Source organism: Streptomyces sp. NPDC052043 (assembly GCF_044548235.1).
In the GTDB taxonomy this organism is placed as follows: Bacteria; Actinomycetota; Actinomycetes; order Streptomycetales; family Streptomycetaceae; genus Streptomyces.
In genome coordinates this window covers 341,127-385,059 of the sequence record NZ_JBIUBT010000009.1, presented here as the reverse complement: position 1 = coordinate 385,059, position 43,933 = coordinate 341,127, and the positions used below count along the sequence as shown (strand labels likewise).

Here is a 43,933-nt window from a genome sequence, read left to right as displayed (position 1 = left end):
GGGGGGGGGGGGGGGGTTTTTGTGGGGGGGGGGGGGGGGGTCGGGGGGGGGGGGGGGCGGCGCGGGGGGGGGGGGGGGGGGGGGGGGGGGGGGTGGGGGGGGGGGGGGGGGGGGGGGCCCCCCCCCGCGGGGGGGGGCGGGGGGGGGCCCCCCCCCCCGACTCCGGCGTGATCAGGCGATGCGGCGGTCCAGTCGGCCGTGGTAGCGGATGGCGGAGACGGTCCCGTCGCCCTCGCGGACGAAGCCGACGAGCGAGCCCTGCGCACCGTCCTCGGACAGCGTGACGAGCGCGTCGGGGCCGGCGAGCACGGCCCGGTCGGCGCCCTCCAGCTCGATGACGTACTGGTCCTCCTCGGCCCGCGCGCCGTTGGCCCTGATCGCCAGCTCTCCGGGGCGCGCGCCCGGGACGATCGAGACGGTCCCGTAGAAGCCGCAGTCGTAGGTGCCCTGGAGCGCCTCGGCGAGGTCGGGCGGCACCGGCTGGGTTCTCGCGGCCGTCGTGCCGGCGCCCGCCGCGCCCAGGATCACCTTCTCCAGGTCGCGGATGAACTCTTCGCCGTGCAGCGAATTGGTCAGGACCGTGTAGGCCAGTCCGGCGGACGGTACGAGCACGAGCCGGGAGGCGTACCCGATGGTCAGGCCGCTGTGCGACATGGCCGGACGACCGTCGACCTCCCCGAGGTGCCAGGCCAGGCCGATGTCGTGGCCCTCGACGCCCTGGCTCGCCAGGGGCTCGAAGAGGCGCTTGGGGGCCGCCTCGGAGACCGACCAGGCGGCGTACCGCAGCAGGTCGCCGGCGCAGGAGACGACCCCGCCGCCCGGCACGTCCCAGCCGGGCAGTTGCCAGTGCCGCTGCCAGCCGCGGTCCACCAGGAGCTCCGGGGAGCGGTCGGGGCCGTGGCCGTGGGGCGCGGCCACCCGGTGGAAGATCGCTTCGTCGGCGGACGTGCAGGTCAGCTCCATGCCTGCCGGCTCGATGACCAGCTCGCGCAGCAGATCGACGTAGTGCCGGCCGGTCGCGCGCTCGACGGCGGCGGCCGCGACCATGATGCCGGGGCCGCTGTAGGTGAAGTCCGTGCCGGGATCGAACATCAGCGGCCGGCGGGCGAAGTGCCGCAGCGAGGCCTGGATGCTGTCGTCGGCGTGGCCGGCCAGCAGCCGCGGCGCGTCGGCGATCATGTTCTGGGCGTCGATGCCGGAGGTGTGCGTGATCGTGTGACGCAGGGTGATGCGCTCGTCGATGCCCGAGTCCGGGCCGAGGAGCGGGGCGACAGGTGCGTCGAGTTCCAGGACGCCCTGCTCCAGGAGCCGGCCGATGACGGCGCCGAGCAGGGTCTTGGAGATGGAGCCCACCTGGAAGAGGGTGTTCTCGTCGACGGCGATCGGGTGGGCGACGTTGGTGACGCCATAACCGGTGGCGCAGGTCCGGCCGTCCAGGGCGACCCCCACCGCGGCACCGGGGACACGGTGCTCGGCGAGCAGGTCGGGGACGACGGAATCGAGCCGGGCGCGCAGGTCGGGCACGGGGGTCTCTCCAGATTCGGGGTGTGTTTCTCGGCCGGCGCGGTTCACGCGCCGGCCGCCGTACGGCTGCGGGGATCCAGCTGGTCGCGCAGCGCGTCACCGAGCAGGTTGAACGCGAGCACGAGTGCGACGAACGCGAGGGCCGGGTACGCCGCCAGCCACGGGTCGGTGAGCATGTACTGCTGTGCGGCCGAGATCATGCTGCCGAAGTCGGCGTCCGGGGGCGCGACGCCGAAGCCGAGGAAGCTGAGTGCCGCGTAGGCGCCCTCGGCGGTGGACAGGTTGATGGCGGTCATGATGACCAGCGGCGAGCTGATGTTGGGCAGGATGTGGCGGCGCAGGATCCACCATCTCCCGCGGCCGCACAGCCGTGCCGCGTCGATGTAGCTGCGCCCGGCGACCTCGATCGTCGCTCCCCGGGCGATCCGGGCGAAGCGCGGGATGATGACCAGGCCGATGGCGAGTGCCGCGTTGACCAGCCCGCTGCCCATGATGGCGAGCACCAGGATGGCCAGCAGGTACTCCGGGATGGCGAACAGCAGGTCGGTGACGCGGGACAGGATCCCGTCCGTCACACCGCGCAGGAAGCCCGCGGCGGTACCGATCGCGGTGCCCACCACGATGGCGAAGGTGACCGAGATCAGGGCGGCCTCGACGGCGGGGCGGGCGGCGGCGATCACCCGGGAGAACTGGTCGCGGCCGAGGGCGTCGGTTCCGAACAGGTGACTGGCCGAGGGCCCGACGAGCCCCGGGCCGGTGTTGAGCTCGTTCGGCGAGTAAGGGGCGATCACCGGCCCGAGGAGCGCGGCCAGCACGTAGAGCACGAGCACGGCGAGGCCCGCGTTGGCGAGGACACCGCGTATCGGCCAGCGCCGGCGCACGGCGCGGGGGCCGGCGTCGCCCGTCGACGGGGCGGACGAGGTGGATGTGCCGGAGCGGCCGGTGGACGTGGTGGGCTGAGTCGGAGTGCGTTCCGGGGTTGAGGTCATGGCGGATTCCTAGGAGCGCGCGATACGGCGGTCGACGAGCGGGAGCACCAGGTCCACGACCAGGTTGCCCAGGATGAAGGCCGCGGCGAGCACGAGTGCCTGCCCGGTCGCTTGGGTGAAGTCGCGCATCTCGATGGAGCCGAGGATGCCGCGGCCGAGACCCGGCAGGCTGAAGATCTGCTCGACGATGAAGAGGCCACCGACCAGCAGACCGAAGATCATGCCGATCAGGGTGAGCACGGGAGGCAGCGCCGTCCGCAGCGCGTAGACGTAGGTGATGCGCCACTCGGCGATGCCGTTGGTGCGCGCGGTCGAGATGTGCGGGGCGGACAGCACCTCCAGCATGGAGGACCGGGTCATCTGCATGATCAGCGGCGCGGTGGGGATGCCGACGGCCAGCCCCGGCAGCAGCATGGTCTGCACATTGGCGAGCAGGCCGTCGTCGAGGGGGATGTAGCTGGGCGAGTACAGGTTCGGCAGGTAGTGCGTGCCCGCGTACAGCGCGAACGAGCCGGAGACGAACGCCGGGAAGGCGAACGCGAACAGCAGCGGCAGCCGGATGGCCCAGACGCGGGCCGACCGTGCGCGGGTGGCGGCGTACACCCCGGCGGGGATGCCGATGACCACGGCGATGATCAGGCCGAACAGCGCCAGTTCCAGGGAGACCGGGGCCTGCTGGAGGATCACGTCGCGGTTGGCCTGACCGGAGAACGGCGAGGTGCCGAAGTCGCCGCGCAGGGCGTCGCCCAGCCAGCGCAGGTACTGCTCCAGGATCGGCTGGTCAAGACCGAGGGAGTGCCGGATCCTCTCGATCGTCTCCGGGCCGGCCTTGGAGCCGGCGATGAGTTGTGCCGCGTCACCGGGGGTGAGGGCGCGGCCGGCGATGAAGACGAGTGCGGAGAGCGCGAGCAGGACGGCGGCGGCGCCCACCAGTTTGCGCAGCGAGTAGAGCAGCATCAGGCGGCCTCTCCCGAGTCCGGGGCGGGGGTGAGCGCTCCCGGCTTGACGCAGCGCACGAGGTGGCCGGGGCGTTCCTCGACCAGTTCCGGCAACGTTTCCCGGCAGCGGGCTTCCGCCACCGGGCAGCGCGCGGCGAACCGGCAGCCGGGCGGCGGGTCGATCGCGCTGGGGGGCTCGCCGTCCAGGACGACCCTCGGCAACTGCGGCCCGCTGTCGCCGGGCAGGCGCGGTTCGGTGGACCGCAGGGCCACCGAGTACGGGTGCAGCAGTCCGGTGTCGAAGTCGGCGGCCGGGGCGACCTCGACCAGTTGCCCGAGGTACATCACGGCCACCTGGTCGCTGAACCGGCGCACGGCCCGCAGGTCGTGCGAGATGAACACGTAGGCCACGCCCGTGCGTTCCTGGAGCCCGCTCAGCAGGTCGAGCACCTGTGCCTGCAAGGAGGCGTCGAGTGAGGTGACGGCCTCGTCGAGCAGGATCAGTTCCGGGCGGCCCACCACCGCGCGGGCGATGCAGACCCGCTGCTGCTGCCCGCCGGACAGTTCGTGGGGGTAGCGGTCGGAGTGCTCCTGGGTGAGTCCGACCTCCTCCAGTGCTTCCGCGACCCGGCGGTCGCGGGTGGCCCGGTCGGCGTCGGGAAGGGCCTCCGCGATGCTCTGCCGGACGGTCATGCGCGGGTCCAGCGCGCCGGCCGGGTCCTGGAACACCGCCTGGACGACTCCGAGGGCGCGGGGCGAGCCCGCGGCGGCGGCGTCCACGCCGACCCGTACGGTGCCGGCGTCGGGCCGTTCGAGCCCGATGATCACCCGGCCCAGGGTCGACTTGCCGCAGCCGGACTCGCCGACGATGCCGAGGGTCTGGCCGGTGCCGAGGGTCAGGGTCACGGAGTCCACGGCGTGGACGTGGCGGCGCGGGTCGCGGAGCCTGGCCCGGCGGACCGGGAAGTACTTGCGCGCGCTGTCGACCTGGAGCACGCGGCTGGGCGCCTCGGCCGTCGTGTTGCTGGTCATGCGGTCACTCCTGGTTCTCTGCGGTGCGCCTTCGGCTCTCCGCGCGCGGCCGCGAGCAGTGAGGCGGTGTAGTCGTGCCGGGGGTTGGTGAGAACGTCCGCCACCGGGCCCTGCTCGATGATCCGGCCGCGGTACATCACCATGACCCGGGTGCACAGTTCGCTGACGATGCCGATGTCGTGGGTGATGAGCAGCAGCGACATCCCCGCAGCGGTGACGCGGGTGCGCAGCAGGTCGACGATCTGCGCCTGGACCGTGGCGTCGAGGGCGGTGGTCGGCTCGTCGGCGATCAGCAGCTGGGGCCGGTTGATCAGTGCCATGGCGATCAGCACCCGCTGGCGCATGCCGCCGGAGAGCTCGTGAGGGAAGTTGCGGCGCTTCACCGCGGCGTCGGGCAGACCGACCTGGCGGAGGACCTCCTCGGCGATGCCGGTCGCCTCGCTCTTGGACACCGCGTGGTGGGCACGGACGACGTCGGTCAGCTGCTTGCCGACGGGGAAGACGGGGTTGAGACTGGCCAGCGGGTCCTGTGGGACCCGCGCGATCCGGGTGGAGCGGATCTCACGCAGTCCGGCCGGGTCGAGGCGGAGCAGGTCGCGCCCGTCGAGCGAGATCGACCCGGACACGACGTTCGCATTGTCGGGCAGGGTCCGCAGGATCGCCGAGGCCAGGGTCGACTTGCCCGACCCGGACTCACCGACGAGGGCGACCCGTTCGCCGGCGGAGATGTCGAAGCCCGCCCCGGCGACCGCGGTGACCTCGCGGTCGCCGCGCCGGTAGTCGATGGTCAGCTCGCGCACCGAGAGGGCTGTCGTGTCTGCGGGTGCGCCGGGCGCTGTCTGCGCGGTCGTCATCGCGCTACTCCTTTGTCACGTCGGTCAGGAACGTGCGGCTCTGGCTCGGCGGTACCGCCACGTGATCGAGGACGTTCCGGTAGGCGGCGAACGTGTTGGTGGCGAGCAGGGTGACGGTCGGATAGACATGCGTCGCCTCGTACTCGGAGATCTTCGTCAGCGCCTGCTGGTAGGCGGCCTGGTCGTCGGCCGCGCGGGCGTCGTCGAGCAGTTTCCGCAGCTCCGCGGGCGTCGGTCCCTGCCGGCCCTCGGCCGGCAGCACGTACTGGATCGGGTTGGAGTAGTACGACTGCGCGTTCCAGGAGAGGTCGTAGTCCGGCCCGGTCAGCCTGGAGCTCCAGGCGGCCCGCTCCAGGGGCAGCAGTTTGACCTTGATCCCCACCCGGGCGAGCTGGGCCTGCATCAGGGTCATCAGGTTGTCGGTGCCCGGGTCGTACCCGCTGATGTACATGAGCGTGGTGGAGAACCCGTGCGGATAGCCGGCCCGGCTCAGCAGCTTCCTGGCCCGGTCGAGGGCCGGCTGGGAGTACGGCAGCCGGTCGACCGAGGGCGCCCAGGTCGACGACGGCGGAATGTAGACGCTCGGCCGGGCGCCGTCGTGGTAGGCGCCCTCGGCCAGTTCCCCGCGGTCGACGGCGAGCGCCAACGCCTGCCGTACGAGCTGGTTGTCCAGCGGCTTACGGAGGTTGTTGATCTGGAGGAAGATGGTCGAGTCGGTCTCGACCTTGTCGAGGGTCACGTCGCGGCGGCCTCTCAGCGCCGCGGCGCTCGCCGCGTCGGGGAACATCAGGTCGATCTTGCCGACCTGAAGATTGGCCACCTGGGTGGCGACGTTGGGGATGTACAGCACCGAGAGGGCGGGCGCGGCGGCCTTCTTGCCCCAGTAGTCGTCGTTGCGTTCCAGCCGTAGTTCGCTGTTGGCGCGGTACGACGTCTGCTTCCACGGCCCGGTTCCCACCATGGTGGTGGCCGGGTTGGACGCGTCGGCGTGCCGGCTCATGATCGCGCATCCCCACACCAGGGGGTTGGCCATGTTGTTGACGAATCCGGCGTCGGCGGTCTTCAGCGTGAAGCTGACCTTCTCGGAGTCGACCTTCTCGACGCCCTTCAGCGTCGGGAACAGCTCCTCGTCGATGCCGTCCGAGCCCTTGCGCAGCCGGTCGAAGGAGTAGACGACGTCGTCGGCGGTGAGCGGATAGCCGTTGTGGAAGCGCACACCGCGGCGCAGCGTGAAGGTGTAGGTGAGGCCGTCCGCCGACTCGTCGTAGCCGGTGGCGAGGGCGGGCTCGACCCGGCCGTCGGCGGTCGTGGTGTAGAGGCACTCGTAGGAGAGCTGCCAGGCGAACCGGTCGGCGTACATGCTGGAGCCCTGCGGGTCCAGGGTGCTGGGGGCCGTCGTCTCGGCCACCACCAGGCCGTCCGGCCGCGCGCTGTCGGCCATCGGCGCTGAGCAGGCGGAGAGCAGCAGGGCGGCCGCGAGACACGGAGCACTCGCCGCGACGGCGCGTTTGCGCGCTGGGGGCATTCGATCCTCGTTTCACCTGCGCCCTGAGCGAGCGCGACCCCAATTATGTTGTGCAGTGCAGAACTTGGTCTTGCAATGCACGAGGCATGAATATAATGCCCGGCGTAACCGGCGCAAGACCCGCAGGCCGAGCGAAACGGGAGGACACCCATGAGCCGACGGCCGGCCTTCCGAGGTGACGATGACTGACGCGACCTCAGATCCGCCCCCCGACCTGGCCCTTTGCGGCGGGACAGTCGTCGACGGGGGGTCCGGGCGACCCCGTGTGGCGGATGTCGTGGTCCGCGGCGACCGCATCGTCCACGTCGGCCCGGACGCCAGGCGGCACGCGCCCGCCGCGGCCGAGGTCGTCGACGTCTCCGGGCTTCTGGTGCTGCCCGGCTTCGTCGACGCCCACAGCCACGCGGACGGCCGCCTCGGCGACCCGGCCGTGGCCGAGGCCTACCTACGGCAGGGCGTGACCACCGTCGTCGTCGGACAGGACGGCGTCTCCTTCGCACCGTCCCGCGCCGCCACCGCCGCGGAACTCGACCGCTACTTCTCGGCGGTCAACGGCCCGCGGCCCGCGGCTCTTTCCACCGACGCGTCGACGGCCGAGCTCCTGGCCCACTTCGACACCGGCATCGGCGTCAACGCGGCCGCCCTGGTGCCCGCCGGCAACATCCGTGCCCAAGTCGCCGGTTTCGCGCCGCACACGCCGACGGCGGACGAACTCCGGCGCATGCGCGCGCTGGTCGCCCGCGGACTGGCCGACGGGGCGGTCGGGCTGTCGACCGGGCTGGAGTACGTCCCCGGCGGGTTCGCCGACGCCGCGGAACTCGCCGAGTTGTGCCGCCCGGTGGCCGAAGCCGGCGCGGTGCACGTCTCCCACATGCGCGGATACGAGGAACGCGCTCACGCCGGTATCGAGGAACTGAGAGGGATCGCGGCGCGCAGCGGCGTCGCCACCCATGTCTCGCACTTCCACGGCCCGGCCGCCGCCCTGCTGCCGCTGCTCGACTCCGCTCTCGACGCCGGGCTGGACTTCAGTTTCGACAGCTACCCCTACACACGAGGCAGCACCATCCTGTCGATGCTCACCCTGCCTCCGGAACTCCAGACCGGCCGTTCAGGGGGCACGCTCGCCCTGCTGAAGGATCCCGCCACCCGCCGGGAACTGGACCGGACCTGGTTCCCCACCCTCGGAGACCTGCCGGACCGGGTGATCCTCGCCTACACCGCCGCCCCGTCCTGGAGATGGGCCGAGGGGCGCCGGCTGACCGAGGTGGCCGCCATGGTGGACCGGTCGGTCGGCGAGCTGATCTGCGACCTGCTGGTCGACTGCGAGTTGGGGGTTGGTTGCCTGGTGCAGCAACCCGCCGCGAACACCGACGACGACGTCAGCGAACTCGCCCAGCACCGCGTGCACATGGCCGGCTCGGACGGCATCTTCATGGGCGGCGCCCCGCACCCCCGGGCCTATGGGGCGTTCGCCCGGTTCCTGCGCGACCAGGTGCTGGAGCGCTCCAACTGGAGCTGGGCGGACGCGGTCCAGCACCTGTCGGCACGGGCTGTGGCCCGGTTCGGGCTCGGGGACCGTGGCCTGATCGCGACGGGGAAGATCGCCGATCTGGTCGTGCTCGATGCCGGGCGTGTGGCCGATCTGGCAACCTACGACGATTCACGGCAGTTCGCGGACGGTGTGGACCACGTGGTGATCGGCGGCACGTTCGCACTCCGCGACGGCCGCCTGCGCAACGCCACGGCCGGCCGCGCGATTCGACGAGGAGGCTCGTCTTGACCGACCGGCTCGCCCCCACCCCAGGCGCACGCAACAACTCGGCCTCGCTGCGCCGGGCGCTCGGGATCCTCATCAGGCTCGGCGACGACGTCGAGGGCAGCGGCTGCACGCTCACCGAACTGGCCGCACAGCAGGGCCTGAGCAAGTCCACGGTGCTGCGCCTGCTCCAACCGCTCGTCGACGCACGCTTCGTCCAGGTCCTGCCGAGCGGCGCGTACCGGCTCGGCTGGCGCAACGCCCAGCTCGGCCAGGTGTATCTGGCCGGAAACGATCCGCACCGCGACGCGCGCGACGTGCTGAAGGGCCTGTCGGAGGCGACGAGCGAGACCGTTCACCTGGTCACGGCGGACTTCCCGCACGTGGTCTACGTCGACAAGGTCGACAGCCCGCTTCCCGTGCGGATGGCGTCGCGGATCGGCAGCACCCAGTCGGCGTACCGGACCAGCGTCGGCAAGGCCATGCTGGCCCACGCCGATGCCGCCGTGGTCGACGCGGTGATCGCGGCGGGCATGGCCCCGCGCACCGAGAACACCATCACCGACGGCGACGCGCTGCGCGCCGAGCTGGCGCGCACCCGTGCCCGCGGCTGGGCGATCGACGACGTCGAGAACGAGGCGGGGGTGCGCTGTGTCGCCGCCCCGATCTTCGACGCGACCGGAGCCGCGACCCATGCGATCAGCGTGTCGGCGCCCGAGGAACGCATGCCGCCGGAGCGGGTCGCGCAGGTGGCGCCCCTGGTGACAGCGGCGGCCCGCGACATCTCGCAGCGGTGGGGAGGCCGCGGATGACCACGGCCGCCCCCGGTGACGGACCCGGCCGGAGCCCGCTCGCGCGGCGCGGCCGGAGCGCCACCAGGTTCCACTGACCAACCCCCGACCCACGGCGTGACCTGCCTCGTCGAAGGCGACCAGGCGGCCCGCCCCCCACCACCCTGTTGTGAGAAGGAGCTGCTCCGTGGCCCCATCGGCGGCCCCCCTGCCCCTGCCCCTGCCCCCGGCCCTGACCGAGACCCGTGTCGTGGCCGTGCTGCGGCCCGCGACGACCGAGCACCTCGCCACCACCGTGGCCGCGCTCATACGCGCCGGTGTCCGAGCGATCGAACTGACCGCCACCACACCGGACTTCCCGGCCGTCCTGGAACGGACCGTCCGGCAGTTCTCGGCCGACGCGGTGATCGGCGCCGGCACCCTCACCGACGAGGCCCTCACCCGCGCCGCGCTCGACGCCGGAGCCGGGTTCGCCGTGTCTCCCGGCCTGGTGGACGAGCTGCCCGGGATCGCGTCCGCGTACGGAGTGCCGAGCATCGTCGGCGCCTGGACGCCGTCGGAGGTGATGCGGGCCCACGTCCTCGGCGCGGACGCGGTGAAGATCTTTCCCGCCGCGACCGGTGGCCCCGCCCACCTGCGCAGCCTGCGCGAACCGTTCCCCGGCATTCCGTTCGTCCCGTCGGGAGGGATCACCGTGGAGAGCGCCGGCGCGTACGTGGCCGCCGGGGCGCTCGCGGTCAGCCTGGGCGGCGCGCTCACCGGCAGCGCGCTGCGCGACGGCGACGTATCGGTGATCGCCCGGCGCGCGACCACTCTGTTCCAGTCGATCGAGGAAGCGGTGTGAGCGCGATGGGTCCCGACGTCGTCACCCTGGGCGAGTCCATCGGGCTGCTCACCCAGCCGGCGAACATGCCGCTGATCCGGCAGCCGACCCTGCGGCTCGGCTTCGGCGGCGCCGAGAGCAATGTGGCCATCGGACTGGCCCGGCTCGGCCGTAGCGCGCACTGGATCGGCCGGCTGGGCACGGACGAGGTCGGCGCGCTCATCGCCCGGGAGCTGCGGGCCGAGGCCGTGTCGACCTCGATCGTGCGTGATCCCGCGCCGACCGGCCTGATGCTCAAGACCCGCCAGGCCTCGGGCCGGGTCCAGGTCGGCTACTACCGCACGGACAGCGCCGGTTCCCGTCTCGCGCCCGCCGATCTCGACGAGGCCCTGATCGCGGGCGCGAGGATCCTGCACGTCACCGGCATCACACCGGCCCTGAGCGCGTCCGCGTCCGACGCGGTGCGCAGGGCCGTCACCCTCGCCGAGGAGCACGGTGTCACCGTCTCCTTCGACGCCAACTTCCGCTCCCGGCTGTGGGACGAGGACCGGGCCCGCCCGGTCCTGAGCCATCTGCTCGGCAAGGCCGGCATCTTCTTCGCCACCACCGAGGAAGCCCTGCTGTTCACCGACGAGAAGGACCCCGAGCGGCAGGCGAGGGCCATCGCCGCACGCGGTCCCGGCCAGGTCGTGATCAAGCTCGGCTCCGCCGGCAGCGTCGCGTGCGTCGACGGCGTCGTCCACCGGCAGCGGCCCCGGCCTGTCGCCGTGGTCGACCCGGTGGGCGCCGGAGACGCGTTCGCCGCCGGCTACCTCAGCGCGGTGCTCGCCGGAGAGGACGCCGCCGAGCGCCTTCGGATCGCGGGTCTGTGCGGGGCCCGCGCCGTCACCGTCCCCGGCGACTGGGAGGGCGCTCCGTTCGCGGCCGAGGTCGACGACACCGGCTGCGACACCGACGTCGTCCGCTGACGAGGGCGGTTCGGGCCCCTAGTCCGCGGACGTCGGCTGCTGCGGCAGCTCCGCCCGCTCCGCCGCCGCCCGCTTGATGGCGGCGTCCCGCTTGCGGACGTACCAGATGCCCAGCAGGCCCAGGGCGCCGCCGGCCAGGCAGGTCCACACCCACCAGGCGTGGCCGTGGTCGTCGAACCAGCCGTAGAAGGGGAGCTGGACCAGGAAGAGGACGAACCACACGATCGTGCCGCCGGTGATGGTGGCGACCACGGGGCCCTCCAGGGGCTCCGGCGCCTCGTGCTTGGGGGTCCACTTCGCCATGGGGATCAGCTTACGGGGCCCGGGGGCTCGGCGTCCCGTCCCTGGCAGAGGGCACGTCTACGCGCGGAGATGGTCTTTTCGGCTTCATATGTTCATACTGAAACGGTCCGAGTCTGGCTACTTCTCTTCGTAGGAACCACCAACAGAGTCGCGACAGGGACCTGGGGGAACCTGTTGGTTGTCGGTTTGTTCCTCGGTCCGGCCCGGAGTCCTGTCACCCACCCGCACCCTTGAGGTCACCCGCATGTCCACCTCGGCCACCGCCAAGGCTTCCGCCCCCGAGCAGCCGGGGACGCCACCCCCGTACGGCGCCCTCGACCGCTACTTCAAGATCTCCGAGCGGGGCAGCACCCTGTCCCGCGAGATCCGCGGCGGGTTCGCCACCTTCTTCGCGATGGCCTACATCATCGTGCTGAACCCGATCATCCTGGGCAGCGCGAAGGACATGTACGGGCACCAGCTCGACAACGGCCAGCTGGTCACCGCCACCGTCGTGACCGCCGCGTTCACCACCCTGCTCATGGGTGTCATCGGCAACGTGCCGATCGCGCTCGCCGCCGGCCTCGGCGTCAACACGGTCGTCGCGCTCCAGCTGGCGCCGCGCATGACCTGGCCGGACGCGATGGGCATGGTCGTCCTCGCCGGTTTCGTGGTGATGCTGCTGGTCGCCACCGGCCTGCGCGAGCGCGTGATGAACGCCGTGCCGCTGGGCCTGCGCAAGGGCATCGCCATCGGTATCGGCCTGTTCATCATGCTGATCGGGCTCGTCGACTCCGGTTTCGTCTCCCGTATCCCGGACGCCGCCCACACCACCGTCCCGCTCCAGCTCGGCGCCGACGGTCACCTCAACGGCTGGCCCGTTCTCGTCTTCATCCTGGGCGCACTGCTCACGCTGGCGCTGATCCTGCGCAAGGTGCCCGGCGCGATCCTGATCTCGATCGTCGCGATGACCGTCCTGGCGGTCGTGATCAACTCCGTCGCCAAGGTGCCGTCCTGGGGTCTGACCACCCCGAAGTGGCCGGGCAGCCCGGTGGCCACTCCCGACTTCGGTCTGCTGGGCAAGGTCAGCCTGTTCGGCGGTTTCGGGAAGGTCGGGGTGCTCACCGGCATTCTCTTCGTCTTCACCGTGCTGCTGTCGACCTTCTTCGACGCCATGGGGACGATCATGGGCATCAGCGACGAGGCGAAGCTGACCGACGCCGAGGGCAACATGCCCGGCATCAACAAGGTCCTCTTCGTCGACGGCATCGCGGTCGCCGCCGGTGGCGCCAGCTCCTCCTCCGCCACCACCTGCTTCGTGGAGTCGACGGCGGGCGTCGGCGAGGGCGCCAGGACCGGCTTCGCCAACATCGTCACCGGCGCGCTGTTCGCCGTGGCGCTGTTCCTGACCCCGATCGCCACCATGGTGCCGTCGCAGGCGGCCACGCCGGCCCTGCTCGCGGTGGGCTTCCTGATCCTGTCCGGTTCGGTCAAGGAGATCGACTGGGCGGACTACACGATCGCCATCCCGGCCTTCGTGACGATGCTGATGATGCCGTTCACCTACTCGATCACCAACGGCATCGGCATGGGCTTCATCAGCTTCGTGGTGCTGCGCCTGGCGGCCGGCCGCGGCAAGGACGTCCCGGTGCCGATGTACGCGGTGGCGGCGGTCTTCGCCTTCTACTACCTGATGCCGGCCCTCGGCCTGACCTGATCCGCCCGGTTCGGCGCGGGTCACCCGACCCCGTAGAACCTCTCCGTCTCCTCGACGGCGGCCTGGAACCGCTCGTCGAAGTCATCCCGAATGAGCGTCCGGACGACATAGTCCTGGACGCTCATTCCTCTTTTCGCGGCGTGGCACCTGAGCCGTTCGAGCAGCTCGTGGTCCATGCGCAGGCTGAGCACACTGGTCCCCATGGAGACGAGGGTTACGGGCCCGTTCCGTGCGAGGCGCCCTGTTTCGGGCCGGAATCACTCGAAAGAGTGAGGGATCTTCAGTGGCGCGCGTCACGGGTGCAAGGCGTGTCCACGGTGGTATTTAGCCAGGGTAATGAGTTAGGCTAAAGAACATGCCGGACCTCACCCATGGCGACGATGCTGCCGCCGTGAACTCCCTGCGCTCCGCCGTGATGCGGTTGTCCCGTCGACTCAAGCACCAGCGTGTCGACGAGTCGCTGAGCCCCACCGAGATGTCGGTGCTGGGCACCCTGTCCCGCTGCGGGAGCGCCACACCGGGCGAGCTGGCCCGCAAGGAGCACGTGCAGCCGCCGTCGATGACCCGCATCGTGGCGCTGCTCGAGTCCAAGGGGCTGGTCAGCCTGGAGCCGCACCCCGAGGACCGGCGTCAGAAGGTGGTCACGAGGACCGCCCAGGCCGAAACCATGCTGGAGGAGAGCCGCCGCAGGCGGAACGCCTTCCTGGCAGGTCTGGTCGAGGGTCTGGACGAGGACGAGTGGGCCAAACTGAGCGCCGCCGCCCCCGTGCTGGAGAAGCTCGCGCACCTGTAATGCACGTACCACTCGGCGAGTGAGCTGCCGACGAGGAGGCGAACCCTTTTGAGTACGGGATCCGGAGCAGACTCCGCCCCCGCACCGACCACCCACGATTCCCGCTCCGCCCTCGACTCCCCCCGCAAGTCCTCGATGTTCAGCTCGCTGAGGGTCAGGAACTACCGCCTGTTCTTCCTCGGCCAGGTCGTCTCCAACACCGGCACCTGGATGCAGCGCATCGCGCAGGACTGGCTGGTCCTGAGCCTCACCGGCTCCTCGGCCGCCGTCGGTATCACCACGGCCCTGCAGTTCCTGCCGATGCTGCTCTTCGGCCTCTACGGCGGCGTCCTCGTCGACCGCCTGCCCAAGCGGCCCACCCTGCTCGTCACCCAGTCGGCCATGGCCGTCACCGGCCTCGCGCTCGCCGTGCTCACCCTCACCGGGCAGGTCCAGGTGTGGCACGTCTACCTCGCCGCGTTCGCGGTCGGTCTCGCCACGGTCGTGGACAACCCGGCCCGCCAGTCCTTCGTCTCGGAGATGGTCGGCCCGGAGCAGCTCCAGAACGCGGTCAGCCTGAACTCCGCGAACTTCCAGTCCGCCCGCCTGATCGGCCCCGCCGTCGCGGGCCTGATGATCACCGGCGTGGGCACCGGCTGGGCGTTCCTCGCCAACGGCCTGTCCTTCGTCGCCCCCATCGTCGGCCTGCTGCTGATGCGCGCCCGTGAACTGCACGTCGTTGAGCGCGCCCCGCGCGGCAAGGGCCAGCTTCGTGAAGGCCTGCGCTACGTCGCCGGCCGCCCCGAGCTGATCTGGCCGATCGTCCTGGTCGGCTTCATCGGCACCTTCGGCTTCAACTTCCCGGTGTGGCTGTCGGCCTACGCCGAGGACGTCTTCCACGCCGGAGCCGGCGCCTACAGCCTCTTCAACACCGTGATGGCGGTGGGCTCCCTGGTCGGCGCCCTGCTGGCCGCCCGCCGCGGCACCGCCCGGCTGCGCCTGCTCATCGCGGCCGCCGCGGCCTTCGGCGCGCTGGAGATCGTCGCCGCGCTGGCCCCGTCGTACTGGCTGTTCGCGCTGCTGATGGCGCCCATAGGGATCTTCGGCCTGACGGTCAACGTCACGGCGAACACCGCGGTGCAGATGGGCACCGATCCGGCCATGCGCGGCCGGGTGATGGCCCTGTTCATGATGGTGTTCATGGGAGGCACGCCGCTGGGTGCGCCCCTCGTCGGCTGGATCACCGACGCCTACGGCGCCCGGGTCGGCTTCGCCGCGGGCGGTGTCGTCTCGCTCGCCGCGGCCGCCACCATCGGCCTGGTCCTGGCCCGCGTCGGCGATCTGCGCCTGTCGTTCGGCTGGTACCACGGTCACCCTCGCGTGGGCCTGGTCCCCCGCGAGCACCGCAAGGAACTGGCCGCCGCGGCGTAGTCCGGGCGCGTCCGGTCCGCCGGGACGGTTCAGTCGCGCGGGAACTCGTCGGTCTTGAGGACGAGGCCGACCGGGGTGTCGTTCAGATCGACCTCGTCACCGAAGCCGAGGCTGAGGACACCCCGGTACTCGCCGTCCTTCGGCAGGGTGTGCAGGTGCCACGTGCCGGTGTACGGGTCCACGATCAGGTACACCGGCACTCCGGCGGCCGCGAAGGCGTCCTTCTTCGGGCCGTAGTCGTTCCTGGCCGTGGCCCTGGAGATCACCTCGGCGACCAGCTCCACGTCCTCCGGGCGCCAGTGGCCCTTCGCGTCCTTCCGGGCGCCCTCCGCGAGAAGATGCCGCCCTCGACGATCTCGGTCTTGAAACCTTCCGGGACGGGCATCTGCTCCAGCCACGCGAACATCTCGTCGAGGGCGGGCCCGTCGCCTTGGTCGGCCGTCTCGGTCCCGTCTGCCCGAACTGTCACTGTGCCCGCTCCTCACCGCTGCCGCCTGGTCGCAGTGCGGCTGCGCGGTACAACGGTGTGCACGGCGACCGGGTCACACCCGGGTGCGCGGCAGGACACTGGGCCCATGAGACTGTTCGCCGCCGTACTGCCCCCGCCGGACGTGCTCGACACGCTCGCGGACGAGATCGAGGGGTTGCGGAAGCTGCCCGGTGCGGACCGGCTGCGCTGGACGCGGCGCCCCGGCTGGCACTTCACGCTCGCCTTCTACGGGGAGGTCGGCGAGGAGGCCGTACCCGAGCTGTCGGCCCGCCTGGAGAAGGCCGCGCGCCGTACGGGGACCTTCTCGCTCGCGCTGCGCGGGGGAGGACAGTTCGGGCGCGGCAAGGCGCTGTGGACGGGGGCGGAGGGCGACCTTGCGCCCCTGCGGCTGCTGGCCGGGCGCGCGGACGCGGCGGCGCGGAGGGCGGGCGTGCCGATGGAGGAGCACCGCCCCTACAAGGCTCACCTGACGGTGGCGCGCGGCCGGGAGCGCCTGGACGCACGGCCGTACGTCCAGGCGCTGCGGGACTTCGGGAGCAGACCGTGGACCGTGGAGGAGCTGGTCCTCGTGCGCAGCCGGCTGCCCGGGTCCGGGGTGCCGGGGGAACAGCCCCGCTACGAGCCGGTCGGGCGCTGGCCACTGCGGTCGGCCGGTTAGTCTCGACTGCGTGGACCCGAAAACCCGGAACCGGATCATGGCCGGTGCGCTCGTGCTGATGTTCGTCGTCGTCGCCCTGGCGGCCGCGCTCGGCAGGTGACGCGAAGCGCGGCCGCCAGGGCCGGTACGGACGCTCGAACGGCGCGGAGCGCGCCTACCGGGGCGGCCTACCAGGCAAAGGCCTCCGGCGACGGACCCGGGCCCGGGTAGATCTCGTCGAGCCCGGCCAGCAGCTCGTCGCTCAGCTCCAGCTCGACCGCCCGCAGCGCCGACGCGAGCTGCTCGGCGGTGCGCGGGCCTACGATCGGGCCGGTCACGCCGGGCCGGGTGAGCAGCCAGGCCAGCGCGACCTCGCCGGGCTCCAGGCCGTGCTTGTCGAGCAGGTCCTCGTAGGCCTGGATCTGCGCGCGTGAGGTGGGGTCGGCGAGGGCGTCGGCGGCCCGCCCGGACGCCCTGCGCCCGCCCTCGACCTCCTTCTTGATCACACCGCCCAGCAGCCCGCCGTTCAGCGGCGACCAGGGGATGACCCCGAGGCCGTACTCCTGCGCGGCCGGGATCACCTCCATCTCGGCGCGGCGCTCGGCCAGGTTGTAGAGGCACTGCTCGCTGACGAGCCCGATCGTGCCGCCGCGCCGGGCCGCGATCTCGTTGGCCTGGGCGATCTTGTAGCCGGGGAAGTTGCTGGACCCGACGTAGAGGATCTTCCCCTGCTGCACCAGCACGTCGATGGCCTGCCAGATCTCCTCGAAGGGAGTGTTCCGGTCGACGTGGTGGAACTGGTAGAGGTCGATGTAGTCGGTCTGCAGCCGCTTCAGACTGGCGTCGACCGCCCGCCGGATGTTCAGGGCGGAGAGCTTGTCGTGGTTCGGCCAGGCGTCGCCGTCGGCGGCCATGTTCCCGTACACCTTGGTGGCGAGGACGACCTTGTCGCGCCGGCCGCCGCCCTGCGCGAACCAGTTCCCGATGATCGATTCCGTACGGCCCTTGTTCTCGCCCCAGCCGTAGACGTTGGCCGTGTCGAAGAAGTTGATCTCCGCGTCCAGTGCCGCGTCCATGATCGCGTGGCTGTCGGCTTCGTCGGTCTGCGGTCCGAAGTTCATCGTCCCGAGGACCAGCCTGCTGACCTTGAGTCCCGTGCGCCCGAGCTGTGTGTACCTCATGGTCACCAAGCCAACGTCTTGGAGTGCGCTCGATGCAAGGGGGGCGTGTACGAGACGGGGGGGCTCAGTCGCGGGGGAACTCGTCCGTCCTGAGGGTGAGACCGAGGGGGGTGGTGCTCATGTCGACGTCGGTTTCGTAGTCGACGCGCAACTCGCAGGTGTAAGAGCCCTCCTTGGGTTCCGTGTACACATGGCACCTGCCCTGGTACGGGTCGGCGATGAGGTACACGGGGACACCGGCGAGGGCGTAGGCCGCCTTCTTGGGCCCGTAGTCGTTGTGAGCCGTCCCCTTGGAGATGACCTCGGCGATGAAGTCGACGTCCTCGTACCGCCAGCGACCCTCGTCGTCCTTTGCCGCGCCTTCGCGCAGTTTGGCCACATCGGGGCAGAAGCCGTTCTCGAATCCGGGGAAGTCGATGCGGACGTCCGTGAACACGCGCGTGCGGCGCCTTCCGAAGCGATCTTCGAGAGCCCACAGGATTTCACGGATGGTTTCCCAGCGGATGTCCCGCTGCGGCGTCATGAAGACACTGCCCCCTACGACCTCTGCCTTATAACCCTCGGGGACGGGCATCCGCTCAAAGCGCTTGAACCAGAGGTCCAGGTGCTCGGCGTTCTCGTCGGCCATCTTGATCTCGATCCTGTCCTCCAGGACGGTCATCGTGGCGCTCCTCCCCCGCTGCCCCACGGACGAGTACAGCCGTGCGGTACAACGATACGGTCGGCGGCAAGGGCACGGGCGGCAGCGCATATGCCAAACGAGTCGCCGCGGTTCAGCCCCCGTACTCCCCGCCCCAGCCCCACTCCCGGTGCAGCGTCCCCGCGAACGCGCCCGCGATCTTGTGCTCGCCGCTCTCGTTCGGGTGGGTGCCGTCGTAGGTGTCCGTGTGGAGGTCGTACGTCGGCGGCGGAGGCGCCAGGAGCAGCGGGGAGCGGGGTTCGTCCAGGTCGGCCACGGTCTTGGCCAGCAGCTCGTTGAAGCGGTCCACCTGCGCGGCGAAGAGCGGGTCGGCCTCGGCCCGGATGTTCGGGATCACCGGGAGCACGACCGCGTGGACGCGCGCGTTGGCGGCCCGCGCCCGCGCCACGAAGGCCTCCACGTGGACCGCCGTCTGCTCGGCGTTCGTGTAGAAGCCGAGGTCGATCAGGCCGAGCGCGACCAGCAGCACGTCCGCACGGCACTCCCGTACGGCGTCGCCGACGAGCGGGACCATGTGCCCCCAGCCCTCGCCCCAGCCGGCCAGGTGGGCGCGCGGGAAGTCCGGATCGGCGTAGGCGAGGGAGACCGGCGCGTCCGCCGACTTGTCGTACAGCGTCTCGCGCGGGCCGACGAGGGTGAACGGGCCGCCGTACGTCCCGCACAGGTGCTGCCACAGCCGGTAACGCCAGGTGTGTTCGCCCGTGCTGCCGATCGTCATCGAGTCACCGACGGGCATGAACCTGAGCATCCGCTCATCATGGACGACGGACGGGAGCGGTGCGATCTGAGTGCGATGTGAGGCCCGCCACGCTGTGTGAACATCCGTGCGGAATGGCACTCTTGGGCGATGCGCCGACCGTTCGCCCTGCTCGCCGGGGCTCTTCTCACGGGTGTGCTCGCCGCGCCCGCCGCCCTGGCCGCCGACGGCGACGACGGGTTCACGATCAAGGACCCGCGGATCAGGGAGTCCAGCGGTCTCGCTGCCTCGCGCCTGCATCCGGGCGTCTACTGGACGCACAACGACAGCGGCTACGGGCCGCAGATCTACGCCGTGGACGGCAGGACCGGCGAGACCGTCGCCACCATCACCCTCAGCGGCATCGGCAAGCCCCGCGACGTGGAGGCCATCTCCCTCGGGCCCGGCAACCAGATCTACGTCGCCGACACGGGCGACAACCTCGGCGGCACCTGGCCGTACGTGTGGATCTACCGGCTGCCCGAGCCGAAGGAGCTGAAGGACCGGACGATCCGGGCCACGCAGTACGTGGTGAAGTACGCGGACGGCCCCCGCGACGTCGAGTCGATGGTCGTGCACCCGAAGACGGGGCGCGTCTACCTCATCGACAAGAACGAGGACGGCGGCCACCTCTACGAGGGCCCGGCCGAACTGTCCCCCTCGGGCACGAACGTCTTCGAGCCGATCGCCCCGGTCGACCTGTGGGCCACCGACGCCGCCCTCTCCCCGGACGGCACGCACCTCGTCGTGCGCGGTTACTTCGGCGGCATCCACTACGACTGGAACGGCGGCAGGATCAAGCGCGCGGGCCGGCTCGACGTGCCGCTCCAGAGGCAGGGGGAGTCCGTCACCTACAGCGTCGACGGCACCAAGCTGCTGTACGGCAGCGAGGGCGTCGAGAGCCCGGTGCAGGTGCGCGACGCACCGGATGCCGACGGGTCCGCCACGTCGCCGTCCAGGCCGGGCGGTTCGAGTTCCGCGGGTTCCGTCGCGGACGACGGCGGCCGCATCGGCGCGGGCACCGTCGCCGCGGTGGCCGTCGCGGCGGCCGCGGTGTGGGGGCTGAGGCGTTTGTTGCGTCGGCGCTCTTGACGGACGGTAGTCACCTGACTTCCACTGGGAGGCGCGGGTGTGTGGGAGCGCTCCCACTCGTTCCGGTCCCGCGGTCCCCTCGGGAGGAAGCAGCACCATGTTCCGCACTTTGCGACGAGCGCTGTGCGCTGCCGCGGCGCTCCTGTTACCACTGGGCCTGGGACTCGGCCTGCCGGCCACCGCGCACGCGGCCCCGGCCGCGGGCGGCGCCGGCTACTGGCACACCAGTGGACGTCAGATCCTGGACGCGTCCGGACAGTCCGTCCGGATCGCGGGCATCAACTGGTTCGGTTTCGAGACCGACAACCGTGTCGTGCACGGGCTGTGGTCCCGCGACTACAAGAGCATGATCGACCAGATGAAGTCGCTGGGCTACAACACCATCCGGCTGCCCTACAGCGACGACATCTTCAAGGCCGGCGCGATGCCCACGAGCATCGACTTCTCCGCCGGCAAGAACGCCGACCTGCAAGGGCTGAACTCGCTCCAGGTCATCGACAAGCTCGTCGCGTACGCCGGTCAGGACGGCCTGAAGGTCATCCTCGACCGCCACCGGCCGGACTCGGGCGGCCAGTCGGCCCTCTGGTACACCGCCTCCGTCCCCGAGTCGACGTGGATCGCCAACCTCAAGTCCATGGCGTCCCGTTACAAGGGCAATGCCACGGTCATCGGCATCGACCTGCACAACGAGCCCCACGACCCGGCGTGCTGGGGCTGCGGGGACCAGGCCACCGACTGGCGGCTGGCCGCCGAGCGGGCCGGCAACGCGGTCCTCTCCGTCAACCCCGACCTGCTGATCTTCGTCGAGGGCATCCAGACCTTCGACGGCGTCTCCGGCTGGTGGGGCGGCAACCTGATGGGCGTCGGCCAGTACCCGGTGCGCCTCGACGTGGCCAACCGGGTCGTGTACTCCGCGCACGACTACGCCACCAGCGTCGCCCAGCAGGCCTGGTTCAGCGACCCGTCCTTCCCCAACAACATGCCCGACATCTGGGACAAGTACTGGGGCTACATCTTCAAGCAGAACATCGCCCCCGTGTGGGTGGGCGAGTTCGGCACCACGCTCCAGTCCACGGTGGACCAGAAGTGGCTGGCCGCACTGGTGAGTTATCTGCGCCCGACCTCGACCTACGGCGGTGACTCCTTCTCCTGGACCTTCTGGTCCTGGAACCCCAACTCCGGTGACACCGGCGGGATCCTGAAGGACGACTGGCAGACCGTGGACACGGTGAAGGACGGGTACCTGGCGACCGTCAAGGCCTCGGGCTTCCCGAGCACCGGGGGCGGTGGCGACAACGGCGGTGGTGACAACGGCGGTGGCGACAACGGCGGCGGTCAGGCCGCCTGCAAGGCCGCTTATGTCGTCAGCAGCGACTGGGGCGGGGGCTTCAACGCCGATGTGACGGTGACCAACACCGGTTCCACTCCGATCAAGTCCTGGAAGGTGACCTGGACCTGGAGCGGTTCCCAGAAGGTCGCCACCATGTGGAACGCGTCGTACACCCAGAGCGGGGGGACCGTGACGGCGGTCAACGCCGACCACAACGGGGCGATCGCGGCCGGTGGTTCGACCGCCTTCGGCTTCGGGGGCGAGCCCGGGGGCGGGGCTGTGCCGAGCGTGACCTGCACGGCGTCGTGACGCCCGCGAGGCGCCCGGCGGCCGACGCCGGGCGCCTCGCGTCCGCGGCGCGTCGCCGGACCGGGCGGCGTCCGGCCGGGCACCGGCACCCACGCGCGGAGGGCGGAAACTGATCCGTTCGGCGGATCGTCTTGGCCTGTGAGGCCAAGCGGAGACCGAGCGGAGGGGGAAGCCGGGGTGGGCCACGAGCGGGCGGGCAGCGGTGCGGCTGCGGTGAGGGCTGCGGTGCGGGCGGTGGCGCCGCCGTGGGCGCGACGCCGGGTGGGGCGGCGGGCTCTGGGCCAGGAGGCACGGAGGGATCCGGGCCAGGAGGCGGGGCGGGCCCCGGGCCGGGGGGAGTCGGCCGGTGCGGGGCGCGGGTCGCCGTGGCGGCGGGGGCGGGTGCTTGGCGCGCTCGCGGTGCTGACGGCCGGGCTGCTGGCGTTCCACCGGGCCGTGCCCAACTCCGTGGGCCGCGCGGGCAGTCTGCTGGAGGCGTTCCTGCCGTGGCTCGGCCTGGTGGTCGTGGTGCTGTTCGCTCTCGCGCTGCTGCGCCGTTCGGCCGTGGCGCTGGTGGCTCTGCTGCTGCCCGTGGCGGCCTGGACGTACCTGTTCGGCGGGCTGCTCCTGCCCGGGACGGCACCCGGCGCCCGCCATCTGGTCGTGGTGCAGCACAACGTCAGCGACGAGAACGCCGATCCGGCGGGCACGGCCCGCGCCCTGGCCGACGCCGGGCCCGACCTCATCGCGCTGGAGGAACTGGTGCCCCCGGCGCTGGCGGTCTACGAGCGGACCCTCGCCGCCGCCTACCCGTACCACGAGGTCCGGGGCACCGTCGGAATCTGGTCGAGGCATCCGCTGACCGGTACGCGGACGCTGGACATCAAACCCCGAGGGATCACGGAGGCCTGGAGCCGAGGGCTGCGGACCGTGGCGCACACGCCGCACGGCCCGGTCGCGGCGTACGTGGCCCACCTGCCCTCGCTCCGCGTCCGGGCGAGCGGCCTCACGTCCGGCCGGCGCGACGAGAGCGCCCTGCTGCTGGGCGAGGCCATCGCCGCCGAGGAGGTGAGGACGGTGATCCTGCTGGGCGACCTCAACAGCACGGTCGAGGACCGCGGGCTCGCCCCGCTGACCTCGCGGCTGAACGTGGCGGAACGGGGCCTCGCGCTCAGCTTCCCCGCGGCCTTCCCGCTGGCCCGGATCGACCAGGTCATGGCCCGCTCTGCGTCCGTCGCCGAGATCCGCACCCTGCCCGCCACCGGCAGCGACCATCTGCCGGTCGCCGCCAGGGTCGAGCTGGGCTGAAGCAACGGGGCTGTCTCGCGAGGCCATCGAGTGGAACGGCGCTTTGGCGTTCGTGAGTTGTTTTCCGACGGCTCCCTGGGCCGCTCAGGGGGCGGCCGGGTCCGGCGCATGCGTTCTCGGCGTTCTCTCAGGCCGAGAACGAGAGGTAACGCTGCCTCAGATTTTCGGGGTGTCGTCAACAATCGGCCTGTGAATCTCAACGACCGGCTTCCACCCCGCGGAGAACTCGATGAAGTCCGCACGGGTGGGGTAGGTGTCGATCGCGCGACGGTCACGCTTGGGGCTGTCGCCCCCCTTGCGCCCCCGGGGAATCTGCTCCTCGAAGATGTCGACCTTCACGTCGGGAACCTCCTTGAGGCCCTGGCGCCAGATCTGCACGATGTCGGCGCCGAACGCCTGCCGGGCCGCAGCGTAAAGGGCCGTGAGGGCCCCCTTGTCCCCACCAGGGACGAAAAGTGCCAGGTCCAGCACGACACCGGCGGACTGGAGGACCTCGATGGTCACCGAGCCGTTCTCGTCGGCCAAGTAGATTCCGGCTTCATTCTCGTCGTCGGGAAGGCAGGAGACCTCTTCCTGGAATACGGTTCGCGCCGTGATCGAGCCGCCCTCGAAAGCCTCACCGGACTTGGTCAGAAAGGCAGGGACATAGCAGTCGGGAAGCTTGAGTTCTGCCGTGTCGGCGGAAACGAAGATCCTGTCCTTCACGCCGAGCTTCGTCACCTCTTCCAGCGAGAGGCGGCGGGCGGCGATCTTCTCCGTGTTCACGATTTCCCTTTCAGGTTGCACTGTCCCTCCGAACAGGGACGCTACCACGAAACCCCGAGGTCAACTGCCCAGTAATCGTGGGGTAGATGGCCTCCGACGGCCTGCGCGGGAGGATACCGAAGCGAGTGCCACTCGGTCGGAACGCGCATCCGCCAGGTAGTGTCCCTCGTCATGGTGTTGGGCATCAACTTGCCGTTGCATTTCGGTGCGTTGGGTAGCGCGGGGAACTAAAAGAGAGTTTACGGTAGATATCACCCATATCCCCTTCGGGGGTGGCGAGGTAAGGCGATCCATTCGTCGCGCATCTCGAAGAGTGCAGCGGAAGCAAACCGGGTGGTCCGACAACGCAACAACGCAGACCCCCACCGGCAACATCTGGATGGAGCGCGAACCGGAAGTCGCGTACTGCCGCGCCCTCTTCGGTCAGGACTTCGGCGTAGTCGGCTGACGCACGTTGCTGACGTCTCGTCATGGTGGGCGGGGTTCGGTACACAGCAGGCACGGACGTCCGTCCGCGATCACCTGGCAGGCATTCCTTCGCCAGTTCTCGTAGGCATCGCACACACGAAGGGCGCCCGGCGGATCACCGCCGGGCGCCCTTCACGGACGTAGGAGACGGCTACAGCCTCTCGATCACATGGTCGACGCACTTCGTCAGGGACTCGACGTCCGCCGGGTCGATGGCCGGGAACATCGCGATGCGCAGCTGGTTACGGCCGAGCTTGCGGTAGGGCTCGGTGTCGACGATGCCGTTGGCGCGCAGGGTCTTGGCGACGGCGGCGGCGTCGATCTCGTCGGAGAAGTCGATCGTGCCGATCACCTGGGAGCGCTTGGCCGGGTCGGTGACGAACGGGGTCGCGTACTTGGACTCCTCCGCCCAGGAGTAGAGGCGGGACGAGGAGTCCTTGGTGCGGGCCGTGGACCAGGCGAGGCCGCCCTGGCCGTTCAGCCACTCCAGCTGCTGGTTGAGCAGGAAGAGGGTGGCCAGCGCCGGGGTGTTGTACGTCTGGTTCTTGCGGGAGTTGTCGATCGCCGTGGGCAGCGAGAAGAACTCCGGGACGTGGCGGCCGGAGGCGTGGACGCGCTCGGCGCGCTCGAGCGCGGCCGGGGAGAACACGGCGATCCACAGGCCGCCGTCGGAGGCGAAGGACTTCTGCGGGGCGAAGTAGTAGACGTCGGTCTCGGCGATGTCGACCGGGAGGCCGCCCGCGCCGGAGGTGGCGTCGACCAGGACCAGGGAGCCCTCGTCCGCGCCGGCCACGCGCCTGATGGGCATGGCGACACCGGTGGAGGTCTCGTTGTGCGTGAAGGCGTAGACGTCGACGCCCGCCTCGGCCCGGGCCTCCGGGTGCGTGCCCGGGTCGGAGGAGACGACGGTGGGCTCGGCGAGCCAGGGGGCGAGCTTGGCGGCCTTGGCGAACTTCGAGCTGAACTCGCCGAAGGTGAGGTGCTGCGACTTGTTCTCGATCAGACCGTGGGTCGCGATGTCCCAGAACGCCGTGGAGCCGCCGTTGCCGAGCACGACCTCGTAGCCGTCGGGGAGCCGGAACAGCTCGCGGATGCCCTCGCGCACCTGGCCGACCAGGTTCTTGACCGGGGCCTGACGGTGGGAGGTGCCCATGAGGGATGCGCCGGTGGCGGCGAGGGCGTCCAGCGCCTCCGTCCGCACCTTGGAGGGACCCGCGCCGAAACGTCCGTCCGCGGGCTTGATGTCAGAGGGAATCCGGATCTCAGCCACGAACGGGAGAGTAGCGGGTCGGAGAAATCCGGGTGAAACGCATTCCGCCGGGTGAGACGGCCGGTGAATCGATCGCGTGCATGCTGGACGCATGACCGATCTCGCGGATCTCTCGGGGCTTGCGGCACAGCTGCGCCGGGCCGTGCGCGGGGAGGTGGCGTTCGACGTCACCTCCCGGGCGCTGGTCACCATGGACGCCTCCAACTACCGGCGGGTCCCGCTGGGTGTGGTGGCTCCGTGGGACGCCGACGACGTGGCGGCGGTCCTCGAGGTCTGCCGGGCGCGCGGAGTGCCGGTGGTGGCGCGGGGCGGCGGCACCTCGATCGCGGGCCAGGCGACCGGGACGGGCGTGGTGCTGGACTTCACCCGGCACATGAACCGGGTGCTGGCGCTCGACCCCGGGGAGCGGACCGCCGTCGTCCAGCCGGGGGTGGTCCTGGACCGGCTCCAGGAGGCCGCCGCGCCGCACGGGCTGCGCTTCGGGCCGGACCCGTCCACGCACAGCCGGTGCACGCTCGGCGGGATGATCGGCAACAACTCGTGCGGCTCCCACTCGGTGGCCTGGGGGACGACCGCGGACAGCGTGCGGGAGCTGTCGGTGCTCACCGCGCGGGGGCGGCGACTGCGGCTGGGGCGCGAGTGGGCCGGGGCGCCGGACGGGCTGCGGGAACTGGTGGAGAGCGAACTCGCCCGGCTGCGCACCGGCTTCCCGCGACTGCCCCGCCGCATCTCCGGATACGCCCTGGACGCCCTGCTGCCCGAGAACGGCGCGGACGTGGCGCGCTCCTTCTGCGGCTCGGAGGGCACCCTCGGCGTGCTGACGGAAGCGGTCGTACGGCTCGTCGAGACACCTCCCGCGCGCGTGCTGGCCGTGCTGGGGTACGCGGACGAGGGCGCCGCCGCCGACGCCGCGGCCGGGCTGCTGGAGTACCGGCCGCTGACGGTGGAGGGGATGGCCCGGGACCTGGTGCCGGCCGCGGCGGCCGATCTGCCGCGCGGAGACGCCTGGCTGTTCGTGGAGACGGGCGGGCAGACGGCGGGGCAGGCACGCGCGCGTGCGGAGACGATCGCGCGGGCCGCCGACGCCGTGGACACCGTGATCGTCGAGGATCCGGCGGCGCAGCGCGTGCTGTGGCGGGTCCGGGAGGACGCGAGCGGTACGGCGACCCGGATGCCGGACGGCACGGAGGCGTGGCCGGGGTGGGAGGACTGCGCGGTGCCGCCCGAGCGGCTGGGCGCGTATCTGCGGCGGTTCCGGGAGCTGCTGGCCGCCCACGGCCTGCGGGGCGCCCCGTACGGGCACTTCGGGGACGGCTGCATCCACGTCCGTATCGACTTCGACCTGCTGACCCCGGCCGGGATCGGCAATTTCCGGCGGTTCTCGCAGGAGCTGGCCGAGCTGGTGGTGGCGCACGGCGGTTCGCTGTCCGGGGAGCACGGGGACGGGCAGGCCCGCGCCGAGCTGCTGCCGACGATGTACGGCGCGCGGACGGTGGCCCTCTTCGAGCGGGTCAAGGGACTGTGGGACCCCGACGACCTGCTCAACCCCGGGATGCTGGTCCGTCCGGCGCCCCTGGACGCGAACCTGCGTTTCGCCGTGCTGCCGCGCCGCCCGGTCGACGTGGCCTTCGGCTACGCGGCCGACGGCGGGGACTTCTCGGCGGCGGTGCGCCGGTGCGTCGGCGTCGCGAAGTGCCGTACGACCGAGGTGTCGGGCGCCGCGGTGATGTGCCCCTCCTTCCGGGTCACGGGCGAGGAGGAGCACTCCACGCGCGGGCGTGCCCGGCTGCTGCACGAGATGCTCGCCGGCGAGCTGGTGACCGACGGCTGGCGGTCGGCCGAGGTCCACGACGCGCTCGACCTGTGCCTGTCGTGCAAGGGGTGCCGGTCCGACTGCCCGGTCGGGGTCGACATGGCCACGTACAAGGCGGAGTTCCTGCACCACCACTACGCCGGACGGCGCCGCCCGGCCGCCCACTACGCCATGGGGTGGCTCCCGGTGTGGCTGCGCTGGGCGGCCCGCACGCGCACCGGGCCGCTGCTGAACGCGCTCGCCGCGCTGCCGCCGCTCGCGTCGGCGGTGAAACGGCTCGGTGGAATCACACCCGAACGAGGGATCCCGCGCCTGGCGCGCGAGCCGTTCACCCGATGGTGGCGCACGCGGGCGGCCGCGGGCCGCGGGGAGGGGGCGGGCGATCTGGTCGTCCTGTGGCCGGACACCTTCACCGAGCACCTGTCGCCGTCCGTGGGGCGGGCGGCCGTCCGCGTGCTGGAGGCGGCCGGACTGCGGGTGGCGCTCCCGCCGACGCTGCGCCTGCGCCGCCCCCTGGTGGGCGGCGCGGGCGCGACGCTGCTGAACCCCGTGTCCGTCCTGCGCGGCCGGGGCCGCGTCTGCTGCGGCCTGACGTACGTCTCCACCGGACAGCTGGACCGCGCCCGCGCGGTGCTGCGCCGCACCCTGGACCTGATGGAACCGGTGCTGGAGACCGACGCGCCCGTCGTCGTCCTGGAACCGAGCTGCGCCGCCGCCCTGCGCACCGACCCGCCGGAGCTGCTGCCCGGTGACCCGCGGGCCCGCCGTCTGGCCGACCGCGTCCTGACCTTCGCCGAGGCCCTCCAGCGCCACGCCCCCGGCTGGACCCCGCCCCGGCTGGACCGCCCGGTCGCCGGCCAGACCCACTGCCACCAGCACGCCGTGCTCGGCGACGCGGCCGACCGGCGCCTGCGGGAGGCGGCGGGTCTGACCGGTGAGCTGTCCGGCGGCTGCTGCGGACTGGCCGGGAACTTCGGTTTCGAGAAGGGCCACTTCGAGGTGTCGGCCGCCTGCGCCGAGGAACAGCTCCTGCCGTCGGTGCGACGGGCCCCGGACGGCGCCGTGGTCCTCGCGGACGGCTTCTCCTGCCGCACCCAACTGGACCAGCTGGCCGGAGTACGGGGACGCCATCTGGCGGAGGTACTGGCGGAAGGGCTGGAGGGGCCGGAAGGGCTGGAGGGGCCGGCAGGGCTGGAGGGGCCGGCGGGGCGGGGCGGCTCGTGACCGTGGCCGCCGAGCGGCCGAGCGGCATGGGTGGCGCGTTGTGCGCTGTGGGGCGGTGGGGGGACGTGGACAGGGGTGTACGGCGGCACGCCCCTGACTGCGTCCACTACCCTGGACCCAGCAGTACATCGCGATGCACAAGCCCCTAGCCCAGTACCTGGACCGCCCCGTGACCACGCCCCGCGCCGCCACCCCCTCCACCTCTTCCTCCCCGTCTCCGGTCACCTCCGCGCCGGCCACCGCGCCCGCGCCCGGATCCCCGGGCCGTTTCGGCTCGCTCGGCCCGGTCGGGCTGGTGCTGGCCGGGGGCATCTCGGTGCAGTTCGGCGCCGCGCTGGCCGTGACGCTGATGCCGCGGGCGGGCGCGCTCGGCGTGGTGACCCTGCGCCTGCTGGTGGCCGCGATCGTGCTGCTGGTGGTCTGCCGGCCCCGGCTGCGCGGGCACTCGCGCGCCGACTGGGGCACGGTCGTCGTCTTCGGTGTCGCGATGGCCGGGATGAACGGCCTCTTCTACCAGGCCGCCGCCCGCATTCCGCTCGGCCCCGCCGTCACCCTCGAAGTGCTCGGCCCGCTCGCCCTGTCGGTGCTGGCCTCGCGCAGCGCGATCAACTTCGTCTGGGCCGCCCTGGCCCTGGCCGGCGTCTTCCTGCTCGGCGGCGGGAGCTTCGACAGCCTCGACCCCGTCGGTGTCGGCTTCGCGCTGAGCGCGGGCGTGATGTGGGCGGCGTACATCGTCTTCAGCGCCCGGACCGGCCGGCGCTTCCCGCAGGCCGACGGGCTGGCGCTGGCGATGGCGGTCGGCGCGCTGCTGTTCCTGCCGCTGGGGATCGTCGAGTCCGGCTCGAAGCTGGTCGTCCCGACGACGTTCGCCCTGGGCGCGGGGGTGGCGCTGCTGTCCTCCGTCCTGCCGTACACCCTCGAACTGCTCGCCCTGCGCCGGCTGCCCGCCTCCACCTTCGCCGTCCTCATGAGCCTGGAACCGGCCCTCGCCGCCACGGCCGGCTTCCTCATCCTCGGCCAGGACCTCACCGCCCTCCAGGCCATGGCGATCGTCCTGGTCATCGCGGCGAGCATGGGGGCGGTACGGACCCAGGTGGCGCGGAGCAAGGCGCCGCTTCCGGAGGCGCACCCGTAACCGGTGCCGGTTTTCGGCGCCGCGCGGCGGGACCATGAATTCATGCAAGCATGCTTGATTGTTTCAGGGTCCGCTGCCATGCTCCACGCATGTCCGACCCGACGCTGGTGTTCGACGATCTGCGTGCTGAGAGTGACGAACTCGATCGGCTTGTCGCCGGGTTGAGCCCCGGGGAGTGGGGGCGGCCGACTCCGGCGCCCGGATGGAGCGTCGCCCATCAGATCGCCCATCTCGCCTGGACCGACCGGTCCGCCCTGCTCGCCGTCACCGACCCGGAGGGCTTCCAGGCGCTGGCCGAGGAGGCGCTCGCCGCCCCCGGGACGTTCGTCGACCGGGGAGCGGAGGAGGGTGTCCGGCTGCCGCCGGGTGAGTTGTCGGCGCGCTGGCGGCAGGGGCGGGCCGCTCTCGACCGGGCGTTGCGAGCGGCGCCGCCCGGGTCCCGTTTCCCCTGGTACGGGCCGCCCATGTCGGCCGCCTCCATGGCGACCGGGCGGCTGATGGAGACCTGGGCGCACGGGCAGGACGTGGCCGACGCTCTCGGTGTGGTGCGCACACCCACCGACCGGCTCAGGCATGTGGTGCGCATCGGGGTGCGGGCGCGGGACTTCGCCTTCGGGGCGCACGGGGTGCCCGTGCCCGAGGAGGAGTTCCGCGTGGAGGTCCGCGGTCCCTCCGGGCAGCTGTGGACGTACGGCCCCGAGGACGCCGCGCAGCGGGTCACCGGACCCGCCCTCGACTTCTGCCTCCTGGTCACCCAGCGCGCCCACCGCGCCGACCTCGCGGTACGCGCCGAGGGGCCGGACGCCGACCGCTGGCTGGACATCGCCCAGGCCTTCGCCGGCCCGCCCGGTGCCGGCCGGGCGCCCGAGGGGGCGGCCGGATGACCCTGCGCGTCGGCAACGCCTCCGGCTTCTACGGCGACCGGTTCGACGCCATGCGCGAGATGCTCACCGGCGGCGAACTGGACGTCCTCACCGGCGACTACCTCGCCGAGCTGACCATGCTCATCCTGGCCCGGGACCGGTTCAAGGACCCGGCGGCCGGCTATGCCCGTACCTTTCTGCGGCAGTTGGAGGAGTGCCTCGGACTCGCCCACGAGCAGTCGGTGAAGATCGTGACCAACGCGGGCGGGCTCCATCCCGCCGGGCTCGCCGAGCGGGTGCGGGAGTTGGCCGGGCGCCTCGGGATCCCGGTGCGCGTCGCCCATGTCGAGGGCGACGACCTCACCGCCGGCCTCCCCCAGGTCCTCGGCTCCGCCGCCCCCGTGGGGGACACCCCTCTCGCCGCCCACGCCTACCTCGGCGGCTTCGGGATCGCGGCCTGTCTGCGCGAGGGTGCCGACGTCGTGGTCACCGGGCGGGTGACGGACGCCGCCCTGGTCACCGGGCCCGCCGCCGCCCACTTCGGCTGGCAGCCGCAGGAGTACGACCGGCTGGCGGGCGCCGTCGTCGCCGGGCACGTGCTGGAGTGCGGCGCCCAGGCCACCGGCGGCAACTACGCCTTCTTCGCCGACCACGCCCTCGACCGGTTGCGCCGCCCCGGTTTCCCGCTCGCCGAGCTCCACGAGGACGGCAGCTGCGTGATCACCAAGCATCCCGGCACGGGCGGGGTGGTGGACGTCGGCACGGTGACCGCCCAACTGCTGTACGAGACGGGCGGCGCCCGGTACGCGGGGCCCGATGTCACGGCCCGGCTGGACACCGTGCGGCTCAGCCAGGACGGGCCCGACCGGGTGCGCGTCGAGGGGGTGCGCGGGGAGGCCCCGCCGCCCGCCCTCAAGGTCGGGCTCAACCGCCTCGGCGGCTTCCGCAACGAGGTCACCTTCGTCCTCACCGGCCTCGACATCGAGCGCAAGGCCGAACTGGTGCGGCGGCAGATGCAGGACGCGCTCGGGGCCGCCGGGTCGCCCCCCGGTGAGGTGCGCTGGGACCTCGTGCGGACCGACCGGCCCGACGCCGGCACCGAGGAGACGGCGAGCGCCCTGCTCCGGCTGGTCGTACGGGACCGGGACCCGCAGGCGGTGGGACGGGAGTTCAGCGGGGCCGCCGTGGAACTGGCGCTCGCCGGATATCCCGGCTTCCACATGCCGGCGCCTCCCGGGAAGGGTGCGCCCTACGGCGTCTTCGAGGCCGTGTACGTCCCCCAGGACGCCGTCGAGCAGGTGGCCGTCCTCGACGACGGCCGCCGTGTCGCCGTGGCACCACCCCGACAGACGCGCGCACTCGAGGACGTGGCGCGGCCGCCGCTGCCGGAGCCCCTGCCGGACGGCCCGACCCGGCGCGCCCCGCTCGGACGCGTCGCCGGGGCGCGCAGCGGCGACAAGGGCGGCGACGCCAACGTCGGCGTGTGGGCGCGCTCGGAACGGGGCTGGCGCTGGCTCGCGCACGCGCTGACCACCGAGACGTTCCGGCAACTCGTCCCCGAAAGCCGGACGCTGACCGTGGAACGGCACGTCCTGCCCCAGCTGCGCGCCCTCAACTTCGTCGTCGAGGGGATCCTCGGCGAGGGCGCCGCCGCCCGGCACCGGTTCGACCCGCAGGCCAAGGCCCTGGGCGAATGGCTGCGCTCCCGCCACCTGGACATACCGGAGGCCCTGCTGTGACGGTCCTCTTCTCCGCCCTGGACACCGGCTCCGCCGAGTACCGGGCCCACCGCGAGGCCATGCTCGGCAAGCTCGCCGCACTCGACGCCGAGCACGCCAAGGCACTCGCGGGCGGCGGCGCGAAGTACGTCGAGCGGCACCGGCGGCGCGGCAAACTGCTCGCCCGTGAACGGATCGAGCTGCTCCTCGACCCCGACACGCCCTTCCTGGAGCTGTCGCCGCTGGCCGGGTGGGGCAGCGACCACACCGTGGGCGCCTCGCTGGTCACCGGGATCGGGGTCGTGGAGGGCGTGGAATGCCTGATCACCGCCAACGACCCGACCGTGCGCGGCGGCGCCAGCAATCCGTGGAGCCTGCGGAAGGTGCTGCGGGCCAACGACATCGCGCTCGCCAACCGGCTGCCCTGCGTCAGCCTCGTCGAGTCCGGGGGCGCCGACCTTCCGTCCCAGAAGGAGATCTTCATCCCCGGTGGAGCCGTCTTCCGGGACCTGACCCGGCTGTCGGCGGCCGGCATCCCGACCGTCGCCGTCGTCTTCGGCAACTCCACCGCCGGGGGCGCCTACGTCCCCGGCCTGTCCGACCACGTGATCATGGTCAAGGAGCGGGCCAAGGTGTTCCTCGGCGGTCCGCCCCTGGTGAGGATGGCCACCGGCGAGGAGAGCGACGACGAGTCCCTGGGCGGTGCCGAGATGCACGCGCGCGTGTCCGGTCTCGCCGACCACTTCGCCGTCGACGAGCCGGACGCCCTGCGGCAGGCCCGCCGGGTCGTCGCCCGGCTCAACCACCGCAAGGCCCACCCCGATCCGCCCGTCGCGCCGCCGCCCCTGTACGACGAGGAGGAACTGCTGGGGATCGTTCCCGGCGATCTGCGGATCCCCTTCGACCCGCGCGAGGTCGTCGCCCGGATCGTCGACGCCTCCGACTTCGACGAGTTCAAACCGCTGTACGGGACGAGCCTGGCCACCGGCTGGGCCACCCTGCACGGCTATCCCGTCGGCATCCTCGCCAACGCCCGGGGCGTGCTGTTCAGCGAGGAGTCGCAGAAGGCGGCCCAGTTCATCCAGCTCGCCAACCAGCGGGACGTACCGCTGCTGTTCCTGCACAACACCACCGGCTACATGGTCGGCCGGGAGTACGAGCAGGGCGGCATCATCAAGCACGGCGCGATGATGATCAACGCGGTGTCCAACTCACGCGTCCCGCACCTGTCCGTCCTCATGGGGGCGTCCTACGGCGCCGGGCACTACGGCATGTGCGGACGGGCCTACGACCCCCGCTTCCTGTTCGCCTGGCCCAGCGCCAAGTCCGCCGTCATGGGACCGCAGCAGCTCGCGGGCGTGCTGTCGATCGTGGCCCGGCAGTCGGCGGCCGCCAAGGGGCAGCCCTACGACGACGAGGCGGACGCCGCGCTGCGGGCGATGGTGGAGCAGCAGATCGAGTCCGAGTCGCTGCCGATGTTCCTGTCCGGGCGGCTGTACGACGACGGCGTCATCGACCCGCGCGACACCCGCACCGTCCTCGGCCTGTGCCTGTCGGCCGTCCACACCGCGCCCTTCGAGGGCGTGCGCGGCGGCTTCGGCGTCTTCCGGATGTGAGGGATCCCTTGATTTCTTCCCTGCTCGTCGCCAACCGCGGCGAGATCGCCTGCCGTGTCTTCCGCACCTGCGCCGAGCTGGGCATCCGGACGGTCGCCGTGCACTCGGACGCCGACGAGAACGCGCTGCACACGCGCGTGGCCGACACCGCCGTACGCCTGCCGGGCGTGACGCCCGCCGAGACGTACCTGCGCGGCGACCTGATCGTGCGCGCGGCGGTGGCGGCCGGCGCGGACGCCGTGCACCCCGGCTACGGATTCCTCGCCGAGAACGCCGGCTTCGCCCGGGCCGTCCTGGACGCGGGCCTGGTCTGGATCGGGCCGCCCCCGCGGGCCGTCGAGGCGATGGCGTCCAAGACCCGCGCCAAGGAACTGATGGGCGTCCGGCCCCTGCACGACGTCACCGAGGCCGACCTGCCGGTCCTCGTGAAGGCCGCCGCGGGCGGCGGCGGGCGCGGGATGCGGATCGTACGGCGGCTCGAGGACCTGGACGCCGAACTGGCCGCCGCGCGCGCGGAGGCGCTGAGCGCCTTCGGCGACGGCGAGGTGTTCGTCGAGCCGTACCTCGGGGGCGAGGCGGGCGGGCGGCACGTGGAGGTGCAGGTCCTCGCCGACACCCACGGCACCGTGTGGACGCTGGGCACACGGGACTGCTCCCTCCAGCGGCGCCACCAGAAGGTCGTCGAGGAGGCCCCGGCGCCCGGACTCCCCGCGGACACCGAGCGGGAGGTGCGCGAGCTGGCCGTACGGGCCGCGCGGGCCGTCGACTACACCGGTGCGGGGACCGTCGAGTTCCTGGTGGCCGGCGGCCGTGCGCACTTCCTGGAGATGAACACCCGCCTCCAGGTGGAACACCCGGTCACGGAGGCCGTGTTCGGTGTGGACCTGGTCGCCCTCCAGATCCGTGTCGCCGAGGGCCACGCCCTGGACGCCGAACCGCCCCCCGCGCGCGGGCACGCGGTCGAGGCCCGCCTGTACGCCGAGGACCCGGCCCGCGACTGGGCCCCGCAGACCGGCACCCTGCACCGCCTGTCCGTCCCCGGAGTCCGCCTGGACACCGGCTACGGCGACGGGGACACCGTCGGCGTCCACTACGACCCGCTGCTCGCCAAGGCCGTCGCCCACGCCCCCACGCGCGCGGAGGCGCTGCGCAAGCTCGCCGGCGCGCTGGAGCGGGCCGTCGTCCACGGCCCGGTCACCAACCGGGACCTACTGGTGCGGTCCCTGCGGCACGAGGAGTTCGCCACCGGCCGGATGGACACCGGCTTCTACGACCGCCACCTCGCCGAACTGGCCGCCCCCGCCCCCGACCCGTACGCGCCCCTGGCCGCCGCGCTCGCCGACGCGCACGGCCGCTCCCGCTTCGGAGGCTGGCGCAACGTGCCCTCGCAACCGCAGGTCAAGCGGTACCTGATGGCGGGCGAGGAGCACGAGGTGCGCTACCGGCACAGCCGCACGGGGCCGGTCGCCGACGCCGTGGGGGTGCGGGTGGTGCACGCGGACGCGCGCCTGGTCGTCCTCGAGGTCGGCGGCGTCCGGCGCCGGTACAAGATCGCCCGCTACGGCGACCGGGTGTACGCGGGGCCGACCGCGCTCACTGCCCTGCCCCGCTTCCCCGACCCCGCCGTCCAGCGTCTTCCCGGCTCACTGCTGGCGCCCATGCCCGGCACTGTCGTGCGCGTCGCCGACGAACTGGCCGTGGGCGACGCGGTACGGGCCGGACAGCCGCTGCTGTGGCTGGAGGCGATGAAGATGGAGCACAAGATCTCCGCGCCCGTCACGGGCACGCTCAGCGCCCTGCACGCCGCACCCGGCCGCCAGGTCGAGGTCGGTGCCCTGCTCGCCGTCGTAGAGGCCACCCGGGAGGATCAGTGAGCGCCATGCTGGAAACCGATGAACACAAGGATCTGCGCGCCGCGGTGGCGGCCCTCGGCAAACGCTACGGCCGCGCCTATCTCACCCGCACCGTCGCCGAGGGACGTCCTCCCACCGAACTCTGGTCCGAGGCGGGCAAGCTCGGTTACCTGGGCGTCAACCTGCCGGAGGCATACGGCGGGGGAGGCGCCGGCATCACCGAACTGTCCATCGTGCTGGAGGAACTGGGCGCGGCCGGCTGCCCCCTGCTGATGATGGTCGTCTCGCCCGCCATCTGCGGCACCGTCATCGCCCGGTTCGGCACCGAGGAACAGAAGCGCGCCTGGCTGCCCTCGCTGGCGAACGGCACCCGCACCATGGCCTTCGGTATCACCGAACCCGACGCCGGCTCCAACTCCCACCGCATCACCACCACCGCCCGCCGCGACGGCGCCGACTGGGTGCTCAGCGGCCGCAAGGTGTTCGTCTCCGGTGTCGACATCGCCGACGCCGTCCTGGTCGTCGGCCGCACCGAGGACGCGCGCACCGGTCGCCTCAAGCCCTGCCTGTTCATCGTCCCGACGGACGCGGACGGTTTCCAGCGGCGGCCCATCGACATGGAACTCACCGCCGCCGAGAAGCAGTTCGAGCTGGTCATGGACGAGGTACGGCTGCCCGCCGACGCGCTCGTCGGTGGGGGCACCTCCCACGCTTTCGGCAGTGGGGGAGAAGACGCGGGCCTGCTGCAACTGTTCGCCGGGCTCAACCCCGAGCGCATCATGACCGCCGCCTTCGCCATCGGCATGGGGCGCCACGCGCTCGGCCGGGCCGTGGAGTACGCGCGCGAACGCACCGTCTGGAAGGCCCCCATCGGCTCCCACCAGGCCATCGCCCACCCGCTCGCCCAGGCCCACATCGAGCTCGAACTCGCCCGCCTGATGACGAGGAAGGCGGCCCACCTGTACGACGCGGGCGACGACGTGGGCGCGGGCGAGGCCGCCAACATGGCCAAGTACGCGGCCGGTGAGGCCTGCGTACGGGCCGTCGACCAGGCCGTGCACACCCTCGGCGGCAACGGCCTCACGCGCGAGTTCGGCCTCGCCTCGCTGATAACGGCCGCACGCGTGGCTCGTATCGCCCCGGTGAGCCGGGAGATGATTCTCAACTACGTCTCCCACCAGACCCTGGGCCTGCCCAAGTCGTACTGACCCGCCCGCCGTGTGCGAGGAGGAACCGTGTTCCGCAGCGAGTACGCAGACGTTCCGGCCGTAGAACTGCCCATCCATGAAGCCGTCCTGGGCCACGCGTCCCGGTTCGGCCGGGCGCCCGCCCTGATCGACGGCACGGACGGCACCACCCTCACGTACGAACAGGTGGACCGCTTCCACCGGCGTATCGCCGCCGCGTTCGCCGAGGCCGGCGTGCGCAAGGGCGACGTCCTCGCCCTGCACAGTCCGAACACGGTCCTGTTCCCCGTGGCCTTCTACGCCGCCACGCGCGCGGGTGCCTCGGTCACCACCGCGCACCCGCTCGCCACGCCGGAGGAGTTCGCCACGCAGCTGAGGGACTCCGCGGCCCGCTGGATCGTCACCGTCTCCCCGCTGCTCCCGGCGGCCCGGCGGGCGGCCGAACTGGCGGGCGGGGTGGAGGAGATATTCGTCTGCGACCGCGCTCCCGGGCACCGTTCGCTCCTCGACATGGTCGCGGGCGCCGCACTCGAGCCGGCCGTGCCCATCGACCCGGCCGAGGACGTCGCGGCGCTGCCCTACTCTTCGGGGACGACCGGCACCCCCAAGGGTGTGATGCTCACCCACCGGCAGATCGCCACCAACCTCGCCCAGCTCGAACCGGTGATCACGTCCGGGCCCGGCGACCGGATCCTCGCCGTGCTGCCGTTCTTCCACATCTACGGGCTCACCGCGCTGATGAACGCGCCCCTGCGCCAGGGCGCCACCGTCGTCGTGCTGCCCCGCTTCGAGCTGGAGACCTTCCTCGCGGCCATCCGGGACCACCGCATCACCGGCCTGTACGTGGCCCCGCCGATCGTGCTCGCCCTCGCCAAGCACCCGGCCGTGGCGGGCTACGACCTGTCGTCGCTGAAGTACGTCATCAGCGCGGCGGCCCCGCTCGACGCCCGGCTGGCGGCGGCCTGCTCCCGGCGGCTCGGCCTGCCCCCGGTGGGCCAGGCCTACGGCATGACCGAACTGTCCCCGGGTACCCACGTCGTCCCCCTGGACGCCATGCACGACGCGCCCCCCGGCACCGTCGGCCGGCTCATCGCCGGCACCGAGATGCGCGTCGTCTCCCTCGCCGACCCGGACAAGGACCTCGGCACGGGCGAGCCCGGCGAGATCCTGATCCGCGGGCCCCAGGTGATGAAGGGCTATCTGGACCGGCCCGACGCCACCGCCGTGATGATCGACCCCGACGGCTGGCTGCACACCGGCGACGTCGGGTACGTCGACGACGACGGCTGGCTGTTCGTCGTCGACCGGGTCAAGGAACTGATCAAGTACAAGGGGTTCCAGGTCGCGCCCGCCGAACTGGAGGCGCTGCTGCTGACCCACCCGGGCATAGCCGACGCCGCCGTCGTCGGTGTGCACGACGCCGACGGCAACGAGGTGCCGCACGCGTACGTGGTGCGCCGGCCGTCCGCCGACGGCCTGTCGGAGGCGGAGGTGATGCTGTACGTCGCCGAACGCGTCGCCCCGTACAAGCGGGTCCGGCGGGTCACCTTCCTCGACGCGGTGCCCCGCGCCGCCTCCGGCAAGATCCTGCGGCGGCGGCTGCGGGAAGCGGGGGAGCGGCCGTGACGGCGATCGGACGCACGCGCGCGCGTGCCGTGGAAACCCTCAGCCTCGACTCGCCCGACCGCCGCAACGCCCTGTCGGCGCCGTTCGTCGCGGAGCTCGCCGCCGCGCTCACCGACTGCGCCGAGGACCCCGCCGTGCGCGCCGTCGTCCTCACCCACACCGGCGGCACCTTCAGCGCGGGCGCCGACCTTCGCGACCCGCCACGCCCCGAGGCGATGGCCGCCCTGCTGCGGCAGATCGTCGCACTGCCCAAGCCGGTCGTCGCCCGCGTCACCGGGCACGTCCGCGCCGGCGGTCTCGGCCTGCTCGCGGCCTGCGACCTCGCCGTCGCCTCGCACCGGGCCACCTTCGCGTTCACCGAGGTGCGCATCGGGGTGGCCCCCGCACTCATCTCGCTGCCGCTGCTGCCCCGCGCCGACCCGCGCGCGCTGGCCCGCCACTGCCTCACCGGGGAACGGTTCGACGCGGCCGAGGCGGCCAGGACCGGCGTGGTGACGGCGGCCGGTGACGACGCCGACGCCGTGCTGGAGCCGATCCTCGACGGTCTGCGCCGCTCCTCCCCGCAGGCGCTGGCCGAGACGAAACGGCTGCTCACGGCTAGGGTGCTGGAAGCCTTCGACCGGGACGCGGCCGGCCTGACCGCGCTCTCGGCCCGGCTGTTCTCCTCCGCGCAGGCGCGCGAGGGCATGGCGGCCTTCCTCGAACGACGGGATCCGGAATGGGTGGTGTGACCTCACACGACCGCGCGGAACGCGCCCCCAAGCAGGACCGCAGCCGGGCCACCCGGCAGCGGCTCCTCCAGGCCGCCGTGGCCTGCCTCGCCGAACACGGCTGGGCCGGGTCCACGGTCTCGGTGGTCGCCGAACGCGCCGGCGTCTCCCGCGGCGCCGCCCAGCACCACTTCCCCACCCGCGAGGACCTGTTCACCGCCGCCGTCGAGTACGTGGCCGAGGAACGCTCCACCGCCCTGCGCGCCCTGTTCCCCGCGGGCGCGGGCGGCGACCGGCGGGCCGTGGTCGCCGCCCTCGTCGACCTCTACACCGGGCCCCTCTTCCGGGCCGCCCTCCACCTGTGGGTGGCCGCCTCCGACGAGGCCCAACTGCGCCCCCGTGTCACCGAACTGGAGGCGCGCGTGGGCCGTGAGACCCACCGGATAGCGGTCGAGCTGCTGGGCGCGGACGAGTCCCGCCCCGGCACCCGCGAAACCGTCCAGGGCTTCCTCGACATGGCCCGCGGCCTCGGCCTCGCCAACCTGCTCACCGACGACACCGCCCGCCGCGAACGCGTGGTCGCCCAGTGGGCGGTCCTGTTGGAGGACGCGCTGGGTCGCGGCCCGACCTCCGCGTGAACCGGGAGTGAACCGGGCCACACCCGTATCGCGTGTCCGGCAGTACCCTGTGCGCATGTCTGTGCTGCTCGTGCGACGCCGCCACGTGGACTACGTGCGCGTCACGAGCATGGGCTGTCGGCGCTCTGCCTGACCCGGCCCTCTCCGCGGCGACCCGATCGCCCGCATCTCTCACCCGGTTTCTCTCATCCGGCACCCGTGCCGCGCGCCCACCCATGGCCGCTGCCCGGGACCCGTACACCCTGCGGACGTGACCCATGACGAACACCGCGACGACCCCGTCGTACGACCAGCTCCCCCTCATCGACCTCGCCGCGGCCGACCGCGGTCCCCGGGAACGGGCGCTGCTGCACGAGCAGTTGCACGCCGCCGCCCACGACGTGGGTTTCTTCCAGCTCGTCGGGCACGGCGTCACCCGGGCCGAGACCGACGCGCTGCTCGACGCCATGCACGCTCTCTTCCGGCTCCCCGAGGCCGACCGCCTCGCCCTGGACAACGTCAACTCGCCCCACTTCCGCGGCTACACGCGCACCGGGGACGAGCGCACCGGCGGCGCCCGCGACTGGCGCGACCAGCTCGACATAGGCGCCGAGCGGCCCGCCCGCGTCCCCGGGCCGGGCGAGCCCGCGTACTGGTGGCTCCAGGGCCCCAACCAGTGGCCGGCCGCCCTGCCCGAGTTGCGTACCGCCGCACTCGCCTGGATCGACCGGCTCGGCGCCGTCGCCCACAGGCTGCTGCACGAACTGCTCACCGCCATCGGCGCGCCCGCCGACTTCTACGACCCGGTCTTCGGCGAGTACGCCCACCCGCACCTCAAGCTCGTCCGCTACCCGGGCAGCGCCGGCGACGGCACCGACCAGGGCGTCGGCGCCCACAAGGACTACGGCTTCCTCACCCTGCTGCTCCAGGACGGGATCGGCGGGCTCCAGGTGCAGCGCACGGACGGGCTCTTCCACGACGTGCCGCCGATCGAGGGCGCGTTCGTGGTCAACCTCGGTGAGCTGCTGGAGGTCGCCACCAACGGCTACCTCGTGGCCACCAACCACCGGGTGGTCTCCCCGCCCGGCGCGACCGAGCGGTTCTCGGTGCCCTTCTTCTACAACCCGCGCCTGGACGCCCGTGTCGCCCCGCTGCCCTTCCCGCACGCCACCGCCGCGCCCGGCGTCACCGACGACCCGGACAACCCGCTGTTCGCGGACTACGGTCTGAACGAGCTGAAGGGGAAGATGCGCGCCCACCCGCTGGTCGCCCAGCGGCATCACGCGGAGCTGCTGAGCCCCGCGTGACGCCGCTCGTGACGCCGCGTGTGCCGACCGGGCGCGGTCAAGTGCCCGGTCAGCGCGCGATGTCCGCGTAGCCTGCGATCTCCCGCAGGCCGCGCGGACCGGGACCGACGTAACGGGCGGAGGGGCGCACCAGCCGGCCGGTGCGCTTCTGCTCCAGGATGTGCGCCGACCAGCCCGCCGTACGCGCGCACGTGAACATCGACGTGAACATGTGCGCCGGCACCTTGGCGAAGTCCAGCATGATCGCCGCCCAGAACTCGACGTTCGTGGCCAGCACCCGGTCCGGCCGGCGGTTGTGCAGCTCCTCCAGGGCGGCCTTCTCCAGGGCCTCGGCGACCTCGTACCGCGGGGCGCCGAGCTCCCGGGCGGTACGGCGCAGCACGCGCGCGCGTGGGTCCTCGGCCCGGTACACCCGGTGACCGAAGCCCATCAGCCGCTCACCGCGGTCCAGGGCCTGCTTGACGTAGCCCTCCGCGTCCCCGGTCCGCTCGATCTCCTCGATCATGCCCAGGACCCGGGAGGGCGCGCCGCCGTGCAGCGGGCCGGACATGGCGCCCACCGCGCCCGACAGGGCGGCCGCCACGTCGGCGCCGGTGGAGGCGATGACGCGGGCGGTGAACGTGGAGGCGTTCATGCCGTGCTCGGCGGCGGACGTCCAGTACGCGTCGACGGCCGCCACGTGCTTGGGGTCGGGCTCGCCCTGCCAGCGGATCATGAACCGCTCGGTGATGGAGCGGGCCTTGTCGATCTCCCGCTGCGGCACCATCGGCACGCCCTGCCCGCGCGCCGACTGGGCGACGTACGACAGGGCCGTGACGGCGGCCCGCGCCAGGTCGTCGCGCGCCTGCTCCACGTCGATGTCGAGGAGCGGTTTCAGGCCCCACACCGGGGCGAGCATCGCCAGCGCCGACTGGACGTCCACGCGGATGTCCCCGGAGTGCACGGGGATCGGGAACGGCTCGGCGGGCGGCAGGCCCGGATCGAAGGCGCCGTCGACCAGCAGTCCCCAGACGTTGCCGAAGGAGACCTGACCGACGAGTTCCTCGATGTCGACGCCCCGGTACCGAAGGGCGCCGCCCTCCTTGTCCGGTTCGGCGATCTCCGTCTCGAACGCGACGACTCCTTCGAGACCGGGTACGAAGTCGGACATCGGGCGGCTCCTTGTGGTCGGTGCGGCAGAGGATGCGAGGGGCTGCTGCTGGGGTGGTGGTTACTGCTGGTGCGATGCGATTGGTGCGATTGGTGCGACTGGTGCGACTGCGAGTGGTGCCAGTGGTGCGATGGGTGCTGCTGGTGCGACTGGGACGGCGGCCTGGTGCGGGATGTCGGGTGGTGGGCCGTCCACCGGTGGATCCACGGTCGCGTCCCGTGACTCGCGGTCCTTGGCGGGCATCCTTGCGGGCATCCCTGTGATGCCCCGTGCGACCGGCTGCCGCCCAACCGGAACGACAGCAGCACCATAACCCCGAGTGCCACAAAAAGGGAGTGGGGGCGGCACTCAGTGCCACCCGGGGTCCGTGGCGAAGGGCGAGGGTGCCCCCGCGGAAGCGCCCGGCGGATACGGCAAGATGATCGCGTGACCGACCGAGAAGCCGGGGAGACCGCCCCCTTCGACCTCGCCTCCATGCGCATGCACTACCGGGCCGAGGGGCTGGCCGAGGCCGACCTGGCCGCCACCCCCGTCGCCCAGTTCGCGCGCTGGTTCCAGCAGGCCGCGACCGAGGGCCGGTTGTTCGAGCCCAACGCCATGGTCGTCTCCACCGCGGACGCCGAGGGCCGGCCCAGCTCCCGCACGGTGCTGCTCAAGTCCTTCGACGAGCAGGGCTTCGTCTTCTACACCAACTACGACTCCCGCAAGGGCCGCGACCTGGCCGGGAACCCGTACGTCTCCCTGCTCTTCCCCTGGCACCCCATGGCCCGCCAGGTCATCGTCCAGGGCGTGGCCCGCCGCACCGGCCGCGACGAGACCGCCGCCTACTTCCGCACCCGCCCGCACGGTTCCCAGCTCGGCGCCTGGGCCAGTGCCCAGTCCACGGTGGTCGCCGGCCGCGCGGAGCTCGACGCCTCCTACGCCGACCTGGCCGCCCGCTACCCCGAGGGCGAGCAGGTGCCCGTCCCGCCGCACTGGGGCGGCTTCCGGGTCGCCCCGCGGTCGGTGGAGTTCTGGCAGGGCCGCGAGAACCGCCTGCACGACCGCCTGCGGTACGTCGCCGAGCCGGACGGCGGCTGGCGCGTGGAGCGGCTGAGCCCCTGAGGCGACCCCGGGGCGTGGATGCCGTATTGACATGGCTCTGGTCCAGACCTCACCGTGATCCGCGACACACAGTCGCCCCCGAAGGGACGGACCACGCATGAGCGACCGCACGCCGGCCGGGCAGTTCCTCGACGCCGCCATCGGCCTGCTCCAGCGGGTCCGGGACGAGGAGGCCGAGCAGATCGCCGCGGCCGGGACGCTGCTCGCCGACACCGTGGCCGCCGGCGGCCGCCTGTTCGCCTTCGGCGCCGGCCACTCCTCCCTTGCCGCCCAGGACCTCGTCTACCGCGCCGGCGGGCTGGCCCTGATGAACCTGCTCGCCGTTCCCGGCACCGTCGGCGTC

The 43,933-nt window shown here is 72.2% G+C and carries 38 protein-coding genes and 1 pseudogene (1 of these 39 running past the window's edge); 24 read left to right on the top strand and 15 right to left on the bottom strand.

What is annotated here, in order from left to right:
• Positions 1–171 precede the first annotated feature (171 nt).
• The 6 genes from ACIHCX_RS24105 to ACIHCX_RS24080 are packed head-to-tail and all read right to left on the bottom strand — an operon-like array spanning position 172 to position 6,862.
• Positions 172–1,524: a serine hydrolase domain-containing protein gene (locus ACIHCX_RS24105; RefSeq protein WP_400032727.1), complete on the bottom strand. Its 1,353-nt coding sequence runs from the start codon at positions 1,522–1,524 to the stop codon at positions 172–174.
• A gap of 44 nt (positions 1,525–1,568) precedes the next feature.
• Positions 1,569–2,513 carry an ABC transporter permease gene (locus ACIHCX_RS24100; protein WP_400032725.1) on the bottom strand — a complete coding sequence of 315 codons (945 nt, stop codon included), beginning with the start codon at positions 2,511–2,513 and terminating at the stop codon, positions 1,569–1,571.
• A gap of 9 nt (positions 2,514–2,522) precedes the next feature.
• Entirely contained in the window at positions 2,523–3,470 is a 948-nt protein-coding gene (locus ACIHCX_RS24095; protein WP_400032723.1) for an ABC transporter permease, read from the bottom strand.
• A complete protein-coding gene (locus ACIHCX_RS24090) occupies positions 3,470–4,483 on the bottom strand; it encodes an oligopeptide/dipeptide ABC transporter ATP-binding protein (RefSeq protein ID WP_400032721.1) in 1,014 nt (337 codons plus the stop codon). Before ACIHCX_RS24090 ends, ACIHCX_RS24095 begins: the two co-directional genes overlap by 1 nt.
• Positions 4,480–5,337, bottom strand: a complete 858-nt coding sequence (locus ACIHCX_RS24085; RefSeq protein WP_400032719.1) for an ABC transporter ATP-binding protein — start codon at positions 5,335–5,337, stop codon at positions 4,480–4,482. Before ACIHCX_RS24085 ends, ACIHCX_RS24090 begins: the two co-directional genes overlap by 4 nt.
• Before the next feature lie 4 nt (positions 5,338–5,341).
• Positions 5,342–6,862 (bottom strand): ABC transporter substrate-binding protein, encoded by a 1,521-nt coding sequence (locus ACIHCX_RS24080; RefSeq protein ID WP_400032717.1) that lies wholly within the window; start codon positions 6,860–6,862, stop codon positions 5,342–5,344.
• A 265-nt stretch (positions 6,863–7,127) separates the two neighbouring features.
• Between ACIHCX_RS24080 and ACIHCX_RS24075 the strand changes: the two genes are divergently transcribed.
• From ACIHCX_RS24075 to ACIHCX_RS24060, 4 genes are all read left to right on the top strand, one after another.
• Positions 7,128–8,642, top strand: a complete 1,515-nt coding sequence (locus ACIHCX_RS24075; protein ID WP_400032715.1) for an amidohydrolase family protein — start codon at positions 7,128–7,130, stop codon at positions 8,640–8,642.
• Positions 8,639–9,430, top strand: coding sequence for an IclR family transcriptional regulator (locus tag ACIHCX_RS24070; RefSeq protein ID WP_400032713.1), 792 nt, complete (start codon positions 8,639–8,641; stop codon positions 9,428–9,430). Before ACIHCX_RS24075 ends, ACIHCX_RS24070 begins: the two co-directional genes overlap by 4 nt.
• Positions 9,431–9,596: 166 nt before the next feature.
• Positions 9,597–10,253 (top strand): bifunctional 4-hydroxy-2-oxoglutarate aldolase/2-dehydro-3-deoxy-phosphogluconate aldolase, encoded by a 657-nt coding sequence (locus ACIHCX_RS24065; RefSeq protein ID WP_400032711.1) that lies wholly within the window; start codon positions 9,597–9,599, stop codon positions 10,251–10,253.
• Positions 10,254–10,258: 5 nt separating this feature from the next.
• Positions 10,259–11,200, top strand: a complete 942-nt coding sequence (locus ACIHCX_RS24060; RefSeq protein ID WP_400032751.1) for a sugar kinase — start codon at positions 10,259–10,261, stop codon at positions 11,198–11,200.
• 18 nt (positions 11,201–11,218) lie between these two features.
• Here the strand turns inward: ACIHCX_RS24060 and ACIHCX_RS24055 are convergent, their stop codons facing one another.
• Positions 11,219–11,503: a DUF2530 domain-containing protein gene (locus ACIHCX_RS24055; RefSeq protein WP_400032709.1), complete on the bottom strand. Its 285-nt coding sequence runs from the start codon at positions 11,501–11,503 to the stop codon at positions 11,219–11,221.
• 244 nt (positions 11,504–11,747) lie between these two features.
• Here ACIHCX_RS24055 and ACIHCX_RS24050 point away from each other — a divergent pair, with 244 nt between their 5' ends.
• Positions 11,748–13,199, top strand: a complete 1,452-nt coding sequence (locus ACIHCX_RS24050) for an NCS2 family permease (protein ID WP_400032707.1) — start codon at positions 11,748–11,750, stop codon at positions 13,197–13,199.
• A gap of 20 nt (positions 13,200–13,219) precedes the next feature.
• Here the strand turns inward: ACIHCX_RS24050 and ACIHCX_RS24045 are convergent, their stop codons facing one another.
• Entirely contained in the window at positions 13,220–13,402 is a 183-nt protein-coding gene (locus ACIHCX_RS24045; RefSeq protein WP_400032705.1) for a ribbon-helix-helix protein, CopG family, read from the bottom strand.
• A gap of 152 nt (positions 13,403–13,554) precedes the next feature.
• On the opposite strand from ACIHCX_RS24045, the gene ACIHCX_RS24040 reads away from it, so the two are divergent.
• Both ACIHCX_RS24040 and ACIHCX_RS24035 read left to right on the top strand, forming a co-directional pair.
• The gene (locus ACIHCX_RS24040; RefSeq protein WP_400032703.1) at positions 13,555–13,992 is read left to right on the top strand and encodes a MarR family winged helix-turn-helix transcriptional regulator; all 438 of its coding nucleotides are present in this window, start codon (positions 13,555–13,557) and stop codon (positions 13,990–13,992) included.
• A 48-nt stretch (positions 13,993–14,040) separates the two neighbouring features.
• The gene (locus tag ACIHCX_RS24035; RefSeq protein ID WP_400032701.1) at positions 14,041–15,402 is read left to right on the top strand and encodes an MFS transporter; all 1,362 of its coding nucleotides are present in this window, start codon (positions 14,041–14,043) and stop codon (positions 15,400–15,402) included.
• A 29-nt stretch (positions 15,403–15,431) separates the two neighbouring features.
• Here the strand turns inward: ACIHCX_RS24035 and ACIHCX_RS24030 are convergent.
• Positions 15,432–15,871, bottom strand: a pseudogene (locus tag ACIHCX_RS24030) (Uma2 family endonuclease).
• A 106-nt stretch (positions 15,872–15,977) separates the two neighbouring features.
• On the opposite strand from ACIHCX_RS24030, the gene thpR reads away from it, so the two are divergent.
• Positions 15,978–16,550 carry an RNA 2',3'-cyclic phosphodiesterase gene (thpR, locus tag ACIHCX_RS24025; protein ID WP_400032699.1) on the top strand — a complete coding sequence of 191 codons (573 nt, stop codon included), beginning with the start codon at positions 15,978–15,980 and terminating at the stop codon, positions 16,548–16,550.
• A gap of 167 nt (positions 16,551–16,717) precedes the next feature.
• Here thpR and ACIHCX_RS24020 read toward each other — a convergent pair whose 3' ends face one another.
• From ACIHCX_RS24020 to ACIHCX_RS24010, 3 genes are all read right to left on the bottom strand, one after another.
• Positions 16,718–17,710 (bottom strand): aldo/keto reductase, encoded by a 993-nt coding sequence (locus tag ACIHCX_RS24020; protein ID WP_400032697.1) that lies wholly within the window; start codon positions 17,708–17,710, stop codon positions 16,718–16,720.
• 64 nt (positions 17,711–17,774) lie between these two features.
• Positions 17,775–18,371 carry a Uma2 family endonuclease gene (locus ACIHCX_RS24015; RefSeq protein ID WP_400032695.1) on the bottom strand — a complete coding sequence of 199 codons (597 nt, stop codon included), beginning with the start codon at positions 18,369–18,371 and terminating at the stop codon, positions 17,775–17,777.
• A gap of 112 nt (positions 18,372–18,483) precedes the next feature.
• Entirely contained in the window at positions 18,484–19,158 is a 675-nt protein-coding gene (locus ACIHCX_RS24010; RefSeq protein ID WP_400032693.1) for a GDSL-type esterase/lipase family protein, read from the bottom strand.
• 99 nt (positions 19,159–19,257) lie between these two features.
• On the opposite strand from ACIHCX_RS24010, the gene ACIHCX_RS24005 reads away from it, so the two are divergent.
• From ACIHCX_RS24005 to ACIHCX_RS23995, 3 genes are all read left to right on the top strand, one after another.
• On the top strand, positions 19,258–20,238 hold the full coding sequence (locus ACIHCX_RS24005) for a WD40 repeat domain-containing protein (protein ID WP_400032691.1): 981 nt from the start codon (positions 19,258–19,260) through the stop codon (positions 20,236–20,238).
• A gap of 97 nt (positions 20,239–20,335) precedes the next feature.
• Complete coding sequence (locus tag ACIHCX_RS24000; protein WP_400032689.1) at positions 20,336–21,877, top strand: cellulase family glycosylhydrolase; 1,542 nt, start codon at positions 20,336–20,338, stop codon at positions 21,875–21,877.
• A gap of 381 nt (positions 21,878–22,258) precedes the next feature.
• Entirely contained in the window at positions 22,259–23,164 is a 906-nt protein-coding gene (locus tag ACIHCX_RS23995; protein WP_400032687.1) for an endonuclease/exonuclease/phosphatase family protein, read from the top strand.
• A 156-nt stretch (positions 23,165–23,320) separates the two neighbouring features.
• On the opposite strand, the gene ACIHCX_RS23990 is transcribed toward ACIHCX_RS23995, so the two are convergent.
• Both ACIHCX_RS23990 and serC read right to left on the bottom strand, forming a co-directional pair.
• Positions 23,321–23,929, bottom strand: a complete 609-nt coding sequence (locus tag ACIHCX_RS23990) for a hypothetical protein (RefSeq protein ID WP_400032685.1) — start codon at positions 23,927–23,929, stop codon at positions 23,321–23,323.
• A gap of 619 nt (positions 23,930–24,548) precedes the next feature.
• Positions 24,549–25,667: a phosphoserine transaminase gene (gene serC, locus ACIHCX_RS23985; RefSeq protein ID WP_400032683.1), complete on the bottom strand. Its 1,119-nt coding sequence runs from the start codon at positions 25,665–25,667 to the stop codon at positions 24,549–24,551.
• Positions 25,668–25,758: 91 nt separating this feature from the next.
• Between serC and ACIHCX_RS23980 the strand changes: the two genes are divergently transcribed.
• The 11 genes from ACIHCX_RS23980 to ACIHCX_RS23930 all read left to right on the top strand — a co-directional run bounded on the left by ACIHCX_RS23980 (position 25,759) and on the right by ACIHCX_RS23930 (position 41,336).
• Positions 25,759–28,704 carry an FAD-binding and (Fe-S)-binding domain-containing protein gene (locus tag ACIHCX_RS23980; protein ID WP_400032681.1) on the top strand — a complete coding sequence of 982 codons (2,946 nt, stop codon included), beginning with the start codon at positions 25,759–25,761 and terminating at the stop codon, positions 28,702–28,704.
• Positions 28,705–28,837: 133 nt separating this feature from the next.
• Positions 28,838–29,839 (top strand): EamA family transporter, encoded by a 1,002-nt coding sequence (locus ACIHCX_RS23975; protein ID WP_400032679.1) that lies wholly within the window; start codon positions 28,838–28,840, stop codon positions 29,837–29,839.
• Positions 29,840–29,928: 89 nt separating this feature from the next.
• Positions 29,929–30,723 carry a TIGR03084 family metal-binding protein gene (locus tag ACIHCX_RS23970; protein WP_400032677.1) on the top strand — a complete coding sequence of 265 codons (795 nt, stop codon included), beginning with the start codon at positions 29,929–29,931 and terminating at the stop codon, positions 30,721–30,723.
• The gene (locus tag ACIHCX_RS23965) at positions 30,720–32,441 is read left to right on the top strand and encodes an acyclic terpene utilization AtuA family protein (RefSeq protein ID WP_400032675.1); all 1,722 of its coding nucleotides are present in this window, start codon (positions 30,720–30,722) and stop codon (positions 32,439–32,441) included. Before ACIHCX_RS23970 ends, ACIHCX_RS23965 begins: the two co-directional genes overlap by 4 nt.
• The gene (locus ACIHCX_RS23960; protein WP_400032673.1) at positions 32,438–34,036 is read left to right on the top strand and encodes an acyl-CoA carboxylase subunit beta; all 1,599 of its coding nucleotides are present in this window, start codon (positions 32,438–32,440) and stop codon (positions 34,034–34,036) included. The genes ACIHCX_RS23965 and ACIHCX_RS23960 overlap by 4 nt, the downstream gene beginning before the upstream one ends.
• Positions 34,037–34,044: 8 nt before the next feature.
• A complete protein-coding gene (locus tag ACIHCX_RS23955) occupies positions 34,045–35,910 on the top strand; it encodes a biotin carboxylase N-terminal domain-containing protein (RefSeq protein WP_400032671.1) in 1,866 nt (621 codons plus the stop codon).
• Between the two features lie 5 nt (positions 35,911–35,915).
• On the top strand, positions 35,916–37,097 hold the full coding sequence (locus ACIHCX_RS23950) for an acyl-CoA dehydrogenase family protein (protein ID WP_400032669.1): 1,182 nt from the start codon (positions 35,916–35,918) through the stop codon (positions 37,095–37,097).
• Between the two features lie 27 nt (positions 37,098–37,124).
• A complete protein-coding gene (locus ACIHCX_RS23945) occupies positions 37,125–38,702 on the top strand; it encodes a 4-coumarate--CoA ligase family protein (protein WP_400032667.1) in 1,578 nt (525 codons plus the stop codon).
• Positions 38,699–39,433, top strand: a complete 735-nt coding sequence (locus tag ACIHCX_RS23940) for an enoyl-CoA hydratase family protein (RefSeq protein WP_400032665.1) — start codon at positions 38,699–38,701, stop codon at positions 39,431–39,433. Before ACIHCX_RS23945 ends, ACIHCX_RS23940 begins: the two co-directional genes overlap by 4 nt.
• Entirely contained in the window at positions 39,421–40,050 is a 630-nt protein-coding gene (locus tag ACIHCX_RS23935; protein ID WP_400032663.1) for a TetR/AcrR family transcriptional regulator, read from the top strand. The genes ACIHCX_RS23940 and ACIHCX_RS23935 overlap by 13 nt, the downstream gene beginning before the upstream one ends.
• Positions 40,051–40,307: 257 nt before the next feature.
• Entirely contained in the window at positions 40,308–41,336 is a 1,029-nt protein-coding gene (locus ACIHCX_RS23930) for an isopenicillin N synthase family dioxygenase (RefSeq protein ID WP_400032661.1), read from the top strand.
• 49 nt (positions 41,337–41,385) lie between these two features.
• Here ACIHCX_RS23930 and ACIHCX_RS23925 read toward each other — a convergent pair whose 3' ends face one another.
• Positions 41,386–42,486: a citrate synthase 2 gene (locus tag ACIHCX_RS23925; RefSeq protein ID WP_400032659.1), complete on the bottom strand. Its 1,101-nt coding sequence runs from the start codon at positions 42,484–42,486 to the stop codon at positions 41,386–41,388.
• A 426-nt stretch (positions 42,487–42,912) separates the two neighbouring features.
• Between ACIHCX_RS23925 and pdxH the strand changes: the two genes are divergently transcribed.
• Together pdxH and ACIHCX_RS23915 are read left to right on the top strand one after the other, a co-directional pair.
• Complete coding sequence (pdxH, locus tag ACIHCX_RS23920; RefSeq protein WP_400032657.1) at positions 42,913–43,590, top strand: pyridoxamine 5'-phosphate oxidase; 678 nt, start codon at positions 42,913–42,915, stop codon at positions 43,588–43,590.
• 97 nt (positions 43,591–43,687) lie between these two features.
• Positions 43,688–43,933, top strand: partial view of an SIS domain-containing protein gene (locus ACIHCX_RS23915; protein WP_400032655.1) — the beginning only. It continues 510 nt past the right edge of the window; 246 of the gene's 756 nt are visible here — the first part of the coding sequence; the start codon lies at positions 43,688–43,690; the stop codon falls past the right edge of the window.

Coding starts and splice junctions, on each gene's coding strand:
- ACIHCX_RS24100 (WP_400032725.1), bottom strand. CDS start 2,513: ATGACCTCAACCCCGGAACGCACTCCGACTCAGCCCACCACGTCCACC.
- ACIHCX_RS24095 (WP_400032723.1), bottom strand. CDS start 3,470: ATGCTGCTCTACTCGCTGCGCAAACTGGTGGGCGCCGCCGCCGTCCTG.
- ACIHCX_RS24090 (WP_400032721.1), bottom strand. CDS start 4,483: ATGACCAGCAACACGACGGCCGAGGCGCCCAGCCGCGTGCTCCAGGTC.
- ACIHCX_RS24085 (WP_400032719.1), bottom strand. CDS start 5,337: ATGACGACCGCGCAGACAGCGCCCGGCGCACCCGCAGACACGACAGCC.
- ACIHCX_RS24080 (WP_400032717.1), bottom strand. CDS start 6,862: ATGCCCCCAGCGCGCAAACGCGCCGTCGCGGCGAGTGCTCCGTGTCTC.
- ACIHCX_RS24060 (WP_400032751.1), top strand. CDS start 10,259: ATGGGTCCCGACGTCGTCACCCTGGGCGAGTCCATCGGGCTGCTCACC.
- ACIHCX_RS24055 (WP_400032709.1), bottom strand. CDS start 11,503: ATGGCGAAGTGGACCCCCAAGCACGAGGCGCCGGAGCCCCTGGAGGGC.
- ACIHCX_RS24050 (WP_400032707.1), top strand. CDS start 11,748: ATGTCCACCTCGGCCACCGCCAAGGCTTCCGCCCCCGAGCAGCCGGGG.
- ACIHCX_RS24045 (WP_400032705.1), bottom strand. CDS start 13,402: ATGGGGACCAGTGTGCTCAGCCTGCGCATGGACCACGAGCTGCTCGAA.
- ACIHCX_RS24040 (WP_400032703.1), top strand. CDS start 13,555: ATGCCGGACCTCACCCATGGCGACGATGCTGCCGCCGTGAACTCCCTG.
- thpR (WP_400032699.1), top strand. CDS start 15,978: ATGAGACTGTTCGCCGCCGTACTGCCCCCGCCGGACGTGCTCGACACG.
- ACIHCX_RS24020 (WP_400032697.1), bottom strand. CDS start 17,710: ATGAGGTACACACAGCTCGGGCGCACGGGACTCAAGGTCAGCAGGCTG.
- ACIHCX_RS24015 (WP_400032695.1), bottom strand. CDS start 18,371: ATGACCGTCCTGGAGGACAGGATCGAGATCAAGATGGCCGACGAGAAC.
- ACIHCX_RS24010 (WP_400032693.1), bottom strand. CDS start 19,158: ATGCTCAGGTTCATGCCCGTCGGTGACTCGATGACGATCGGCAGCACG.
- ACIHCX_RS24005 (WP_400032691.1), top strand. CDS start 19,258: ATGCGCCGACCGTTCGCCCTGCTCGCCGGGGCTCTTCTCACGGGTGTG.
- ACIHCX_RS24000 (WP_400032689.1), top strand. CDS start 20,336: ATGTTCCGCACTTTGCGACGAGCGCTGTGCGCTGCCGCGGCGCTCCTG.
- ACIHCX_RS23980 (WP_400032681.1), top strand. CDS start 25,759: ATGACCGATCTCGCGGATCTCTCGGGGCTTGCGGCACAGCTGCGCCGG.
- ACIHCX_RS23975 (WP_400032679.1), top strand. CDS start 28,838: ATGCACAAGCCCCTAGCCCAGTACCTGGACCGCCCCGTGACCACGCCC.
- ACIHCX_RS23970 (WP_400032677.1), top strand. CDS start 29,929: ATGTCCGACCCGACGCTGGTGTTCGACGATCTGCGTGCTGAGAGTGAC.
- ACIHCX_RS23965 (WP_400032675.1), top strand. CDS start 30,720: ATGACCCTGCGCGTCGGCAACGCCTCCGGCTTCTACGGCGACCGGTTC.
- ACIHCX_RS23950 (WP_400032669.1), top strand. CDS start 35,916: ATGCTGGAAACCGATGAACACAAGGATCTGCGCGCCGCGGTGGCGGCC.
- ACIHCX_RS23935 (WP_400032663.1), top strand. CDS start 39,421: ATGGGTGGTGTGACCTCACACGACCGCGCGGAACGCGCCCCCAAGCAG.
- ACIHCX_RS23930 (WP_400032661.1), top strand. CDS start 40,308: ATGACGAACACCGCGACGACCCCGTCGTACGACCAGCTCCCCCTCATC.
- ACIHCX_RS23925 (WP_400032659.1), bottom strand. CDS start 42,486: ATGTCCGACTTCGTACCCGGTCTCGAAGGAGTCGTCGCGTTCGAGACG.